We start from the raw sequence: 56,631 nt of genomic DNA on the forward strand, positions 1-56,631 counted from the left end.
GGTGCCGGGCACGCTGTTTGAGGAGCTGGGCTTTAACTATATCGGTCCGGTCGACGGTCACGATGTGCTGACGCTGGTTAGCACGCTGAAGAATATGCGCGATCTGAAAGGGCCGCAGTTCCTGCACATCATGACCAAAAAGGGCAAGGGCTACGCGCCGGCGGAAGAGGATCCGATAACCTGGCACGCGGTGCCGAAATTCGATCCGGCCAGCGGCTCGCTGCCGAAAAGCGCGCCGGGCCTGCCGAGCTACTCGAAAATTTTTGGTAACTGGCTGAGCGAGATGGCCGCCGACGATGCGCGGCTGATGGCGGTGACGCCGGCCATGCGCGAAGGCTCCGGCATGGTGAGCTACTCGCGTGATTATCCGCAGCAGTATTTTGACGTGGCGATCGCCGAGCAGCATGCGGTGACGTTTGCCGCAGGCATGGCCATCGGCGGTTATAAGCCGGTGGTGGCGATTTACTCCACCTTCCTGCAGCGCGCCTACGACCAGGTGATTCACGACGTGGCAATTCAGCAATTGCCGGTACTGTTTGCTATCGATCGCGGCGGTATCGTGGGTGCCGACGGCCAGACGCACCAGGGGGCGTTTGATATCGCCTATCTGCGCTGCGTGCCGGGTATGGTGATCATGACGCCAAGCGATGAAAACGAGTGCCGGCAGATGCTTTACACTGGCTACCACTATCAGGATGGCCCGAGCGCGGTGCGCTATCCGCGCGGCACCGGCACCGGCGCCACGCTGGAACCGCTGGCCAGCCTGCCGCTTGGCAAAGGGATCATCCGGCGTCGCGGCGAGCAGCTGGCCATCCTCAACTTTGGTACTCTGCTGCCGGAAGCGCAGGCCGCCGCCGACGCGCTCAACGCCACGCTGGTCGACATGCGCTTTGTTAAGCCGCTGGATGAAGCCCTGATTAGCGAGCTGGCGGCCAGCCACGACGCGCTGGTTACGCTGGAAGAAGGCGCGATCAAAGGCGGTGCCGGCAGCGGCGTCAATGAATACGTGATGGCGAAACGCCTGCGCGTGCCGGTGCTTAACCTCGGCCTGCCGGATGAGTTCATTCCGCAGGGGACGCAGGAAGAAGTGCGTCAGGATTATCAGCTGGACGCCGCAGGCATCCAGCAGCAAATCGCCGCCTGGCTGGCGCAGTAACCGCCCTTCCCCGCTCCTGCTGCTATGCTTGAGGGTAAAACCCCACGCATAAGAGCAGGAGCCCTTCATGAAAACCGTTCGTTTAGGCCAGACCGATCTGCAGGTTTCACGTCTCTGTTTAGGCTGTATGACCTATGGCGATCCGCTGCGCGGTAACCACGCCTGGACGCTGCCGGAAGAGAGCAGCCGACCGCTGATTAAGCAGGCGCTGGACGCGGGCATTAACTTCTTCGACACCGCTAACAGCTACTCCGACGGCAGCAGTGAGGAGATCCTCGGCCGCGCGCTCAAAGATTATGCGCAGCGCGATCGGGTGGTGGTGGCGACCAAAGTCTACTTTCCGCTGAGCAACCTGTCGCAGGGGCTGTCGCGCACCAATATTCTGCAGTCGATTGATGACAGCCTGACGCGGCTTGGCATGGAGTATGTCGATCTGCTGCAGATTCATCGCTGGGATTACGCCACGCCGATTGAAGAGACGCTGGAAGCGCTCGAGCAGGTAGTGCGGTCAGGCAAAGCGCGTTACATCGGGGCTTCCTCGATGCATGCCACACAGTTTGCGCAGGCGCTGCAGTTACAGCAGCAGCATGGCTGGGCGCGTTTTGTCAGTATGCAGGATCAGTACAACCTGATTCAGCGCGAAGAAGAGAAAGAGATGCATCCGCTGTGCCAGCGCGAAGGCATCGCGGTGCTGCCGTGGAGCCCGCTGGCGCGCGGTAAGCTGACGCGTCCGTGGGGAGAAACCACTGCGCGTTCGGTGTCGGATAACGTGATGGAAAAACTCTATACCGGCACCGAAGAGAATGACGCGGCCATTGCGCAAAGGCTGGCAACGGTGGCTGCGGACAAAGGCGTGACGCGCGCGCAGGTGGCGCTGGCGTGGCTGCTGCATAAGCCGGTGGTTACCGCGCCGATTATTGGTGCCTCGCGCGAGCAGCAGTTTGCCGAGCTGGTGAAAGCCGTCGACGTGGAGCTGAGTTCAACCGATATCGCCGAGCTGGAGAGCGTCTACCAACCGCATCCGGTGGTGGGATTCGAGTAACGGTCCAGTCAGGTCGCCTTCAGGGCGACCTGATGTCACAGGCAACCCATGTATGGCAACTCTGGCTGCGGGCTACGCATTCCTGGCGATCTGCCTGCGGCAACGCATTCATGGCAACGCTTTCTGTAGGGTGCGCATTCATGCGCACCTGGCGCATTAAAGCACCAGCCCCAGCCCATACAAAATCGCCGCTGAAATGACCCCGGCGATAATGTCATCGACCATAATGCCCATGCCGCCATGCACGTTACGGTCGAACCAGCGAATCGGCCACGGCTTCCACATGTCGAAAATACGGAAAATCACAAAGCCGGCCAGCACCCATTGCCAGCTCATCGCCGGTATCGCCATCAGCGTAATCCACATGCCGATGAACTCATCCCACACGATGCTGCCATGGTCGTGCACACCCATATCACGCGCGGTGCGGTGACACAGGTAGACACCCACACTGATGCCTATCAGCACCAGCAGCGAATACAGCTGCAGCGGCAGCAGCGTCATCAGCCACCAGAAGGGAATGGCGGCAATCGAACCGGCGGTGCCGGGCATAATCGGGCTCAGACCGCTGCCAAAACCGGTCGCCAGCAGGTGCCACGGATTGGCCATGCGCAGACGGCTTTTGGCCACATCTTTATTTAGCGTCAAAGTGATCAAATCCCTTGTGATGGAAACTGCGCGGCTTGCCGTTCTCCAGCAGCGTCAGCCCTTCTGCTTCCGGCGCGATCTGGCCGATGCAGGTATACGCCACGCCAAGATGGCCCAGCGCCACATCCAGTGCACCACGATTGACTTCCGGCACGGTAAAGCACAGCTCATAATCTTCACCCCCGCTCAGCGCCCAGCGCAGCACCTGTTCCGGCTCGAAGTGATCGCGCAACGCAGCCGACAGCGGCAGCGCATCCAGATTGATGCGGGCACCGACGCGGCTGGCGGTGAGAATATGGCCGAGATCGGAGATCAGGCCATCGGACAGATCGATGGCTGATGTCGCCAGATTGCGCAGCGCCTGGCCCTGCAGCACGCGCGGCATCGGGCGCAGATGACGCTTGATCAGCACTTCATGCACCGCCGGATCGTTCAGGCGATGATGGTGCTGCAGCAGCGACAGCCCAGCAGCGCTGTCGCCCAGCGTGCCGGTGACAAAAATCCAGTCACCCGGTTTGGCCCCGGCGCGCTTCAGCGCACGGCCGGCCGGCACCAGGCCATGAATGCCCAGCGTCAGGCTGAGCGGCCCGCGCGTGGTATCACCGCCGATCAGCTGCATATCGTAGTAATCCAGCAGCTCAAACAGGCTGTCGCTGAACGCCGCCAGCCACGGCTCATCCACTTCGGGCATGGTTAACGCCAGCGTTAACCATGCCGGATCGGCGCCCATCGCCGCCAGGTCGCTCAGGTTAACCGCCAGCGCTTTGTAGCCGAGATCGGCCGGATGGATATCACGTAAGAAATGCACGCCCGCCACCAGCGTATCGGTGCTGATGGCCAGCGTCTGTTTTTCCGGCACGTTAAGTAACGCGCAGTCGTCACCAATTCCCTTCTCCACATCGCGGCGGGAGCTGGTGACGCGGTTAAAATAACGTGCGATCAGTTCGAATTCACCACAGGACATAAGTCAGGTCTCAATGAAAAAAGGCCGGTGAGCCGGCCTTTTGCACTTATTTTTTGTTCGGTCGAATTTGCGGAGCGGCTTTATCCAGCACGCCGTTAACAAATTTATGGCTGTCTTCAGCACCAAACACTTTAGCCAGTTCGATACCTTCGTTGATCGCCACTTTGTACGGCACATCGTCACGCTTGCTCAGTTCATAGAGCGAAATGCGCAGGATGGCTTTTTCTACCTGGCCCAGCTCTTCCAGCTGGCGCGACAGGTAAGGCTTCATCAGGCCGTCCAGGAACGCGCTGTTGGTCGCCACACCGGCCAGCAGTTCGCGGAAATAGCTAATATCGACGTCTTTGACGTCTTGTTCCGCCAGAAACTGGTATTCCACATCGGCAATGTCGTTGTTAGACAACTGCCAGGAGTAAAGCGCCTGGACAGCGCACTCACGGGCGCGACGACGAGCAGCAGGTTTCACAAAATTCCCCTTACAAAAATCAGGCTTTGATGGCTTTCAATACGTTAATCATTTCAAGTGCGGTCAGGGCCGCTTCGGCGCCTTTGTTACCCGCTTTGGTGCCGGCGCGTTCAATCGCCTGCTCGATGTTTTCGGTGGTCAGGACGCCGAAGGTCACCGGAATTTCGCTGTTCATCGCTACTTGAGCGATGCCGGAGCTGGCTTCACCCGCCACGTATTCGAAGTGTGCGGTACCGCCACGGATCACCGTGCCCAGTGCAACGATCGCGTCGTGCTTGCCGGTTTTCGCCAGGGCGCGTGCCGCCAGCGGCAGCTCGTAAGCGCCCGGTACCCAGACCACGGTGATGTTTTCCGCTTTGACCTGGCCAATACGCTTCAGCGCGTCAACCGCACCGTCCAGCAGGCTGTCATTGATGAAATTGTTAAAACGCGCGATTACAATGGCAATATTGGCATCAGGCGTGGCAACAGCAGCTTCGATAACTTTCATACATATCCTTTGGGTGTTTGTTTTATGGCCCCGCAGAAGGGGGCGGATTCTATCATACTCTTCGGCAACGCGCTCAGGCTTTTCCGTGCATGCTCAGCGTGGTGTCAGGGTCAGCCGTAAATCGTCGCCAACCTGACGCACGTCGCTAAAATTCAGCGCTGGCGCATCGGCCAGCGTTTCCAGTCCCGGCAGCGCACACAGGCCGCGCGCGGCATTACCCAGCAGTTTCGGCGCCAGATAAACGATCAGTTCATCCACCAGGCCGGCCTGCAGCAGCGCACCGGCCAGACCGGCACCGGCCTCGACCCACACGCTGTTGATCTGACGCTGACCGAGCAGCATCATCATCGCCACCAGATCGAGCTGCTCACCGCGCGGCGGCACCTCAATCTGACTCACGCCCGGCGGCCAGCTTTGTGCATCAGCCTCCGTGCGCATCAACCAGGTTTCGCCGGGCTGGACGATCAAACGGTGCTGTGGCGTCACGCGCTGCTGGCTGTCGATCACCACCCGCACCGGCTGACGCAGCTGGCTCTCATCCAGCTGCTGGCGCACGGTCTCGCTCAGTTCATCCCAGCGCACCGTCAGCGACGGATTGTCCGCCAGCACGGTGGCGCTGGTGGTAAGAATAGCTGAACTGCGGGCACGTAAACGTTGCACATCGCGCCTTGCCGCTGCGGAAGTGATCCACTGGCTTTCGCCACTGGCCATGGCGGTACGACCATCCAGCGAGGCGCCCAGTTTGAGCTGAATCCACGGAAAACCGGTACGCATGCGTTTGAGAAAACCGCGATTGAGCGCTTCCGCTTCGTTCATCATCAGGCCGTGACTCACGTCGATGCCGGCCTGCTGTAAACGATACAAGCCGCGCCCGGCCACCTGCGGATTAGGATCCTGCATCGCCGCGACCACCCGGCTGACGCCGGCGGCAATCAGCGCATCGCAGCACGGCGGCGTCCGACCATGATGGCTGCAGGGTTCCAGCGTGACATACGCGGTCGCACCGCGTGCGTGGTCACCCGCCATGCGCAGCGCGTGCACTTCCGCGTGCGGTTCACCAGCGCGCTGATGCCAGCCTTCGCCCACGATCTCGCCGTCGCGCACGATAACGCAGCCGACGTTAGGATTCGGGGTGGTGGTGTATTGTCCGCGCCGCGCCAGTTCCAGCGCGCGCGCCATGTAGTGCGCATCGGTCATGGATTAATCCTGTAAGCGGGCGATCTCTTCGCCAAAGTCACGAATATCTTCAAAACTGCGGTACACCGATGCGAAGCGAATATAAGCAACTTTATCCAGCTTCTTCAGCTCTTCCATTACCAGGTTACCAATCAGCTTGCTGGGAATTTCACGTTCGCCGGTGGCGCGCAGCTGGGTTTTGATGTGATTGACCGCGTTGTCGACGGCATCCGCGCTCACCGGACGCTTCTCCAGCGCCTTCATCATGCCGCTGGCCAGCTTATCTTCGTTAAAGGGTTCGCGCACGTCGTTGCTTTTCACCACGCGCGGCATTACCAGCTCGGCCACTTCAAAGGTGGTAAAACGCTCATGGCACACCAGGCACTGGCGGCGGCGGCGCACTGAGGAGCCTTCACTAACCAGACGTGAATCAATCACTTTGGTGTCCACAGCGGAGCAGAATGGGCAATGCATGACGTTTCCTGTCGCGAGAATTGGGGGCAGATAGTGTAGCGCGTTCCCGGTTGCAACAAAATACAGGGCGCAGAATCGCCACCTGGCTCACAGCGACGCCTGGCGGTTACAGCAAACCGTGAAAAGTTACTAAGCTTAGAGAGCCAATCCGGCTTAATGACAGGAGGATGTATGGGTTTATTCAATTTCGTCAAAGAAGCGGGTGAAAAACTGTGGGATGCGGTGTCAGGCGGCGATGACCAGAGCAAAAAGCTGCAGGAGCACATTAATCAACTCGGCCTGCCCGACAGCGATAAAGTGAAAGTCGATGTCCAGGGCGATACCGTGAAGGTCAGCGGTGACGGTATCTCGCAGGAGTTGAAAGAGAAGATTCTGGTGGCGGCGGGTAACGTGGCCGGCATCACCAAAGTGGAAGATAACGTCACCACCAGTGACAGCGCCACGCAGGCCGAATTCTACACGGTGAAAAAAGGCGATACCCTGAGCGCTATCTCGAAGCAGGTGTACGGCACGCCGAACGAATACAACAAGATCTTTGAGGCGAACAAGCCAATGTTGACGCATCCTGATAAGATCTATCCCGGCCAGGTTTTACGTATCCCTAAATAACCGGAAGGACATTGCATGACGTTCAGGATGATTTGGGTGCCGGCAGCGCTTGCTGCGCTGGTGCTCAGTGGTTGCAGCTCCACCCCCGCTTCACCTCAGGTCAAAGCGCTGCATCAGGAAGTGAGCCAGCTCAACCAGCAGATGCGCAAACTGACCAGTCAGGCCAGCGCGCTGGAGATTCAGGGGCAGCTCAACAGCCAGTCGACGCAGGGCGCATGGTTACTCCCGCAGGCGAATACGCCGGTAGAGCTGCAGACGCAGCTGGGTAAACTGCGCCTGTCGCTGTCGCACGTTGAAGGGGAAGCCAGCGGCAGCCGCGCTAACCTGAATATCCGTTCAACCGATGATAAGCCGGTGCCGGCACTCAGCGCCCGCGTGGTATGGGGCGAAATGGATCCCGCCAGCGGCAAGCCGCTGAACGCCGACAGCCTGAGCCAGACCATTACCGTGCCCGCCAGTCTGATGCCGCGCAGTTCGGTCAGCGTACCGCTGCGCCTCAGCGGGCTGGCACCGGATCAGCTCGGCTACGTGCGCGTGCATGATGTGCAGGCGGTGACGGATGCCAGCACGGTCGTTGCAGGCCAGTAACTCTGGCGTCAGGCATAAAAAAAACGGGCTGCACTCAGGCAGCCCGTTTCATTTCTCCGGCACAATTACGGCAGAATCGAAGGCTGATCGGCGCCCTCTTTCTCCACTTTCTGCACCAGCATGTGTTCACGCTTCATACCCAGCTTCAGCGCCAGCGCGGACGACACGTAGATCGACGAAATGGTACCGATGGTGACACCGATCAGCATGGTCAGCGAGAAGCCTTTCAGCAGCGCGCCACCAAAGATGAACAGGATCAGGATCATCGCCAGCGTGGTGATCGAGGTGATCAACGTACGGCTCAGCGTCTGGGTCAGCGACACGTTAGTGATGTCGTAAGAAGAACCGCGACGGATTTTGCGGAAGTTCTCACGAATACGGTCGGAAACCACGATCTTATCGTTGAGCGAGTAACCAATCACCGACATCAGCGACGCCACAATCGTCAGATCGATTTCGATGTGGAACAGCGACAGAATGCCGCAGGTGATGATCACGTCGTGCGCCAGCGCCAGCACGGTGCCCAGCGCCAGACGCCACTCAAAGCGAAAGCCGATGTAGATCAGAATCGCAATCAGCGCCGACAGCAGCGCCATCGCCCCGGCCTGCGCCAGATCGCTGCCCACGCTCGGGCCCACGAACTCAATGCGCTTCACAGTCGCGTTCTGCTGCGTCGTCTGGTTGATCGAGGCGACCACTTTGTTGCCCAGCTCCTGGCCTGCATTGCCGGTGGTCGGTGGCATACGCACCATCACATCACGGCTGCTGCCAAAGTTCTGTACCAGCGGCTCCTCAAAGCCTGCCTTCACCAGCCCGTCACGCAGCGCATCCAGATCCGCCGGCTTCTCGAGGTTGATCTCAATCACCGTCCCGCCGGTGAAATCGAGCCCCCAGTTAAAGCCGCGCACACCGATAATGGCGATGGACGCCACAATCAGCAGGCCGGAGATGATAAAGGCCAGCGTGTCCCAGCGCATAAAGTCGACGACTTTACGCCCATGGTTCAGCTGTTCAATACTATATTCCTGTGCCACAACGCACTCCTCAGATAGACAGCTTATTGATGCGTTTGCCGCCGTACACCAGGTTAACGATGGCACGGGTGCCGACGATAGCGGTGAACATGGAAGTCGCGATACCGATAGCCGTGGTGATCGCAAACCCTTTGATCGAGCCGGTACCGACCGCATAAAGAATGATAACTTTAATCAGCGTGGTGACGTTGGCGTCGACGATACTGGAGAAGGCGCCTTTGTAGCCTTCATGAATCGCCTGCTGTACCGAGCGTCCGTTACGCAGTTCTTCTTTAATACGTTCGTTAATCAACACGTTAGCATCCACCGCCACCGCCAGTGTCAGCACGATACCGGCAATGCCCGGCATGGTGAGCGTGGCGCCCGGTAACAGTGACATGATGCCGACAATCAGCACCAGGTTGCACAGCAGTGCGCTGGTCGCAATCAGACCAAACTTCTTGTAGAACACCACCATAAAGATGATGGAGGCGATCAGACCCCACAGACAGGCTTCGAGACCCTGTGTGATGTTCTGCTGGCCCATGGTTGGACCGATGGTCCGCTCTTCCACAATCTGGATTGGCGCAATCAGCGCACCGGCACGCAGCAGCAGCGACAGCTGACGCGCTTCGTTCGGGTTGCTGATACCGGTAATTCGGAAGCTGTTGCCGAGGCGCGACTGAATGTTCGCCACGTTAATCACTTCTTCCTGCTTCACCAGAATCGCACGACCGTTCGCATCTTTCTTACCGCTGTCCTTGTACTCCACAAACAGGGTCGCCATCGGCTTGCCGATGTTGTCCTTGGTGAAGTTGGACATGATGTTACCGCCGGCGCCATCAAGCGAGATATTCACCTGCGGCTGGTTGTACTCATCCATACTGGACGTCGAGTCGGTAATGTGGTCACCGGTGAGAATCACGCGCTTGTACAGCACCACCGGCTGACCTTCACGCGTCTTTTTCACTTCCGAGTCACCCGGCACGCGGCCGCTGGCAGCTGCGCTCGGATCCACCGAGGTGTTGACCAGGCGGAACTCCAGCGTTGCGGTAGCACCCAGAATCTCTTTAGCACGCGCGGTATCCTGGATACCCGGCAGCTCAACCACGATGCGGTCAGCGCCCTGACGCTGTACCAGCGGCTCAGCCACACCCAGCTGGTTCACACGGTTACGCAGGATGTTGATGTTCTGCTGCACCGCATATTCGCGCGCTTCACTCAGACGCGCATCGGTCATCACCGCACGCAGCGTGTCGCTGCCAGCGCTGGTGATCACCAGGTCGCGATGGCGCGGCGTCAGATAGCTGATGGCCGCATCACGGCTGGCGCCGTCGCGGAAACGTATTTCGGTGCCGTAGTTAGCGATTTTGCTAACGTTGGTGTAAGGGATATTTTTTTCGCGCAGGTCGCTGCGCAGGCCATCAGCATTCTGCTCCTGCAGCTTGCCGAGGGCAGTATCCATGTCGACTTCCATCAGGAAGTGCACGCCGCCGCGCAGATCGAGGCCGAGTTTCATCGGTTCAGCGGCCAGCATGGTCAGCCAGCGCGGTGTGGCAGGGGCCAGGTTGAGCGCCACGACGAAATCTTCGCCCAGCGCATTGGTGATGGCTTCACGCGCGCGCAGCTGAATATCCGTGTTAGCGAAACGGGCCAGAATGGCACCATTTTCCAGCGCGAGGGATTTGCTCTGGATATTGTCTTGTTTTAATACGGTCTGGATCTGATCCAACGTTTGCTCACTGGCGGCGCCACCGCGCGCACCAGTGATCTGAACGGCCGGATCCTCACCATAAAGGTTAGGAAGCGCATACAGCAGGCCGACGAGAATCACGACGACCAGCATGATGTACTTCCACAAAGGATAACGGTTTAACACGGCAGTTCCCTTCGGGAAGAATAAATTACAGCGCCTTCATTGTACCTTTCGGCAGAACGGCGGCCACGAAATCACGTTTAATCACTACTTCAGTGGTGTCGTTCAGGGCGATAGCGATGTAGCCGGTTTCAGCCACTTTCGTTACGCGGCCCACCAGGCCACCGTTGGTCAGCACTTCATCACCTTTGGAGATGGAATCCATCAGCTTTTTGTGATCTTTGGCGCGCTTCTGCTGTGGACGCAGGATCATGAAGTAGAAAATCAGACCAAAAACCACCAGCATGATCACCAGAGAATACGGACTTCCCTGAGACGGAGCGCCAGCTGCGGCCACGGCGTCAGAAATGAAAAAGCTCATTAAATTTCCCTCATTGATAGAATTATCAGACGTTTAACGGTGGAACCGCTTTGCCCGTCCGTTGGTAGAACTCGCTAACAAAGTGCTCTAATTTACCCTCTTCGATGGCCTGGCGTAAACCCGCCATCAGACGCTGGTAATAGCGCAGATTGTGGATGGTGTTCAGACGTGCGCCCAGTATTTCGTTACAGCGATCAAGATGATGCAAGTAGGCACGCGTGTAATTGCGACAGGTGTAACAATCACACTCCGCATCCAGCGGCGCGGTGTCATCTTTGTATTTCGCATTGCGGATTTTCACCACGCCATCGGTGACGAACAGATGGCCGTTGCGCGCGTTACGCGTTGGCATAACACAGTCAAACATATCGATACCGCGGCGAACGCCTTCCACCAGATCTTCCGGTTTGCCGACGCCCATCAAATAACGCGGTTTGTCTTGCGGAATTTGCGGACAGACGTGTTCCAGGATGCGGTGCATGTCCTCTTTCGGTTCACCCACCGCCAGGCCGCCCACAGCGTACCCATCAAAGCCAATCTCTACCAGACCTTTAACCGAGACATCACGTAAATCTTCGTAAACCCCGCCCTGAATAATGCCAAACAGCGCATTTTTGTTACCGAGCGCGTCAAAGCGGTCGCGGCTGCGCTGCGCCCAGCGCAGTGACATCTCCATCGAGCGTTTAGCGTAATCCCAGTCCGCCGGATACGGCGTACATTCGTCGAAGATCATCACAATGTCGGAGCCGAGATCGTACTGAATCTCCATCGATTTTTCCGGGTCGAGGAAAATCGGGTCGCCGTTGATCGGGTTGCGGAAATGCACGCCGGCTTCAGTGATCTTACGGATATCGCCGAGGCTAAATACCTGGAAGCCGCCGGAGTCGGTCAGGATTGGTCCCTGCCAGTGCATGAAGTCGTGCAGGTCGCCGTGCAGTTTCATGATCTCCTGCCCCGGGCGTAGCCACAGGTGGAAGGTGTTACCCAGCAGGATCTGCGCGCCGGTCTCTTTCACTTCTTCCGGCGTCATGCCTTTGACCGTGCCGTAGGTGCCGACCGGCATAAACGCCGGGGTTTCCACGACGCCGCGATCAAAGACCAGACGGCCACGGCGCGCGCGCCCGTCGGTGGTATCTAATTCAAATTTCACATTGACCTCTTTCGATAATCAGAGAAACAGTCTGATTACTCAGCCACCAACGATTTCGTCGGGAGCCTGTGGATTACGGGTGATGTACATCGCATCCCCGTAGCTAAAGAAACGGTACTGCTCCGCCACCGCGCTCTGATAAGCCGCCATGGTGTGTTGATAACCGGCAAACGCCGAAACCAGCATAATCAGCGTCGATTCCGGCAGGTGGAAGTTGGTGATCAGCGCATCAATCACCTGGTAGTGATAGCCCGGATAGATAAAGATCTGCGTGTCATCGAAAAACGGCGCGATCAGTCCATCCTGGCAGGCCTGCGCTGCGCTCTCCAGCGAACGCACCGAGGTGGTGCCCACCGCCACCACTTTGTTACCGCGCGCTTTGCACGCCAGCACCGCGTCCACCACGTCCTGCGGCACTTCGGCATATTCAGAGTGCATGATGTGATCGTTGATGTTCTCTACGCGCACCGGCTGGAAGGTGCCAGCGCCGACGTGCAGCGTCACAAACGCCATCTCCACGCCTTTTGCCTTCAGCGCCGCCAGCAGCGGCTCATCGAAGTGCAGACCGGCGGTTGGCGCTGCCACCGCGCCGGGGCGCGCGCTGTACACCGTCTGGTACAGCTCGCGGTCAGCTTCCTCATCCGGACGATCGATGTACGGCGGCAGCGGCATATGGCCGACGCTGTTCAGGATATCCAGCACCGCGCGATCGTCCGCAAACTCGATTTCGAACAGCGCATCGTGGCGCGCCACCATGGTGGCTTTGACGCTTTCGTCGTCGCCCAGCAGTAATTCGGCACCCGGCTTCGGCGCTTTGGAGGCGCGCACGTGCGCCAGCACGCGTTTGTCATCCAGCATGCGCTCAACCAGCATCTCAATTTTGCCGCCGCTGGCTTTACGGCCATAGACGCGCGCCGGAATCACCCGGGTATTATTGAACACCAGCAGATCGCCCGGATTGAGCTTATCCAGCACATCAGTAAACACGCCATGGTTCAGCGCCCCGCTCGGGCCATCCAGCGACAGCAGGCGACATCCGCTGCGCTGCGCCTGCGGATAGTGGGCGATCAAAGATTCCGGTAATTCAAAGGCAAAATCGGCTACACGCATGCATCACTTCTTCAGGACTCAAAAAACAGGCGGCATAGTTTAGCGGAAAAGTGGGCAATTCTGAACAACTGGCTGCGCCGGTGTGATTCTGCCTATAATGCGCCATGAACTTTCTTGCTCACCTTCACCTCGCAACCCTGGCCGACAGCTCACTGCTGGGTAATCTGCTGGCCGACTTTGTGCGCGGCAACGTTGAGGCGCAGTGGCCGCAGCCAGTGGTGGCCGGTATTGGCCTGCACCGGCGCATTGACGTGCTGACCGATAACCTGCCGGAAGTGCGCAGCGCGCGTCAGCTGTTCCGCGCCGAAACGCGCCGCGTGGCGCCAATCACCCTCGACGTGATCTGGGACCACTTCCTGGCGCGCCACTGGGATCAGCTGCATCCGGCGCAGTCGCTGTCCGCCTTTAGCGCCGCCGCCGAGCGCGACATTGTGCCGCAGCTGCCCGGCACGCCGGGCGATTTTATCGAGCTCAACGCGGTAATGTGGCGCGAACGCTGGTTTGAACACTATGCTGACCCGGCGCGGCTGGCGCGCGTGCTAAGCGGCATGGCGCATCGCCGGCCACGGCTGGCGGCGCTGCGCGACTCCTATCAGGATTTTGTCGACCACTACACCCAGCTCGAACCGCTGTTTTTCCAGTTCTATCCACGCCTGATGGCCGCCGCGCGCGCCCGGCAGCTGTGAAGCACAATTTGCCGCTGCCCCGCATTGCCTCCCCTTGCCAGCCGCAGCCATCTGCGGCTTAATGAAGCCTTGCTTAACTTTTGTTAAGCCAGTCACACAGCCATGGCGCTTTATCCGGCGTGGTTCGCCACGTCGATTGCCAGTGAATGATAAGAGGGAAAAATGTCATCAGCTACGCTAACCGAATTAGATGCCCGTTATCACTATGCCTGTGAGGTGGCGAAAACTGCCGCCAGCCGCGCGCTGGCGTGGTATCAGCAGCGCCATCAGCTGGTGGTGGAGCACAAGAAGGATTTGCAGGATGTGGTCAGCGAGGCGGATCGCAACGTTGAGCTGCTGGTAAAACACCTGATTCATGAGCGTTTTCCTGACGATGCAGTGCTGGGTGAAGAGAGCGGCGGTGACGTCAGCGGCGCGCGCTTTATCTGGGTCATCGATCCGATTGACGGCACCAGCAGCTTTCTTAACGGCCTGCACAACTGGTGCGTCTCGCTGGCGATTGTCTGTGACGATCAGCCGGTGATTGGCGTAGTCAGCGATCCTAATCATCAGGAAACCTTCCACGCCTGCCGCGGCAAAGGTGCCTGGGTGAATGACAAGCGCATTCAGGCACACAGCGCGCAGCGGCTCGATCAGGGACTGCTGGGCCTCAGCAGCTCGAACAGCCAGCCGATTGAACCGCTGACCACCTTTATCAGCCAGCTGCTGGCGCAGGGCGGCATGTTTATCCGCAACGGTTCCGGTGCGTTGATGAGCGCCTGGGCGGCCGCCGGCCGGCTGATTGGCTATTACGAAGCGCACATGAATCCGTGGGATGGCCTGCCTGGCATTGTGCTGATGCGCGAAGCGGGCGGCGTCACCAACGATTATCTCAGCCACCATGGCCTGCAACAGGGTAATCCGGTGCTGCTGGCCAACGCGGTGCTCTATCCGCAGCTCAAAGCGCTGCTGCCGGCACAACCAACGCTATGACACGTCTGCTGCTGGGCGCGCTGCTGGCTTTGCTGGCCCTCACCGCGCAGGCGCAGCCGCGCTACCAGCTGGAAAAAGTGGTAGAGATCAGCCGTCACGGCGTGCGGCCTCCCACCGCAGGTAACCGCACGGAAATCGAAGCCGCCACCCAGCGCGCCTGGCCGCGCTGGCGCAGCGCCGACGGCGAACTCACCGCACACGGTTATGCAGCGGTCGTGAATAAAGGTCGCTGGCAGGGTGAACACTATCGCCAGCTCGGCCTGCTGCGCGCCGGCTGTCCCGATGCCGGGCAAATTTACGTGCGTGCCAGTCCACTGCAGCGCACCCGCGCCACGGCGCAGGCGCTGCTGCAGGGCGCCTTTCCCGGCTGCGATGTGGCAGTTCATCACGTCGCAGGGGCTGTCGATCCGCTGTTTCAGAGCGAAAAACTGCCGTTCGGCCAAACGGATGCTGCCACGGAGCGGGCAGCGGTCGCGGCGTGCGCCGGCGATCTCGCCGCATTGCAGCAGCGTTTACAGCCCGCCGTGCAGCAGCTCAGGCAGGCGGTGTGTGCGGCAGATTGCCCGTTCTTCGATCGCCCCTGGCAACTGAAGCAGAGTAAAAGCGGCCATACCTACGTGCAGGGTCTCAGCGTGCTGGCCAGCATGGCCGAAACCTTACGGCTCGGCTGGAGCGAAAATCTGCCGTTCAGCCAGCTGGCGTGGGGCAACATCACCCGGTCGCAGCAGATTAGCGCCCTGCTGCCGCTGCTGACCGCCAATTACGATCTGAGTAATGATGTGCCGTATATCGCGCAAAAGCGTGCGTCGATTCTGCTGGACGCGGTGGTGCGCAACCTGCAGGACGATGCGGCGACGCCCTCCACCCGCTGGCTGCTGCTGGTGGCACACGACACCAATATCGCCATGCTGCGCACGCTGATCGGCTTCAGCTGGCAACTGCCCGGCTACGCGCGCGGTAATATTCCGCCCGGCAGCAGTCTGGTGTTTGAGCGCTGGCGCGATAACCAGACGCAAACGCTGCTGCTGCGCGTCTATTTTCAGGCGCAAAGTCTGGATGCGCTGCGCCAGCTAACGCCGATCGATCGGCAGCACCCGCTGCTGCGCCAGGAGTGGCATCAGCAAAACTGTCGCCAGACAGCGGTGGGCACGCTGTGTCCTTATCAATCGACGCTTGAGCACTGGCGCACCGCCATTGATCAGCGCGCGGTAATCCCCGTGGACTATCCCTGACGTCAGCCACCGGGTTAAGCCAGACTGATTACGCCGGCTTATTCCTGCAGCGAAATTACAGCAATAAACTGCAAGCTGGTGGGCACGGTTATCTGAGACTTTTCTTTTTTTTCCCTTAAAAGCGTTAGCGCTGTAAAACTGCGATATGCTGCACGGGTCAATCATCCCTTAGTAATACCTTTCTCTTTTTACATTTTTCGGCGACAGGATGCGCCGAGCTATTTTTATCCGCAGCAATAAAATCGTAAATTAACATTGAATAACTGGGATCCTGTTATGTCTGTACCTGCCTCGCTGCGCTATCGTCCGGATATCGATGGTCTGCGCGCTGTCGCCATTATATTGGTTGTGCTGTTCCACTGCGGCGTCAGCGCCATGCCGGGCGGCTTTATTGGCGTCGATATATTTTTCGTTATTTCCGGCTTTTTAATTGGCGGTATTATCAGTAAAGAAATTACCGCCGGCACCTTCTCGTTTTATCAGTTTTATTTACGCCGCATCCGGCGTATTGCGCCCGCCCTGTTTTTTATGCTGATGGTATTGCTGCTGCTCGGTTATCTGCTGTTATCACCGCTGGAATTAAGCCAGCTGGCAAAATACAGCATGGCGGTGTTTCTCTCGGTGCCCAATATGCTGTTACTGAAGAGCGGCGACTATTTCAGTGCAGATGCCGATCTCAATCCGCTGCTGATGACCTGGTCGCTGGGCATTGAGGAGCAGTTCTATATCGTGCTGCCGTTTATTCTGCTGCTGGCCGCGCGGCTGCGGCGCACAATGACCGGCGTGGTACTACTGCTCAGCCTGCTGTCGCTGGCCGGCTGCCTGTGGTTAACGCCCCTCTCCAGCACTCAGGCGTTTTATCTGCTGCCAACCCGCGCCTGGGAGCTGGGTGCCGGCGTGCTGCTGGCGCTGTGGCAACCCCGCCCCGTCACCGGCCGGCTGGCCAGCCTCTGTCATCTTGCTGGCTGGCTGCTGATCATCGGTGCCACGCTGTTACTCAGCCATAGCGATCGCTTTCCCGGCTGGCTGGCGCTGCTGCCGGTGCTGGCGGCCTGTCTGATGATCGGTGCACGCAGCCCGCTCAATCAGCGGCTGCTGGAGAACGCGCCGATGCGCTTCATCGGTAAGATTTCCTACTCGTGGTATCTGTGGCACTGGCCGCTGCTCAGTCTGGCGCGCATCTGCAGCGATCGGCCGCTCAGCATCTGGCAGGCGTTGAGCATCTGTGCCGTGGCGCTGGTCATCGCCTGGCTCTCCTGGCGCTTCGTCGAACAGCCATTCCGTCGGGCGCGCAGCGGTACGCGCTGGCTGATCCCCGGCTACTGCGCTTCGTCGCTGCTGGCAGCCGGTGCCATGGTGCTGCTGTGGCAGAGCGGTGGCCTGAAATCGCGCGTCAGTGAAGCGGTGATGCTCGGCGACGAATGGAAAGTCGCCGCCCAGCGCGATCCCTGCCTGCTGGATTACGGCGCCACGCGGCCCGCCCGCGATGCGCAGTGCCAGCCGCAGAGTGACACACCGGCGATAGCGCTGATCGGCGACAGCCATGCCGCCGCGCTGGCGGCCAACGTCGCCGATTACGCCCGGCGGCAGCAGAAACCGCTGTTTCAGCTGACCAAAGCATCCTGCCCTTTCCTGCTTGACGCCACGCGCGTGATGCCGCAAAAACCGCAGCATGCACAGCAGTGCCTCGATTTTAATCAGCGGGTTCTGCCGATCATCCTGAGCGATAAAATAGACGAAGTGGTGATCAGCGCGTTCTGGGCGGCGGGCCTCAGTGATCAGCCGGGCAGCGGATTCCGCAGCCTCCGCGATCCGGCGCTGGACAATCTGCAGGCGCTGAAAAGCGGGCTGGATACCGTGGTGGCGCAGCTGCTGGCGGCGGGGAAAAAGATCACCCTGATTGACGATGTGCCGACCATCACGCTCGATCCGCTGCGCTACAGCCATAACCGCAATATGCCGCTGCGCCGCAGCCTGAATAGCTGGCTCAGCGCGCAGGATGGCGCGGCGCTGGCGGCGGAACGCACGCAGCAGTTGCAGATGCCAAACGCATCGGTGGCAAATCTGTTAAAGGACTATCAGCAGCACGGCGTGCGCGTGTTGTCACTGCAGGAGACGTTGTGTAATGCGCAGGGTTGTCTGGTCACTCATCAGGGCATGCCGCTCTGGTACGACAACAATCACCTGAATCCGTACGGCGGAGAGATGGCGCTGGGGAAAAACTGGTAATGCACCACGGGCGAAGTCTCGCTTCGCCCGTTATAAAGTTACTTACGCTTTACGTTTCTTCGCCAGCGGCCACGCCAGCAGCAGCAGAACAATCCACGCAAACCCGACGTACAGCGAGATACGCGTATCCGGGAAGTAGCCAATCAGCGCGATGATAAAGGCAAGGAACAGTACCCCCACCCACGCCGTAGCGCTGCCGCCCGGCAGAGCAAACTGCAGCTTACCGGCCTGCTCTTTGCCGATTTTATGGCGGAACGCGATCTGCGACAGCAGAATCATAATCCACACCCACACGGTGGCAAACGTCGCCAGCGAGGCAATCACCAGGAACACTTTTTCCGGCATCAGATAGTTGAGGTACACCGCCACCAGCATGGCAAGCATCATCACCAGCACCGTGACCCACGGAATGCCGCGATTCGATACCTTCATAAACATCTTCGGCGCATGACCCTGCTGCGCCATACCGTGCAGCATGCGGCCGACGCCAAACACATCGCTGTTAATCGCCGACAGCGAGGCAGTCAGCACCACAAAGTTCAGAATGGAGGCGGCGGCGGCGATGCCAAGGTGCTGGAAAGTCAGCACGAACGGGCTGCCTGCGGTACCGACCTGGTTCCAGGGATAGATCGACATGATCACAAACAGCGTGCCGACATAGAACACCAGAATGCGCAGCGGTACGGAGTTGATGGCGCGCGGGATCGATTTCGCCGGATCTTTAGCTTCGCCGGCGGTGATACCAATGATCTCAATGCCGCCGTAGGCGAACATCACCATCTGCAGCGACAGCAGCATGCCGACGATACCGTGGGCAAAGAAACCGCCGTTGGTCCACAGGTTATGGATGCCGGTCGGCTGACCGCCGTTGCCGATGCCCCAGAAAATCATGCCGAAACCGGCCACGATCATGATGATGATGGTGGCGACTTTGAAGAAGGAGAACCAGAACTCCACTTCGCCAAACACCTTCACGCTCATCAGGTTGATGGCGCCGATGATCAGCACCACCGACAGCACCCAAATCCAGTGCGGCACCTCCGGGAACCACACGCCCATGTAGATACCAAAAGCCGTGACGTCGGCGATCGCCACAATCAGGATTTCAAAGCAGTACGTCCAGCCGGTGATATAGCCCGCCAGCGGTCCGAGGTAATCCTGCGCGTAGCGTGAAAACGAGCTGGCCTGCGGATTGTTAACCGACATCTCGCCCAGCGCGCGCATGATGATATACGCCACGGCGCCGCCGATGATGTAGGCCAGCAGTACGCTGGGGCCTGCCATTTTGATGGCATCTGCCGAGCCGTAAAACAGCCCGGTGCCGATCGCCGATCCCAGCGCCATAAAACGGATGTGGCGCGTGCTCAGTCCGCGTTTGAGCTTATTGGTTTCTTGCATAACAAACAGTACCTGTGGAAATGAAAAAACCACGGGCAAGCCCGTGGTCGGAATTAACAGCGATGTCGCTTACTGGTGAACGGCAACCTGCTCACGCCCTTTCACCCGGTCAACTACCGCAGCAATCACCAGCATCGCCAGCGACGGCGGCAGCCAGGAGAGACCCTGATCGGCCAGCGGCAGATGCTGGCTAAACAGCGGCAGCGCATCTTTAAAGCTGGTGGTTTTGATGGCATCGACGATACCAAACAGCAGGCTGATCAGCATGGTTGGCGCAATGATGCGCGTGCTGCGATTCCACCAGCTCAGGGTAAAGCTCAGTACCACCAGTACGATGCACGGCGGATAGATAGCCGTCAGCACCGGAATCGAAATCTGAATCAGGTGGCTGAGACCGAGGTTCGACACCAGCATGGCGAACAGGCCGAGAATAAACACCAGCGCTTTATACGACAGCGGCAGGTATTGCGCAAAGAATTCTGCGCAGGCGCAGGTCAGGCCCACCGCCGTAACCATACAGGCGACGAAAATCAGTGCGGCGAGGAAGACGCTGCCCATGCCGCCGAAGGTCTGCTGCACGTAAGCATGCAGAATCGAGGCGCCGTTGGCGTTCTGATCGACAATCGCGCCGCTGCCGGAGCCCAGCTTGAACAGGCTGAGGTACACCAGCGTCAGACCGACACCGGCGATCACGCCAGCCAGCATGGTATAGCGCGTCAGCAGTTTGCTGTCTTCCACGCCACGTGAACGCGCCGCATTGACGATGACAATACCGAACACCAGCGCGCCGAGCGTATCCATGGTCAGATAGCCGTTCACGAAACCGCTGGAGAAGGCCGCACGCTGGTAGTCGGCGGTGGCCGGCGAAATGCCGCCAGCCGGCCACAGCAGCGCCGCAACGCCCAGAATGGTCAGCGCGACAATTTTCAGCGGCGCGAGGAAGTGGCCGACGGTGTCCAGCAGCTTGCCCGGATAGAGCGAAATGCCGATCACCAGCGCGAAGTACACCAGGCTATAGATAAACAGCGGCAGCGGGCCGTCGCCGGTCAGTGGCGCAATCCCGACTTCAAATGAAACGGTCGCGGTGCGCGGCGTGGCAAACAGCGGGCCGACGGCGAGATAGCATACGGTGGCGAGCAGCAGACCGGCCGCTTTACCAATCGGTGAGCTGAGCGCATCAATACCGCCGCCAACGCGCGCCAGCGCGATCACGGTGATCACCGGTAAACCAACCGCGGTGATCAGGAAGCCGAAGGCGGCAATCCAGACATGTTCACCAGACTGAATACCGACCATAGGCGGGAAAATGATGTTTCCTGCGCCAACGAACAGGGCAAAGGTCATGAAGCCCAGCGCCAGGATATCCCTGGAGGTTAAACGATGTGTCATAAACTTCTGTACTGCCTGTAGCTGATGTTGCGGTGGAAGTTGGGTTTGTGTTGTCCCCTGGATGCGCGAAAACAATGGCTTAACTGGCTTGACCAGTGCGTTATGCGGGCCGAATCGGTACAGCGCAGGTGATTTAAACTGCTTTTCTTCTGTTCACAGAGGGATGAATCGACAACGGCGCAAATTAAAACGTTTATAGCGAAGAAAGGCAATACAGGATCGGAAAACCAGAAGGATATAACAGGAAAGCGTCAGAACGCAGTGGATAAGCAGGAAATAGTCGGAAAACACCTGAGATGATTTGCTTAAAGTTTCTGCAAAGCGGGCGATCTCCTTGCAGAAACCGCCGCAGGGATGCACAAAAGGCGCGCTTTACGCGCCTGTTTGCACAACTTTACAGCATCACCACACCTGTTGTGCGATGTCGACAACCAGACGAATCTTCTGCCACTGCTGCGCTTCGGTCAGGCTGTTGCCCTCTTCCGTTGACGCAAAGCCACACTGCGGGCTGAGGCAAATCTGGTCGAGGCTGACAAACTGCGCCGCTTCCTGCAGGCGCGCCTTCACCTGTGCAGCGTCTTCCAGCTCGCCGGTTTTGGTGGTGATCAGCCCTAATACCACCTGCTGATGACCGGGTTTGATGAAACGCAGCGGCTCAAAGCCACCGGAGCGCTCATTATCGTACTCGAGGAAAAACGCGTCGATGTTCACGCTGCCAAACAGAATTTCCGCCACCGGCTCGTAGCCGCCTTCCGAGATCCAGGTCGAGCGGAAGTTACCACGGCACACGTGCAGGCCGACGGTGAGATCCGCCGGTTTATCTTCCAGCGCGCGATTCAGCACCTGGGCATAAATGCGCGCCAGCTGTTGCGGATCTTCACCGCGCTCGCGAATTTGCTGCTGCTGATCGCCTGAACACAGGTACGCCCAGACGGTGTCATCCAGCTGCAGATTGCGGCAGCCAGCGTCGTAAAACGCCTTGATCGCCTCTTTGTAAGTCTGCGCCAGATCGGCGAAGTACTGCTCCAGATCCGGATACACCGTGGCATCAATCACTTTACGGCCGCCGCGGAAGTGCAGCACGCTCGGGCTGGGAATGGTCATTTTCGCCACCGCATCGCCAGCCACGCTTTGCAGGAAGCGGAAATGGTCCAGCATCGGATGCTGCGGGTTAAAAGCGACTTTGCCGGTGACCTTCACGCCGTGCGCTTTGGTCTGCACGCCGTTGAACTGAATGCCCTGATCGGCCTCGAACAGCTCAACGCCGTGCAGATGGCCAAAGAAATCAAAGTGCCACCAGGCGCGGCGGAATTCACCGTCGGTCACCACCTGCAGACCGCTGGCGCGCTGCTGCTCCACCACCTGGCGAATCGCATCGTCTTCTACCTGACGCAGCTGGTCGGCGCTGAGGGTGCCACTGGCGAACTGCTCGCGTGCCTGCTTAATGGCAGCGGGACGCAGAAAACTGCCGACGGTATCGGCGCGGAACGGGGCGGTGTTGCGTTGCATATTCACTCCTGCACTGGCGCATAATTGCGTCAGGGTATAATTGCGTAGGGTTATTTTTGGCCATCTGGATGGCTATATGTCCATAAGAGTGACATGCCGCCCTGCCGGCGGCAATAGAAGAAAATTCAGGGGACGTGAAAAAAATTCATGATTGGTCAGCGTGAATTAGTTTTGCGCAATCGCCGCGCGCGCCTGCGCGATCTGGCTATCGGACAGCGGCAGGTAGCCGGCCTCCGTTACGCGGCGCTGACCCTGCGCAGAGAGCACCTGCTGCAGAAAGGCGGCGACCAGCGGCGGCAGCGGTTTGCCGGGTGCCTTGTTAACGTAGATATACAGCGGGCGCGACCACGGATAACGGCCGCTGCGGATCGATTCGGCATCTGGCATAACGCTGTCGCCGCTGGCGGTGACGATCGGCAGGGTTTTCACGCCGCTCAGGTGAAAGCCAAAGCTGGCGTAGCCGATGCTGTTCGGCGTGCTGGCAACCGCCTGCACCACCGCCGCCGAGCCGGGAAACTCCGCGACGTCAGCACGGAAATCGCCGCGACACAGCGCCTGCTGCTTGAAGAAGCCCCAGGTGCCGGAAGCAGAGTTGCGGCCAAAGCGCTGAATACTGCGCGTTGCCCAGTTCGCCGTATGCAGGCCAACATCGCCCCAGCGCTGCGGCACCTGCTGTGCGCCGCATAGCCGCGTCACGGAGAACAGCGCATCCAGCTGCGGCTGACTGATGGACGGCAGCGGATTGTCCTGATTGACCACCACCACCAGCGCATCCATCGCCACCGGCACCGCCAGCGGCGCATAGCCATAGCGCGCGATAAACAGCTGACGCTCATCCACCTGCATCGGCCGGCTCATGGCGCCAAGCTGAGCGGCCCCGGCGGCCAGCGCGGTCGGCGCCGTCGACGATCCCGCCGCCTGCACCTGCACGTTGACACCCGGCGACTGACGGCTGAAATCTTCGCCCCACAGCGTCATCAGATAGCCCAGCGTGTCCGAGCCCACGCTGCTCAGGTTGCCGGTCAGCATGCTTTGCTGAGCCGTCGCCAGCAGCGGGCACAGTAATAAAAGAGAGAGCAGCAGCGATTTCATCACAGAGTCCGGTGGCGTTTACTGCGCCACATTCTCGCGGATTCCGTTCGCCACAATCAAGCGCGGTGGTAGCACGAAGCGGAAGCAGGTTTCCTGATGCGGCACGCTGCTGATCTCCAGCCGCGTGGTGTGGTGGCCGAGCGCGTGCTTAACAATGGCCAGCCCCAGCCCGCTGCCGCCGGTGGCGCGCGAGCGCGCTTTATCCACGCGGTAGAAGCGTTCGGTCAGGCGCGGCAGATGCTCCTCGCTGATGCCGGGCCCGTTGTCGCACACTTTAAATTCGGCGCCCTGTTTGGTGCGCAACCAGCTGATGTCGATGCGCGTGCCATCCGGCGTGTGGTTCACCGCGTTATACACCAGATTGGAAATCGCGCTGCGCAGCTGTTCATCATTGCCGAACACCTTCAGATGCGGGTCGGTGTGGAAATGGATGCTGTGACGGCCCTGGCTGAGGGTTTCCGCCTCGCGCTGCAAAAGCAGCAGCATGGTCGGCACATCCACCGTCTCTTTCAGATCAATGGCGGGGGCCGCTTCGATGCGTGACAGCGTCAGCAGCTGCTTCACCAGGCTGTCCATGCGTCGCGTCTGCTCCTGCATGGTACTGAGCGCCTTGCTGCGGGTGCGCTCGTTCATCCCGGCATCGTCCATCATCTCCAGATAGCCCTGCAGCACCGTCAGCGGGGTACGCAGTTCATGGCTGACGTTGGCGAAGAAGTTACGCCGCGCCCCTTCCAGCTGGTGCATCTGGGTGACGTCACGCGCCACCATCAGCCACTGCCCTTCGCTGTAAGGCATGACGCGGAACTCCATGTGATGCTGATTATTGAGCACCAGCGTCAGCGGCTTGTTGAAGTCGCGCTGGCGGATATAGCGGGAGAATTCAGGGTAGCGCAGCAGGTTGAGGATATTCTGGCCGTTATCTTCCGGCCAGCGCAGCCCGAGATGCTGCTGGGCCAGACCGTTACACCAGAAAATGGTGCCCTCTTCGGTGGTGAGCACCACCGCGTCCGGCAGCGATTCGGCCCCGCTGCGAAAGCGTTTGATCAGATTGCCCAGCTCGCGCCGGCGGCGGCGATTGCGCAACTGCATTTGATACAGGCCGTAAAACAGCGGTTCCCAGCTGCCGCGCCCGGTGGGCGGCGTCATTGAACGATCAATCCACAGCCAGTGCGACAGCCGCATCAGATTTTTGAAGTGCCAGAACAGCACGCCGCACACGGCCAGTAACAGCCACCACGGCAGATAGCCAACCAGCAGACCCAGCACCAGCGCAGGCAGACACACCAGCGCCAGCTCGGTCAGTAATCTCTTCCAGGAGAGTCGTTCCAGCACGGTAAAAGACTCCGTTTAGTAGCGGGCAGAGAAACGATACCCTGTTCCGCGAACGGTTTGTACCATGCGATCGTGGCCGGAAACTTCCAGTGCTTTACGTAAACGACGGATATGCACATCCACGGTGCGGTCTTCCACATACACGTTAGTGCCCCACACGTGATTCAGCAGCTGTTCGCGGCTGTATACGCGCTCCGGATGCGTCATAAAGAAGTGCAGCAGTTTGTATTCGGTCGGTCCCATTTCCAGCGGCGTGGTTTCGGACATCACGCGATGCGAGGAGGGATCAAGGCTCAGCCCCTGCATCTCAATCACCTCTTCCACCGCCATCGGTGAGATGCGGCGCATCACGGCTTTAATGCGCGCCATCAGCTCTTTGGGCGAGAACGGCTTGGTGATGTAATCATCGGCGCCCACTTCCAGCCCGCGCACGCGATCTTCCTCTTCACCGCGCGCCGTCAGCATCATCACCGGAATATCACGCGTCATGGCTTCACGCTTTAAATGTTTGATGAACTGAATGCCGCTGCCGCCGGGTAACATCCAGTCCAGCAGAATCAGATCGGGCCAGGGTTCGATCAGCTTGCCAATCGCGCTGTCATAGTCCTCAGCCTCAATCGGCTGATAATCGTTTTGTTCCAGCACGAAACATAACATTTCACGGATGGGAGCTTCGTCTTCCACAACCAAAATGCGCTTAGCCATTATTACTCCTGCGATTGTGACGGCATGTCACGGGGGTTTGCGGCGCCATTATGCGTCAGTTTTGTGACACTTTTATGAAAAACCCACCTCATGATAATCAGATAAAAAGCGCAATTGTGACAACCGGTTTCGCTTTTTTTTCATTGCGTTGTTAAGCGGTTATACTGCCGCTTTGCGATAGCAGGCACGGAGCATTCATGCGCATTATTCACACCGCTGACTGGCATCTCGGTCAGTTCTTTTACAGCAAAAGCCGCGCCGCCGAGCACCAGCAATTCCTCGACTGGCTGCTGGCCGCGATTGTGCAGCATCAGGTGGATGCACTGATCGTCGCTGGCGACCTGTTTGACACCGGTTCGCCGCCCAGCTACGCGCGCGAACTGTTTAACCGTTTCGTGGTGGCGCTGCAGCCCAGCGGCTGCCAGCTGATTGTGCTGGCCGGCAACCATGATTCGGTCGCCACGCTGAATGAATCGCGCGAGCTGCTGGCCTGCCTCAATACCCGCGTCATTACCAGCGCCACGCCCGGCGGCGAGCAGCAGGTGCTGACGCTGCAACAGCGCGACGGCACGCCGGGCGCGCTGCTGTGCGCCATTCCCTATCTGCGTTCGCGCGACATCCTGCGCAGCCAGGCGGGTCAGTCCGGTCGCGATAAGCAGCTGTCGCTGCTACAGGCGATTGAGCAGCACTATCAGCACTGTTATGCCGCCGCTGTGGCGCAGCGCGAAGCCATGGGCAGCGCGCTGCCGATCATCGCCACCGGGCATCTCACCACCGTGGGCGTGAGCAAGAGCGATTCGGTGCGTGATATCTACATCGGCACGCTGGACGCCTTTCCGGCACAGGCCTTCCCGCCAGCCGACTACATTGCGCTGGGCCACATCCATCGCGCGCAGCGCATCGCCGACAGCGATCACATCCGCTACAGCGGTTCGCCGATTGCGCTCAGTTTTGATGAGCTGGGGCGTGAGAAAAGCGTATTCCTGCTGGAATTTAGCACCCGGCTGGAGTCCGTCACACCGCTGGTTATTCCGTCATTCCAGCCGATGCAGATGTTAAAAGGCGCCATGGCGGAGATTGAACAGCAGCTGACCGCGTTTCACACCTATGAAGGCGATCTACCGGTTTGGCTGGATATCGAAATCACTACTCAGGAGTACCTGAGCGACCTGCAGCGCCGCATCGAACAGCTTACCGAGGCGCTGCCGGTTGAGGTGCTGCTGGTGCGCCGCAGCCGCGATCAGCGTCAGCGCAGCCTGGCGCGGCTGGAGAACGAAACCCTGAGCGAACTGAAAGTTGAAGAGGTGTTTGCCCGCCGGCTGGCGCTGGAGGAACAGCTGGAGGATGAACAGCGCGCGCAGTTAACGCAGCTGTTTCGCAGCACGCTGGCCACGCTGGAGGATCCGGGCGCATGAAAATTCTGACGCTGCGTTTTAAAAACCTCAACGCGCTGCGCGGCGAGTGGTTTATCGATTTCCGCCGCGAGCCATTTGCCAGCAACGGGCTGTTCGCCATCACCGGCGCCACCGGCGCGGGTAAAACCACGCTGCTGGATGCCATCTGTCTGGCGCTCTATCACCAGACGCCGCGCCTTGGTGGCCTGTCGCAGAGCGAAAATCAGCTGATGACGCGTGACACCGCTGAGTGCCTCGCCGAAGTGGAGTTTGAGATCAAAGGTGAAGCCTGGCGCGCCTTCTGGAGCCAGAACCGCGCGCGCGGCCTGGCGGAAGGTAAACTGCAGGCGCCGCGTGTCGAACTGGCGCGCGTGGCGGACAACCAGATCGTCGCCGATAAAGTCGGTGACAAGCTCAAAGCCATCGAAACCTTGTCCGGTCTTGATTTTGCCCGCTTCACCCGTTCGATGATGCTGTCGCAGGGGCAGTTTGCTGCCTTCCTCAATGCCAAACCCGGCGAGCGCGCCGAGCTGCTGGAGGAGCTGACCGGCACCGAAATCTACGGCCACATCTCGATGCAGATCTACGAGCGCTGGCGCACGGCGCGCGCGGCACTCGACACGCTGCGCGCCCGCGCCGAAGCGGTGCAGTTGCTCGACGACGCCCGCCGCGCCGAACTGGCGCAGCAGCTGGACCAGCTCACCCGCACCGAACAGGATCTGAGCGAGCAGCTGGCGCAGGCCCAGCAGCAGCAGCAGTGGCTGACGCAGCAGCAGCAGCTCAACGCGGAGCAACAGCAGGCGCAGCAGGCGTTGCAGGCTGCCGCCACGGCCTGGCAGCAGGCGGAAGGCGATCGCCAGCGGCTGGCGCGTGCTGAACCGGCGGAGAAGCTGCGCGACAAACTGCAGCAGCGCGAACAGCTGCAGCGCGACCAGCAGACACTGAACCAGCAGGCGCAGCAGTTACAGCAGCAACAGCAACAGGCGCAAGCGGCGCTGCAGCAGGGTGAAAGCCACTATCAGGCCGCACAGCAGGCACGTGAACGCGCGCTGGCCGAACAGCAACAGCTGGAGACGCTGCTGAGCGAACAGGTGATCCCGCTCGATCAGCAGATCGCCAGCCGTGCACAGCAGCTTGAGCAGCAGCAGGCGCTGCTGAGCGAACAGCAAAAAACGCTGTTACTCAGCCAGCAGGCGCTGGATCAGCATCAGCAGGCAAGTGAACGCTTACAACAGCAGCTGGCGCAGCAGCAGGCGTTTCGCCTGAGTGAAGCCGCTGTCGCCCGCTGGGGCGGCGAACTGGCGCGCTGGCAGGCCGAACTCGCCCGGCTTGAAGAGCGTGAGCAAACGCTGACGCAGCTCAGCGCGCAGCAGCAACAACTGCAAAGCCAGCTGGAACAGCAGCAGCAGGCGCTGCAGGCGCGCGAACAGGCGGCACAGCCGCTGCAACAGGCAGAAGCCGCGGCACAGCAGCAGCGCCAGCAGGCGGAGCAGGTGCTTACTTCGCTGGAAGCGGAGATCGCCAGCCCGGCGCTGCGGACGGCGCTGGCGCAGCATCAGCAGCAGCGCGGCGCACGTCAGCAGCTCAGCCTGCTGGCGGCACAGTGGCAAACGCTCCAGCCGCAGCGCCAGCAGCGTCAGCTTAAACTGCAGCAGTTACAGCAGCATGCTGAGCAGGAAGCGCTGGCGTTGCAGCAGCTGCGCGAGGAGTACAAGCGCGAGCATCAGACGCTGCTGGATGTGCGTCGCCTGTGCGAGCTGGAGCGCACCATTATTCAGCTGGCCGACGAGCGGGCCCGGCTGCAGCCGGAACAGCCCTGCCCGCTGTGCGGCTCCTGCCAGCATCCGGCCATCGACCGCTACCAGCAGTTGCAGCCAGATGAAAATCAGCAGCGGCAGGCGGCGCTGGAAACGCACGTGGCGCAGCTCAGGGAAGCCGGCACCGCGCGGGGCGAGCAGCTTAAACTGTCGCGGCAGCAACAGCAGGCGCTGCAACAGGAAATCGCCGATCTCGACCAGCAGATCGCCGCCACCCGCGAGCGCTGGCAGGCGCTGTGCGGTGAGCTGGCGCTTACCTTCAGCGCTGAACAGCACGCAGAATTCAGCGCCTGGCAGCAGCAGCAGGACGCGCTCGAAGCCCGCCAGCAGCAGCAGTTGCAGGCGCGTGAACAGGCGACCGTCACGTTGCAGCAGGCCAAAGACGCGCATCTGCAACAGCAGCAGCGCTGGCAGCAACATCAGCAGCAGCAACAGCTGGCACAGCAGCAGCTGGCCAGCGCCCGGCAGCAGCGGGATGAGATCGATCAGCGCGTCAGCGGTGAACGGCAGGCATGGCAGCAGCAACAGCAGCAGCTGGAACAGCAGCTGGCTGCCCATCAACTTAGCCTGCCTGCAGCGCCCGAGCGCGCCGGCTGGCTGCAAACGCTGCAGCAGCGCTGGCAGCAGTGGCAGGAAAGTGAGCGGTTACTTGCTGAGCTACAGCCGCAGCTGGCGAAAAGCGAAACGGAAGGAAGCAGCCTGCAGCACGCTCTGGCGCGTGAACAGCAGCAGGTCGCCAGCCTGCAGCAAGCCCTTAACCACCTGCAACAGCAGCAGCAGGCCCAGCAGCAGCAGCGCCAGCAGCTGTTTGGCGACCGGCGCGTGGCGGACGCGCGTCAGCAGCAGCACGCCACGCTGCAACAGCATGACCAGGCGCTGGCGCAACAGCTGCAGCGCTGGCAGCAGGCGCAAAGCGAACTGCACGGCCTGAAAGGTCAGTATGAACAGATTGTCAGCCAGCAGCAGACGCTGGCGCAGCGCGCAGCGGACGCCGAAAGCGCCTTCCGGCAGGCATTGCTGCTCAGTGATTTCGCTGACGAAAGCGCCCTGCGCGCCGCGCTGCTGGCGGAAGATGAGGTGCAGACGCTGCGCCAGCGGCTGCAAACGCTGGAGCAGCAGCATCAGCAGCACACCGCGCTGCATGCCAGACTGGCGCAGCGGCTGAGCGATCATCAGCAGCAGCGCCCGGCCGCGCTCAGCGATGCCGATGCTGGCTCCATCGCCATCCGGCTGGAGCAGCTGCGCGTGGCGCTGCGTGACAACGCACGCCAGCAGGGGGAAGCGCAGCAGCAGCTGCACAGCGATACCCGGCAGCGTCAGCAGCAGCAAACGCTGCTGGCGCAGATCGCCGCTGACGAAGCGGAACTGGCACAGCTAAGCCGCCTCAACGATCTGATCGGGTCGGCCAAAGGCGACAAGTTCCGCCGCTTTGCTCAGGGCTTAACCCTCGATCATCTGGTGTGGCTGGCAAACCGCCAGCTCGATCGCCTGCACGGCCGCTATTTATTGCAGCGCCGCGTCAGCGATGAGCTGGAGCTGGAAGTGGTGGATACCTGGCAGGCCGACGCCACGCGCGACACGCGTACGCTGTCCGGCGGCGAGAGCTTCCTCGTCAGCCTCGCGCTGGCGCTGGCGCTGTCCGATTTGGTCAGCCATAAAACGCGCATTGAATCACTGTTTCTCGACGAAGGCTTCGGCACGCTGGATGCCGAAACGCTGGACACCGCGCTGGATGCGCTCGATGCGCTCAACGCCAGCGGGAAAACCATCGGCGTGATCAGTCATGTGGAAGCGATGAAAGAGCGTATCCCGGTGCAGATCCGGGTGCGTAAAATGAACGGGCTCGGCTACAGTAAACTGGAGCTGCCGGGCGAGTGATGCGTGAAGTGGCGCGGCGATCAGCTGATCGCCGCGCCAGCGAGATTAACGCGTAACCGGCGCTTTGTAGCGCGGACCGGCCAGCAGACCACCCTGCTCGTTCTGCGCTAACAGACGCGCGCTGGTGACACCGGCAATGGTGTGCGCTTTGTCACCCGCGTTGCTGGCGATCTGTTTGATCGCCGCCGACACCAGCATGCCAATGATGCCGCCGTTGCTGTTGTTGCTGTTCTCAGAATCATTGGCGGTGGCCATGCCCTGCCACAGCTCTTTACCGCTGCGCAGATCAACCAGACGGGCAGTGGCCGAGACCGTGGTCACCGAATCAACCACCAGATAGCTGCTGCCATAATCGGTAATCGAAATGTACAGTGCGCTGTCTGCGTTGAAGATGTCATGCAAGCGCTTCGTGCTCACCGCCTGAATTTCATGCCCGTTGCTCAGGCCGTTTTGCTGGAAGGTCTCTTCCACCACCGCCACCGGGAACACGTAGTAACCCGCTTCCGCCAGCGGCTGGGTCACCAGCGAGGTGAAGCTGTGCGAGGCGTTGATATCCGGCGCACGGTTATCGGCAGGCAGCACCAGAATTGATGCCGGCTTACTGGCACGGAAGGCGCTGTAGTCATACGGTTTCTTATTCTGGGCACAGCCGGTCAGCAGCAGCGCCGCGAATACGCCGCACACGGCAATCAGTTTTTTCATTGGTTCACTCCTTTTTTCTTCATCAGAAAGTCCATGTACGGGGCCGATTCCGGAAACAGCTGCTTCTCAAGGGCGAACTGGCTGAAAGCTTTATCCGTATTGCCGTTTTTGGCGTACAGCAGGCCCAGCTGGGCGTGCAGACCCGGTGCTACCGGCTTGTTCACCGCTTTGGCCTTTTCGATATCCAGATTCAGCGCATCAATCTGCTTCTGCGGATCGCTGTCTTTCTGGTAGTAGCTGTAGACCTGCTGCTGGTAATCACCCCAGTAGTAGATCGGCTCCGGTCCTTTTGGCGCACAGCCGGCCAGCACGCCTGCCGCGATCAGCGCGGCGCTCAGTTGCAGTAATTTCATCGTCAATATCCTTATTTCACCGGGCGCCATGCGCCGTTGTTAATGCCATCTACCAGGTGGTCGACCGCTTCACGGATCGCCAGATCCATCACTTTGCCGTTCAGGGTAGAGTCATAGCTGGCGGTACCGCCAAAGCCGATCACCTCACGCGCTGACAGCTGGTATTCACCCGCGCCCTGCACGCTGTACACCACTTCTGAAGTGGTCACATCCACCACATTCAGGTTCACTTTGGCGTAAGCGATCTGGCTTTTACCGCGGCCGAGGATGCCCCACAGCTGCTGGTCGCCCACTTCTTTGCGGCCGAACTCGGTGATGTCACCGGTGATGATGTAGTTAGCGCCCTTGATGTTCTGCTGGCTGTGTTTGAAGTCGGCTTCCTGCTGCAGCTCTTTCAGGTTGCTGCGATCCAGCACGTTGAAGCGATTGGTCTGCTGCAGATGCGTGATCAGAATGGTTTTGGATTGGTTGCCCAGACGATCAACGCCGTCGGAGAAAATTCCATTCATGTATGACGAACGGTTATCAAACTGTCCCACCGCGATTGGGCTGCGCACGCCCTGATAAGCCGGCTGGCTTGCGGCGCGAACCTGAGGCGCGTCGATAGCGCGTGACGACTCGGTGGCACAGCCACTGAGCAGCGCGGCGCTTAACAAGGAGAGTGCCGCAAAGGCATATTTCTTCTGCATTTCTGGTCCATGAATAAAGGAAGGGATAACACCGCCACCAGGCGGCAAATTCTGGTTATGCCGACAGTCAGAGTAATGCCATAGCATTCCCTGCTGCGGTCTGTAGACTGTCGGCAGCAGCGCCAGGAATCTTTAGCGAAAATGCAGGCTTATTAATGAATTTAATTAATCGATTAGCGAGACTATCAGGTGGGTTAGTAATGATGGTGGGGCTCAGCGCCTGCCAGCAGGTGGCCGCGCCAGTCCCCAGCCTGGCCAATCAGTGCCAGCCGCAGGGCGATGCTGACAGCGCCGCCTGCCACTGGAGTGAAGCACTGCAGCAGCAGCTCAATAAGCAGTTTCACGATGCGGCGCGCTATGCCGGACAGCAGTGCTGGGTGCGCCTGGAGTGGCAGAACCGTGGGCGCTACGCGGTGACGCAAACCCAGGGCGACGAAGCGCTGTGTTTGCGTGCGTGGCAGCTTATTGGTCAGTCGCGCGGCTTACCGCCTCCGCCGCAGCGCGACCAGCCAGCGTGGTTTGGCTTTGCGCCGCACCGGCCTGACTTACCAGCTCATCCTGGCGCCACTGGCGCGGGCTGATGCCGAACCAGCGGCGGAAGGCGCGGGAAAATGCGCTGACCTCGGAATAGCCAAGCAGCAGCGCCATCTCCGAGATGGGCAGCTGTCTTTGCTGCAGATAGTGCGTGGCCATTTCGCAGCGCACCTTATCCACCAGCGCGCTAAAGCTGATGCCCTCTTCGCGCAGGCGTCGCTGCAGCGACCAGCTCGACAACCCCATTTTGCCGGCGATCTCCTCCAGTACCGGTTCGCCCTGAATGAGCGTCAGGCTGACCTGCGAACGCGCCTGTTCAACCACGCTCTGCACGCTGGCGCTGCTGTTGAGGCGGCGAATGGCATCCTGCATCACCATCAGCAGCATCGCATCCTGCTCCGGCATGGCGCGCTGCAGGTCGCGTTTCGCGATCAACAGTGAGTTAAACGGCTGATCGAACCAGACCGGCGCATCAAACACTTTGCAGTGCTCGTGCCACTGCTCCGGACGCGGATGTTCAAAGTGCACCTCGCGCGGCGCCCAGTTTTTGCCCGCCACGTGGCGAATCAGGTTGAGGAACATGCCGAGCGTCAGCTCCGCATCCTGACGGCGTGCCAGGATCGCCCCGTGGCGCACCTGATAATCGAGCCGCCAGCAGTCGCCCTTGTCCACCAGCCGCGTCAGCGTATCGTGCTGGTGCCAGGGAAACGCGTTCACCACATTGTGCAGCGCCTGCTCCAGCGTCGGCGAGCACAGTCCGATGTAGCCAATTAACCCTAATGACTGCGGTTTGAACTGCCTGCCGTAATGCAAACCGAAGTTATCAAAGCCGGAGTGGCGCGCCGCTTCTTCCATCACGCGGCAATAGTTCACCAGCCCGAGGCTCAGTGTCGGGCTGGCCAGCAGTTCGGAATCGATACCGCTTATGCCAAAGATGCGATCGACATCGCCACCTTTATCCGTAATGAAGGCGCTCAGACCGGTCGCCGCCGCGGCCAGAACGCCACGGTTGCTGGCGGGTGTGGCAAACGCGCTGAAGGCATCAGCAGCAGAGATGAGTGATTGCATGGGAACCTCTCAGGGATCGCGCGGATAACAGAATGAAGGGATCCAGCAATTTTCATACCAGCGTCACCCGGCGGCGCGCGGTGCAAGGCAATGCACCGCCTGGCCGCCGCTGGCGCGCTCCCGGCGGCGATCCGCGTCCCTGTCAGCGCGCCTGTGAAGGCTGGCGCGCTTGATGCGCAGGCACCAGATTACGCCATCAGCGCACGCCGCTGCCCTCTGCTGGTGCAGGTCACGCGCCTACCGGCAGCTGGCTGCTCTCAAGATAGCGACGGCACAGCCGCACCGAATGGCTGGCCCAGTGCGGCCCGAGGCTGAGCGCCATCTCGGTATCGGCGTGCGTGCCCATCCACGCCGTCATCTGGATACGACGCTGGATCAGCAGCGTCGGCACCAGCGCCATCTCAGCATCGCTGATGTGCGCCACGCGTTCATAGCCGAGGATCCAGTTATCCACCCACTCCGCCGCACGCGGATGGTGCTCGACGAAGCTGATCGCGGCCGCCAGATCGTGCAGATACCAGCCCATGCCGCAGTCGTCGAAGTCGATCACCCGGGTTTCACCTTTGTGCAGCAGCAGGTTGGTCAGACGCAGATCGGCGTGGATCAGGCCGTAGCGATCGCGCTCTTTACCAAATTCCGCCAGCGCCTGCCCGGCACGCTCCACCGCCGCTGCGATAATGCCGTGATCGGCCGGATCGAGATGCGGCGCATCCTGCCAGCGCCCCCAGTGGCTGTGCTCGCTGACCATGGTGTGATGATCCCAGATAATGCGCTGAAAACCTTCGGGTTTCTGCCAGCTGCGGCTGTGCTGATGCAGGCGCGCGGTGATGGTCCCGAGCTGCTGAAAGGCTTTGGGATCGACGTCGGTGGTCGGCATCTCGCCGTCAATCCAGTGGAACAGCACCGCATGACGCGTGCTGCCGTCCGCCAGCATCAGCGTCAGCACGCTTTCACCGTCGCGCGCCGGGATGGCCTGCGGCACCATGATGCCGGTCTCGCGCAGCGCATCGAGCCACATTAGTTCACTGAGAATATCCGCTTTGCTGTGGTAATCCGGCCGGTGCAGGCGCAGCGCGTAGCGTTTGCCGCCGGCACGCAGCAAAAAGGTGGCGTTCTCCGAACGGCACAACAATTGCAGCTCACCGTGCAGCGCGGCGGGATAGCAGGCCAGCGCACGTTGCGCCAGCAGGGTGATCTCGGCATCGGTCAGGGATTCGGCTTGTTTGGCGCTCATTCATCACTCTCCAGCATCAGTCTCTATAAACCAGTGTTATCAGCATGGGATGAGGTCGTCCTGACTGCCTGACCGCAGAACAGCAAAAGTTGACCGCAGCGTACAGCCAGCGCTTTTTCTGGCAGCGAGTTGACCGCAGAGGACAAAACTCACTGCGCCGGCGTCAAGTTTTCCCGTCCCGGGCAGCGGCATTATCCCTTCACTGTAGCGCAAACCCACAATAGCGCGGTGCCAACGCCGCACAACAAGCATGACGGGGAGATGAAGATGACAGGCAAACTAAAACCCACGCTGGGCACCCTGCATTTATGGGGTATTGCGGTTGGACTGGTGATTTCCGGTGAGTATTTCGGCTGGAGCTATGGCTGGGGCGTGGCCGGGACGCTGGGATTCCTGATCACCACCGCGCTGATCGCCACGCTTTATACCTGCTTTATTTTTAGCTTTACCGAACTGACCACGGCGATTCCGCACGCTGGCGGGCCGTTCGCTTACAGCCGTCGGGCATTTGGCGAAACCGGTGGTCTGATTGCCGGTCTGGCGACGCTGATTGAGTTCGTGTTCGCCCCGCCGGCCATCGCCATGGCGATTGGCGCCTACCTCAACGTGCAGTATCCCGATCTCAACCCCAAAACGGCGGCAGTCGGGGCTTATTTATTGTTTATGGCACTGAATATTCTCGGCGTGAAGCTGGCCGCGATGTTCGAACTGGTGGTGACGGTGCTGGCAGTGCTGGAGCTGCTGGTGTTCATGGGCGTGGTATCGCCGGGTTTCAGCGTCGCTAACTTCGCCGCCAACGGCTGGGCTGGCAGCGATCATTTTGGCATGCCAGCGCTGTCCGGCATCTTTGCCGCCATCCCGTTCGCTATCTGGTTTTTCCTCGCCATTGAAGGCGCGGCCATGGCGGCCGAAGAAGCCAAAGATCCGAAGCGCACCATCCCGAAAGCCTACATCAGCGGCATTCTTACCCTGGTGGTGCTGGCGATTGGCGTGATGCTGCTGGCCGGCGGCGCGGGCGACTGGCGCAAGCTGTCGGACATTAACGATCCGCTGCCGCAGGCGATGAAGATGATCGTCGGCGAGCACTCTAACTGGATGCATATGCTGGTGTGGATCGGCCTGTTTGGCCTGGTCGCCAGTTTCCACGGCATCATCCTTGGCTACTCGCGTCAGTTCTTTGCCCTGGCGCGCGCGGGCTATCTGCCGCCCAGCCTGGCGAAGCTGTCACGCTTCCAGACGCCGCACCGCGCCATCATCGCCGGCGGTGTCATCGGTATCGCCGCCATTTACAGCGACGGACTGATCAACCTGCAGGGCATGACGCTGACGGCCGCGATGATCACCATGGCAGTGTTCGGCGCGATCGTGATGTACCTGATGAGTATGCTGAGCCTGTTTAAGCTGCGCCGCAGCGCACCGGATCTGGAGCGCAGCTTCCGTGCGCCGGGCTATCCGCTGGTACCGGGCATCGCACTGGTGCTGTCGCTGGTGTGTCTGGTGGCGATGCTGTGGTTTAACCCGGTAATCGGCGGATTGTTTGTGGCGATTATGGTGCTCGGCTACCTTTACTTCCTCGCCACAAAAGCCCAGCGCGAGCGCGCACCGCAGGATTCCATGCTGGTCGGCGAGTAACAAACGCATTGCCCCTGCCCTTCAGGCAACGGAGACAGGTACACAGAGCCCTTTGTGTGCCCGTCTCTTTCTGCCCCACGCGATAAATCCATCCCACCTCAGCACCGCTCCGGTCCTGCTGCTGTGATACCTTTTTTGCATGACGAAAATGACAATTCATTACGCGTAATCGGGGTGCAACAATCAAAAAAACCACAAAAGGAGCCACTATGCACACCCGACATTTATCGCAAACCCTGACTGTCAGTTCGATCGGCTATGGTGCCATGGGACTGAGCGAATTTTATGGTCAGACAGACGACACCGCTTCACTGCAGCTGTTACACACGCTTCTCGACCTGAATATCACGTTTATCGACACCGCGGATATGTACGGGCGGGGCCATAATGAGCGGCTGATTGGCCACTTTCTTGCCGGTCTGGATAACACCACGCGTGAGCAGTTTAACATTACCACCAAGTGCGGAATCGATCGCCCTGCGGACCAGGCTTATGCCCGGACGATTAACAACCAACCTGACTACATCACCCGCAGCTGTAATGAATCGCTTAAAAGGCTTGGCGTTGAGCGCATCGATCTGTTCTATCTTCACCGCGTGAGCCGGGCTACGCCGATTGAAGAGAGCATGGAATGCCTGAGCCGCCTCGTTAAAGCGGGTAAGATCAACCACATTGGCCTGTGTGAGGTTTCTGCTTCAACCCTGCGCCGGGCCCATGCCATTCACCCGATCGCCGCCCTGCAAACCGAATATTCACTGTGGACGCGCGATATCGAAGCTGAGATTCTGCCGGTGGTGAAAGAGCTGGGTATAGGTTTAGTTCCTTACTCTCCGCTGGGCAGAGGGTTTCTGACCGGAAAGTATCGTCATAACAGCGACTTCGCTGAGGGTGATTTCCGCAAAAATAATGCGCGCTTTAGTCAATCCAGCCTCGACCATAACGCCCAGCTTCTTGACGCGGTGCACCCGCTCGCTGAAAAGTACAGCTGCACGCCAGGGCAGATTGCGCTGGCCTGGCTACTGGCGCAGTACGACAAGCTGATCCCCATTCCGGGAACGAAACAGACCCGCTATCTGGCGGAAAATGCGCAGGCCGCCGATATCGTGCTGGAGCAGGCAGATATCGCCTTACTGAACGCTATTCATCAGCACATTGAGATCAGGGGCGAGCGCTATTCTCAGGAAGGGATGAAAAGCATTAATGCCTGAAGCCATAACCGGGTAACGCCCGGTTATTTTTTCTGACGTCGCGCCGCCAGCCTGCTGCGCGACCAGACCGATTAACCCCATATCCTGCTGATCTTTAGCGGGGTAGAATAACGTCTTTGATTACCCGGATGGACTCTATGGCGACGGCAGAGCACCTGATCAGCAACCATCTCCCCAGCGTGAAACAGCTTCAATGCTTTCTTGCGGTTGCGCACGAGCTGAACTTTCGCCGGGCCGCCGAACGGCTCAGAATGACTCAGCCTCCGCTAACCCGACAGATTAAGCGCCTTGAAGCCGTGCTGGAGCAGCCGTTGTTTAGCCGCAGCACCCATGACGTCAGTCTGACGGACGCTGGCCGGGCGCTGGTAATCAAAGCGGAGAAGATCCTTCAGGCGCTGAATGAACTCAAGCCTGGCTCGCTTTCTTCAGAAAAGCGCCTGCGTATCGGCCTCACCCGCACGCTGAATTTTGCACTGATTGCGCCCATTCACCAGCAACTGCTGAAACTGGACGCCGCCGACGATGTGGAAACGCCCGATCTGACGTCTGCGCAGTTGCTGCAGTGTCTGGCAAAAAACCGCCTGGACCTGGTACTGACGGGCGAAAAAGCAACCGGCCACGAAGATACCGTTCAGTACCAGTGGATCGGTCGTGAGCCTTTGCTGGTAGCAATGCCGGCCAGACATCCGGCCAGCCTGAAAGAAAAAGTCTCGCTGGAAGCGATCGGTGATTTACCGCTGTTCTGGTTTGCCAGAAGCGCAAATCCGTCATTCTACGATAAATGTGAACGCTTGTTTTCACAGCTCCACACCCCGCTTAAAAGAGTTAAAGAGCCCGATGATTCACTGGTTATGCTGACACACATTGCCCGAGGAAAAGGCTTTGCCCTGATGCCGCAGTCGAAATGTACCTTTCATCAGGAAGGGTTGTGTTATCGCGCACTGGCTGACGATGAAGCGCAAAAACTGCATATCGATATTTATGCCGCCATCCGACTGAATGAAAACCGGCCAGCCGTGCTGCATGCGCACGATATCGTGTGTCACGCCGGTCAGTTAAGCCAACACTGACCCGCTTCGGCCCCCTCTTCCGCTGGAAGAGGGGTTAAGCACGCATAAAGCGTCGTTACGCTACCCTTTCACCGGCCACAGCCAGGCGGCACCGCGCACGCCGCTGGAGTCACCGTGCACCGCTTTCAGCACCGGCGTTTCGCACTCGCGGCCGAACACCCACTGCTTCATCAGCGTCGGCACCGTCTGGTACAGCCGATCGTTGTTGCTCATGCCGCCGCCGAGCACGATCACATCCGGATCGAGCAGGTTAACCACCTGCGCCAGCGATTTGGCCAGCCGCGTTTCATAACGGCTCATCGCCAGCTCGGCCACCGGATCCTGCTGCTCGATCAGCCGGATGATCTCCGCGCCCTTCAGCGCCTGTCCGCTGAGACGCTGATAATCAATGGCGAAGCCGGTGCCGGAGACAAACGTCTCAATACAGCCCTGCAGCCCGCAGTAGCACGGCACTTCCGCGCGATAGCGCAGTTCGTCTTCATCCATCCACGGCAGCGGATTGTGCCCCCACTCGCCTGCATTACCGTTACCGCCAATGCGTGATTCTCCGTTGATGGCCACGCCTGCGCCGGAACCGGTGCCAATAATCACCGCAAACACCAGCGGCTGGCCTGCGCCTGCGCCATCGACCGCTTCGGAAACCGCCAGGCAATTCGCATCGTTGGCGATGCGCACGTCACGATTCAGCGCACGCGCCAAATCTTTGTCCAGCCGCTGGCCGTTGAGCCACGTCGAGTTAGCATTTTTTACCCGCTGGGTATAAGGAGAAATCGTGCCGGGAATACCGATGCCGACCGTCCCCTGCTGCCCGGTCTGCGCTTCCGCCAGCAGGACTAAGTCGACAATCGCCTGCACCGTGGCGGCGTAGTCGTCACGCGGGGTATTCACGCGGTGGCGAAACAGCTCCTCGCCCTGGTCAGACAGCGCAATCACTTCAATTTTGGTGCCGCCTAAATCAATACCGATACGCACGATTTATTCCTCATTATTCGTTCAGGTGACAGATACAGTAGAAGGCTGAATCGGGAAAGGCAATGAAACCACTCCGATGTTTCGCTATCATGCGCGCTGACTGTTTTAGACTTGTGCGCCCGATCGCACCCACGGTAAGGAATCCTGATGTTGTGGTTTAAAAATATGATGGTTTATCGTCTGAATCGGGACATCCCGCTGTCCGCAGACGATCTGGAAAAACAGCTCGACGCCTTCACCTTCACGCCGTGCGGCAGCCAGGACATGGCCAAAACCGGCTGGGTCTCGCCGATGGGCAACCGCAGCGAAGCGCTGACGCATGTGATTAACGGTCAGATAGTGATCTGTGCCCGCACCGAGCAGAAAATTCTGCCGTCGCCGGTGGTGAAGCAGGCGCTGGAAGCCAAAATTGAGAAGCTGGAAGCGGAACAGAGCCGCAAGCTGAAAAAGACCGAAAAGGATTCGCTGAAAGATGAAGTGCTGCACAGCCTGCTGCCGCGCGCCTTCAGCCGTTTCAGTCAGACCTTTATGTGGATCGACACCGTCAACAATCTGATCATCGTCGACTGCGCCAGCGCGAAGAAAGCGGAAGATACGCTGGCGTTACTGCGTAAGAGCCTCGGCTCGCTGCCGGTGGTGCCGCTGACGCTGGAAAATCCGATCGAGCTGACGCTGACCGAATGGGTGCGCTCCGGTGAATTGCCGGCGGGTTTCACCCTGATGGACGAGGCTGAGCTGAAGGCGATACTGGAAGATGGCGGCGTGATCCGCTGTAAAAAGCAGGATCTGGTTTCCGACGAGATCGCCACCCACATCGAAGCCGGTAAAGTGGTCACCAAACTGGCGCTCGACTGGCAGGAGCGTATTCAGCTGGTGATCGCCGATGACGCCTCGGTGAAGCGTCTGAAGTTCAGCGACACGCTGCGCGAGCAGAATGACGATATCGATCGCGATGATTTCGCCCAGCGTTTTGATGCCGATTTCATTCTGATGACCAGCGAGCTGGCGGCATTGATCAGCAATCTGGTGGAAGCGTTAGGCGGCGAAGCGCAGCGTTAAGCGGGCATCGCCGGCTGGAAGGATAGTACGGGTGTGTTTAACGGTCGCCATGAATGGCGCCCCTGCAAATATGCTGATTCATACCTGTAGGGTCAGCATTTATGCTGACCGCAGGCTACACCCCATGCTGGCGCATAAAAAAACCGGTAACGCCGCACAGGCATTACCGGTTGATAATGGATGCTGCTTTAACGCTTAAAGATAGCGGCACAGGTAAGACGTTGGCTCCGCCACCTGCAGGTGGAATTCGCTGTGGCCCGGCACGTTAAATACCGATCCGGCTTCATACCATTTCCACTCGGCTTCGCCCGGCAGCAGCACTTTCAGCGCGCCGCTCACTACCGTCATCTCTTCCGGCTGGCCGGTACCAAAGGTGTATTCGCCTTCCGCCATCACGCCAACGCTGGCCCGGCCAATGGTCACGCTGTCGAAACCAATGGATTTCACTTTTCCGTCGAAATACTCACTTACGTTGAGCATGTTACTTCCTCACAGCACATTAGGGTTACCGGCAGATTACAAGGGAACTCGCTGATCTGTCACGCGAATTAGCGCCGCCCGTCGCAAGTTGTGATCGGCCTCGATCAGACGATCAGTTCAGCCGCCAGTTTCGCCACCAGCACATTCGACAGCAGCACCGGAATGCCCAGCATGTTCTGCAGGAAATCGCGGTGTTTCTGGTGATAACCGATACAGTCGAGCACCACCACATCAGCGCCCTGCTCCTGCAGAGTCAGTCCGGCTTCCATCAGTTCGCTCTGCTGCGCCAGGTATGGACTGGCGACGGCAAAACAGGGCGAGCTTTGCAGGTTACACCATTTGCTGGCCTGCTCAGCGATCTGCTCCTCAACCGGCACCACGATGCCGATTTTGTGCGCCTGTACGATGGCGCTGACCAGCGGCGGAATGATGCGATCCGGCTCCAGCAGCAGCGCCGACGTGGTTTTCAGCGTGCCGAACTCACCGGTACACAGCAGCAGAATGGTGTCGTAACCCTGTTGCTCCAGCGCGGTAATTTTACGCTGCAGTCCCTGTTCGACGGTGGCCGCCGCCAGCCGTACCTGTTCGCCGCTGCTCATGCGCGAAACCAGCACTTTATCGCCCGGCGCGGGAGCGTATAACTGCTCCACTTCGGCCAGCGTCAGGCCATCCAGCAGACCGGCATGCGCGACGGCGTCGGCGGGCAAATGCTCCTGCAGCAGCGGCAAAATATCGCTACGCGGTGACTGGCCAATGGTTAAGGTTACTAGCGACGGTTTCATCATCAGGCTTTCCGGCTGCGCAGGTGACTGAGGCTACCATACAAAGATAGCAGCAGCGCGTACTCCTGCGGGTCATAAAACTGGCAGGTCTCACGGCCAAACTCTTTGGCCACCTCCACCGCAAAGCGCACGGTCGCCGCGATGTCCACTTCATGGCTGGCGCCGGTGCCGCAGCCAGGCACCACGGATTGCGCACAAATCGCGACGCCCACCACTGGCACATCGGTGGCAGTGGACGGTTGCAGGATGCTGTTGAGGTGATACACGCCGTTGCCGTAAGGAGTGATGTCCTGCGTGGTGATCGGGAACGTCACCGCAGGCTGACCGCTGGTCATCTCCATAATGCGCAGCAGATCTTCCGATACGCGCAGGATGTAGCCCTCTTTCACCGTGGGTGACAGCGCATAGCCCTTATGGTTGAGGATGCGGTTTCCTTTAGTGGTATCGATAGAGAGAATCGCGTCGACGCCCGCAACCACTTCGTTGTCATTCATGGTGATGTCGTCGCAGGGCGAATCCATGAAGTCCACCGGCTCGTGCGGCCGGGTCGGCGCATCCGGACAAATATGCGTGGTTACGATCACGTCGCCGGCCAGCACGTCGCCTTTGGTCTGCATCTGTGCCAGCTTCAGCGCGCTGCTCACCGCAGCAACCGCACCGTCGGCGTCGGACACCATGCCGATGCGCGTCGGGCGCGCACCGATGCCGCCGAGACGGCCAATGATCCCCAGCGTCGGCGCGCTGCCGCCCCGGCTTTTGCCCTGGGCGCCCGGAATGTCGATGCGCACAAAATCGGTGCGCCCTTTTGGCCCGCTGACGCGCTTAAAGCTGGCTTGCACGCCCGGAAAGGCGGCGAACAGATCGACCACCTGCTGGCCATCCACGCAGGCGCTGTCGAGTAACTCAAAAACCTGTAGTGTCTGCTGTAAACTCATCGCTAAATCCCTGGATTATTTCTTACTGCTACTGGCAAAAAGTGAGTGGAAGAAGCTGTACAGCGCGTCGCCCGCAATGAATCCAGCGGCCATCACCTCCATCGGTGAACGTCCACGCTCGCCCCACACGCGCAGGATCAGGACACGTAACGCAATCCCGACCAGCACCGCCCAGCCTGCGGCGGCGTTGTTGATTAACAGACCGGTGGCTAACAGCACGCCGAGCTGGCGCTTAGGCCCGCCGATCAGCTGAATAATCGCTCCCGGAATCGCCCACATCAGCAGGCTGCCGGCAATGCCCGACTCCGCGCCGGCCTGAATGGTTTTGGCGTAAACGCGCGCCACCGGCGGCAGCAGATTGTCGACAAAGAACAGGTTATGCGCATACCACACCACCGGGATTGCGATGACGAAAGCGATCATCGCGGCGATCAGCTGGATGCGGCGGCCCCACAGCTCCTGCTGCACATCGGCCCCGTTGCCGCGCAGAATAAAGCCGGCCTTCAGGTCATAGCCCATATCGGCGAAGGCCGGACCGGTGGCCGCGGTGAAGCCGCACAGCAGGCACAGCGCCAGCGGCGGGAAGCCGAGCAGGATGCCGAGGATCAGGGTGATCAGCGCTACCGCGAAGGCCGGGAACCAGCCCGAGTGCATGGCGGCGATGCCGACAATCAGCTCATGCACGAAGGCGGCAAAGGCCGCGTAGATAATAAACAGCAGCAGCATCGGCAGGCCCATCTCGCTCCACAGCCCGCCACCCAGCGCCAGCAGTGCCGAGATTACGATATAGCCGACAGTCCCCAGGCCGAGCGCGCGTTTGACTTCGTTGTCACTGCGGCTGACGTTGAGGTTGTCGTGACGGCGACTGCGAATCACCTGCACCACCTGAATCAGCGCCACCAGACCGGCTCCGACCATGACGCCGTGCGGAATGTACAGCGCATTAATATCAATACCGGCAACCGGTTGCGCATAGGCACGCAGCAGGAAGCCAATGCCGAGCATGGTCAGTGCCCAGATATTGCCAATGAATGCCGTACCAAAGGCGGACATCGGGATTTTCAGCATCGAGCCCGCGACGCCGCCCACGATTCCGGCCACCAGCAGCCAGGCCTGGCGACCGCCTTTATCACCGGCTTTGATCGCTTCTGCCGCTGCCACGCCCGGTGGCCATGCATTGCTGGCCGGGAATACGCGCGTGTCGAACAGACGATACAGCAGCCACGCATCCAGCAGCATTGCCGCGCTGACGCCGACAAACAGCGGCAGCACCAGCTGCGGCTCACCCAGCGCCCACGGCACGGCAATCGGCATCAGCAGGCTATTGGCAGCGCCGAAGGTGGCGGAAGAGATGGCGGTCTGTGCAAGGTTTTGCACTTCAACCGAACGGTAGCGGCGAAACCACTGCAGTGGAATGCGCGCCAGCAGCATGGCAAATAGCGCGCCGATAATGGAAGTATTGGGCGTTACCCCAATAGTTGTGATCAGCTGTACCCCAATGATGGCCCCTGCAACTGACAGCAGAACCAGCATCAGGCCCACGCCAATATTTTTTATTGGATTATCCAGACGCATATTATCCCCGTATTTTCACCCTGTAGAAAACGCGCAATGACATTGTGCCCGACACGCGGAACCTCAACGTTTTATTCATCGTTCCCTGATTATTGAAATAAGCAGGTCCGAAGACCTGCTATTTCCCCGGTGTGGCGCGAAGTATTACGCCTTGAAATCAAATTAGGGTTGTCCTGTTTTATTCAGGACGCTGCGCCGTATTTTTCGGCCATCAGTGCAGCCGTTGCGCGCAATTCGCTGAGCAGCGCTTCCGGATAACCCGGGGCCGCTTCCTGCGAAAGAAATGAGAGACAAAGTGCGGCACTTTCACCGCGGTGTTTATTGGTTACCGCTACGGCAAGCGAGCTAATGCCAGGCAGCGTTTCATTGCGGGCCAGTGCCCAGCCCTGCTGACGAATCAATGCCAGCTCTTTGCACAGTGCATCGATGTTCAGCGGTGAATTGATCGACGCGGTTTGCCAGTTATCGCTGAAGCGCGCGCGCACCTCGTCATCGCTCAGCTGCGCTAACAGCACGCGGCCGGTCGACGTGCCGGTAACCGACACCCGTGTACCCGGCGGCGTCACCAGCTGGGTAAAGAAGCGACCGTGGTACATGCGCATCACCAGCACATCGTCACCGTCCAGCACTGAGATATAGCCCATGCAGCCGCTGCTGGCCGCCAGGCGCGCCATCGGCGCCGATGCGCTGTCAATCAGCGGTGTCGAAAGATAGTGCCCGGCAACGGACAACAGCACGCGGCCAATCTGAAAACAGCGGCTGTCGGGATCGCGCTCCAGTAAGCCTTCGCTTTCCATGGTCGCCAGCAGGCGCGACACGGTACTTTTCGGCAGCCCCAGCGCCTCCACCACCTCGGTAAAGGTCAGGCCGGGATGGCCCTGCGCCACGCCAAAGCGCTGAAACAGCTTAAGCACGGCGGCGGCATTTTCGAGTGTGGTCATGGCGCTGGTTTCACTATATGGAACTGAGTTCCTGTATCGATAACCCGAAAGTAAAACGCGACGGTTTATCGGTCAAGCGCAAATTTTGCACCGGACAAAACGCAGGCTATTTAAGGCAGCAGAAAATAAGGGCTAAAGGCAAAATAAAAAGACGTTATCAGGCAGGAGAGCGATTAAACAGAAAAGACGGCAGCTTTTATCGCCGTAATTAGCGCATCAGGGAAAATAAAAAATCCATTTAGCGACCGGACGTAATTAAACTAAAGCGGGCATCCCTGCCCGCCGGGATTATTCTTTTTCCACATCTTCATAGCGGTCTTTGGCATCCTGCGCTTCCGCTTCCGATTTATGTTCGCTAATTAAGGTATCCGGACGTGGATGGTCAGCCCGTAATTCATACCAGGTGACGGTATTGCCCGCCTGCCCTTTTTCAACGGCAACAATGCGCGCTTCTCGCGGATAGGGTGGTCTGGTTGGCATCGTTTTCCCTCTTATGTCAGGTTTCCACACAGACAGCGGTGATCCTCTGCCTGCTATTGAGTATAGACAATCGAGGATCGCTGTAAAAAAGAGGGAGAATTCTTAGGCAGTTAGCTGGCGCGGGCGAGAGACAGCGATTGCAGAATATGTTCCACCACCTGCTCCGGTGCCTGCATCGCGTTGACTTCATGGTGCGCGGCCTGACGATAGAGCTGCGCGCGTTCACGCAGGATATCTTCCATCTCTTCCGCGATAGGCCGGCCGGTCAGGGTCGGACGCTGTGCCGCTTCTGGCTGGCGCTCCAGCCGATCGGCCAGCACGCCAGAGGGCGCGTTGAGCCAGATGACCTGGCCTTGCTCACGCATGAAGTGGCGATTGACATCAGCCAGCACCATGCCGCCGCCGGTGGCGATTACGCTGGCAGGCGCGGTAACCGCTCGCAGCGATTCACTTTCACGCGCGCGAAAGCTGTCCCAGCCTTCCGTTGCCACAATCTCTGCCACGCTACGCTGTGTGGTGAGCTGCAGGTGGTGGTCGGTGTCACGAAAGGCATAGCCCAGCGCTTGCGACAGCGCCTGGCCAATGGTGGTTTTACCGCAACCGCGTGCGCCGATCAGATAGATGGGTAATGACATCCGGGCTCATCCTCCGCCGTAGTCTGCCGCGCGGGCAACGTCATCAGGTCAATAATGCGTCGCATGATACCTGGATTTTATTTTATCAGCCAGCCGCGAAGCACGAATTACGCGTATTTCAGCGATAGTCAGTGCCATTTCCATGATTTTAAACGGAAAAACGATGCGCATTTCGTGCATCAGGCGATTTGTAAGCGCGGGGCAACATTTGCTTACCAGGCCGCTGATTTACTTTCTGTCACGCAGCCCGCATATACGCTTTATAGTTCAGGCAACGGACGTCCTGTTGGTCGCCTGAAGAACAACACGCTATGCCTAACCGGAGGTTCACCATGCAGAGCCAGGAACAACAACTTATTGAAAGCCTGTTCAGCCGTCTGAAACAGGCAGAAAGCCAGAGCGGCCCGCGTGATGCCGGTGCCGAACAGTTAATCAATCAGCATTTACAGAGCCAGCCCGGTGCGCCCTACTACATGGCGCAGGCGATCCTGATTCAGGAAGCGGCGATGAAAAAGCTCAACGCGCAGGTATCGGAGCTGGAGAGCCGTCTGGCGCAGGCGCAGCAGCAGGCCCCGCAGCAAAGCAGCGGCGGCTTCCTGTCGAGCCTGTTTGGCGGCGGTTCACGCCCGGCGCAGCCGCAACAGCCGGCATGGAACAGCGCACCGCAACAGCCACAATATGCCGCACCGCCTCAGCAGCAGTATGCTGCACCGGCGCGCGGTACCGGCTTTCTTGGCGGCGCACTGCAAACGGCTGTCGGCGTGGCCGGCGGTGTGGTGATGGCGGACATGCTGACCAGCCTGTTCCACCATTCGCAGCCGGAAGAGATCGTCAATATCATCAACGAACCGGCGCTGCCGCAGGTGGATGATAATCTGGACACCTTCAACGGCAATGACAGCAACAACGCCTTCCTGAATGACAATTCAGGCTGGGACAACAACAGCTTTGCCGATAACAATGATTTCAACGATTTCGGCAGCGGCGGTGATTTTGACGACGACGACAGCTTCGTCTGATTAACGCTGACGTAACCATTTATCCAGTTCGTTAGCAAACTGCTGGCGGTCTCGTGGGCTTAATGCCGACGGGCCGCCGCTCTGAATGCCGCTGGCGCGCATCGTTTCCATAAAATCGCGCATGGTCAGACGCTGGCGAATGGTATCGCTGCTGTAACGCTCCCCGCGCGGATTCAGCGCTGCCGCCCCTTTCTCCAGCACTTCTGCTGCCAGCGGAATATCGCCGGTAATCACCAGCTCGCCCGGCTGCACGCGTTTCACAATCTCGTTATCGGCCACATCAAAGCCGGCAGCTACCTGCAGCGTTTTCAGAAACGGCGACGGCGGTACGCGCAGCGGCTGGTTAGCAACGAAGGTCACGGTGACTTTGGTGCGCTCAGCGGCGCGATACAGCACCTCTTTGATGACATTGGGACACGCATCGGCATCCACCCAAATCGACATGTTTAATCCTTATTAACGGGCAATGCCTGCGATCTTGCCGCGCTGGCCGCGAATGGCAAATGTTATTTGTGCGCGACTTGTTATTCACCGCCGCTGACGTAAGCTAACCCACTGAGAAAACCGAACCACGTTAAGGATAAAGCGATGCTGGAGAAGAAAATCGGGTTTGTCGGCTGCGGCAATATGGCGAAAGCCATCATCAGCGGCCTGGTAAACAGCGGGCAGATCGCCCCGGCCAATATCTGGGTGCACGATCGAAAACCCGACACCAACCAGGCGATGGCGCAGCAGTATGGCGTGACGGCGGCGGAAAGCGTCGAGAGTCTGGCACGTGAAGTGGACATTCTGTTTGGCGCGGTGAAACCCAACGTGATTCTCAAAGTGCTCAAAGATCTGGCCGGCCAGCTGAAGAAAGATGCGCTGGTGGTGTCGATTGCTGCAGGTGTGACGCTGGATTCGCTGGCGGCGGTACTCGGTCATGACCGTAAAATCATCCGCGTGATGCCGAATACGCCGTCGCTGGTCAACGAAGGCATGACCTCTATTACGCCGAACGTGCTGGTGGAACCGCAGGAAGTGGACGAGGTGGTGACCATTTTTGAGAGTTTCGGCAAAGCGGCGGTGGTGAACGAGTATCTGATTCATGCCGTGGTGGGCGTCAGCGGCTCGGCACCGGCTTACGTGTTTATGTTTATCGAGGCGATGGCTGATGCCGCCGTGCTGGGCGGCATGCCGCGGGCACAGGCTTATCAGTTTGCGGCGCAGGCGGTAAAAGGTTCCGCCCAGATGGTGCTGGAGACCGGCAAACACCCTGGCGAACTGAAAGATATGGTGTGCTCACCGGGCGGCACCACCATTGAAGCGGTGAAGGTGCTGGAAGAGAAAGGCTTCCGCGCTGCGGTGATGGGCGCGATGCAGCAGTGCATGGCGAAGTCCGAGGCGCTGAGTAAGCAGTGATGGTGCGGGTTTCCCCTCACCCTAACCCTCTCCCGCAGGCGGGAGAGGGGACTGTTGGGTGCGGACTTGAACCTTAACCCTGATACGCTTCAAACAGCGCCAGGCCTTGTTCCAGCGTCATTGGCTGCTGCATCTCATGCACCAGCGCGGCGGTGAGCGTATACATGCCGGCTGAACACACTGCCGCAATCATGCCCTGCTGGCAGTAAAAAGCGATGAAGCGTTTGTCCTGCAGCGATCCCAGCAGGCGATAATCATCCCACTCCTCTGCATGCCCCAGATACTCATAGCGGGTGCCGTAATGCGCAGTCCAGAAGAACGGCACGCGATCGTACATGATGCGTTTGCCCAGCATATTCAGCGCGGCAATGCGCCCCTGCTGATGCGCCACGCGATAGTGCTCAATGCGCTGCACGCCACGCGGCGTGAGATAGCTGGCAATATCCCCCGCGACCCAGATGTTTTCACTGACCCGCAGCTGACTGTCGGCCAGCAGGCTGCCATCCTTCTGTAAAGGCAGGTCGTGAATAAAATGGGTGGCCGGCACAATGCCGGTGGCAAACAGCACCTGGCTGGCTGGCACGGTTTTGCCACCTTTGAGCCGCACGCCACTCACTGCACCTTCACCGGTCAGTGCTTCCGGTTCACCCTCGACAAATTTCACGCCGTTGCTGCGGTGCAGCTCATAAAAATGGTGGCCAATCTCTTCGCCGAACTGTCTGGCAAACGGCAGCGGATGACGCGCCACCACCGTGACATCTATGTCGCGGTTACGCAGCGCACCGGCCACTTCCATACCGATAAAACTGTTGCCGATAATCACCAGCTGCTGCGCCTCATCCACCTGAGAAATCAGCGCGTCGGCCTGGCGCAGTGAACGCAGCAGGTGCACGCCATCCAGATCCTTGCCCGGGATATCAAGCGGCTGCGGCACGCCGCCGGTCGCGATCAGCAACTGGTCAAACTTCACCTGCTGCCCGTCTTTCAGCACCAGCGTCTGCTCCTGCGCCTTCAGCTGCACCACCTCCCCCTGCAGCCACACCACCGGGCCCAGCACATCCTGTTTCAGCAGCTTGGGTACCTCATCGATGGCCATCTTGCCGGAGGGGACAAATTTACTCAGCGTGGTGCGATCGTAAGGGGCGTCGCTTTCACGCTCAATACGCACAATCCGGCCGCTAAAGCCTTCATCGCGCAGCGTCCAGATCGCGGCACTGCCCGCCGCGCCAGAGCCGAGAATCACGCATACCGGCGCTTCACCCTGGGCTACCGGCGCACTGGCCGGCGACATCGCCTGCGGATTGATCAGCACCTGCCCCTGTTCAATGCGCACCGGATAACGTTTGAGATTGGCCAGCGCCAGCGGCTCGCACATTTTGCCATCGCGCAGCTCAAACACCGCCTTATGCCACGGACACACCAGTTTGTCGCCGCACACTGCGCCCTGCTCCAGCGGGGCGCCCGCGTGCGGACATTTTGCCTGCAGCGCCTGCACGCGGTCGCCGTCGCGAATCAGCACCATATCCGTTTCACCGACGGTCACTTTAGTGGGTTTACGCTGCGCCAGCGCCTTGAGTTCCACGACAGATTGATAGCTCACGGTTCGCCTCCTTCGGGGTTATTCGTCTGATACGACAATTCCTTACAAAGAGTAAGTGTGGCAAAGCGTGAGGATTTAGCAGGAGAAACAAAGCGAAACGGCGGTTAACTGACTGTTAAACCGCCGTTTTAAGCGACACGAAAGGATCACAAGAACACGCTGGGCACGATGATCAGCGCGAAAATCGCCACAATCAGTCCATGTTTGACCCAGTAATACAACCGGCGATTACGTTTCTTCAGGTTCTGACCGGCATCGCGCAGCGCATAAACGTATTTGAAGATGCGGTTGAGGAAGCCGGTACGATCGTTTTCGTCGTTGGGCGACGCCGCTGCTGACATTAACGTCGAGCCCACCCAGTGATTGACCGCCTGCGCCCAGCGCCATTTCATTGGCCGCTCGATATCGCAAAACAGGATGATACGCGTCTGCTCGCTTTCATTCTGCGCCCAGTGCACGTAAGTTTCGTCGAAGATCACCGCCTGACCGTCGCGCCAGCTGTGGCGCTGACGATCCACTTCAATAAAGCAGCGATCGTCGTTCGGCGTTTGCAGCCCGAGGTGATAGCGCACCGAACCGGCATAAGGATCGCGGTGTTTGCCCAGATGGCTGCCCGGCGGCAGTTCAGCAAACATGGCCGCTTTAACGCCGGGAATGTTGCTCACCAGTTCGGTGGTTACCGGACAGAGTTCGCGCGCTGACGGATGTGCATCGCTATACCATTTTAAATAGAAACGCTTCCAGCCACGCTTGAAGAAGGTATTAAATCCGGCATCGTTATGCGTCTGCGCCGCTTTAATGTGATCCTGCAGGCGAATGGCTTCATCGCGAATCACCTGCCAGTTATCGGTCAGCTGACGCAGCTCAGGAAAATCCTCAACCGGAAAATAGGGCTGTTTAGCCGGCAGTCGCGACAGCCCGGTCATAAACATATTGATCGGCGCCATAAAAGTGGAGTGATCAAATAACTGACGGGAAAACTTTTGCTTTTCCACGCCGCGTGAGTGGGCGTAAAGCACACTAATAATAAATACACCAATAATGATCGCAGCGACCATACAACAGGTTCCTTATGTTGCACGTAAAGCCGCTCTGTCCACGGTTAAGCGTCAGAGAGACTGGATGGGGAGAAATGGAATTTTATGTAAGGATTTTGTAAAGTTTTGGCAACGCGTGCCGTTTATGACAGAAAAAATACCTCGCGCGTTAACCCTGCGAGTGCGGACACAAAAAAGCGGCCCGCAGGCCGCCAGAGGTTTAAGCACTCTTCTTCAGACAGCTGCTCATAAAGGTTTTACGCGCATCGCCGCTGAGTTTTTTCTCTCCTGCTTCGTTATTACAGCTTTTCATTTTCATCTGCTGCGGCGTCATATTGCCCATTTTGCTGTCTTTCTTCAGGCATTCGCTCATAAAGCTTTTACGCGCATCGCCTTTCAGATTTTGCGCGCCTGCATGCTGATTACACAGCGTCATTTTTTCCTGCTGCGCGGTTTTCTCCGCCGCGCCCGCACCGCCAGCCAGCAGCAGGCCTGCTGCCATTATTGCCACAAGACACGATTTCATTGCCGGTTTCTCCGTGTGATTATTGCCTGTTAAGCATGGCACGGAATAAGCAAAGCGGAAAAAAATCTATGCGCGTACGGCGGGATTATTCGCGCGGGTGGTTGAGCAACTTTTCGACGTAATTGCGCAGCATCAGCGCGTCCGGATTTTCCTGCACGGAAGCGGCGGGCGGCATCGCGCGATCAATACCCGCCGCGATGTCGCTAACCTGGGCGGCATCCAGTCTGCGCAGCATGGCGGTGAGCACGATTTCCAGCGCCTCAACCTGGACCACTAATTCTTTAGACTCTTCTTCTTTTTCTGCCAGCTTGAGCAGGAGTTCCGCAATCAGGTTTTTCATGCGATGGACTCAGTCAGAATGGGAAAACAAAAATTAGCATTGGCAGGATTAAAACAACAAGAATTTTTGCCGGCCAGAGGAAAAATAATGGTTAGCCGAAGCGTAAAAAAAGTGGCTGAAATTCAATATATAACGGCGAAACGTTTCACTGACAAAATACGCCGCAGATAAAACGTTTCGCATCGCTGCATTAATTATGCACTGGCGCTAAATTAACGCGGACCCTGATACCCATGGCCGGGACCGCCACCGCCAGGACCACCCCAACCTCCGCCGCCGCCCGGCGGCGGAAAAAGACAACCGCTTAACGCGGACACCAGCGCTACAACAGCAGCGAGCTTAACGATACGGATCATATTGACCTCAGGTTGCTGAAATTGCGCTGAGTGTATGAAGCGGCGGTTAACACGACAATACAGAATGCTCCGCAACCCGGCGCTATTCATGCCTGCTCACCACGCTTAACGTTTTAGTGGCAAGAAACCGCTAAAAAAGCCTCACAGACCGCTCAATCCATCAGCTTAAGTTACAGCGAACGCTGTGCCGCAAACGTCAGTGCTGCTCGCTGTGCGCGCAGTAACAAAATTGCGCGCTGCGTCTTTACAGCTAACGCCATTTCACGCAATGTGAGCGCAATACAATTAATGAGATCTCACTATGACCTTAGCGGCTGTTTCTCTGAGTGAAGTGCTGGCGCGCCGTGACTGGGAAAACCCGGTTATTACCAGCCTGCATCGCCTGGACGCGCATCCACCGTTTGCCAGCTGGCGCGATGAAGTCAGCGCGCGCGATGGCCATCCCTCACCTGCGCAGCAGCGGCTGAATGGTCAGTGGGCCTTCAGCTATTTTACCGCGCCGGAAGCGGTGCCGCACAGCTGGCTGCTACAGGACTTACCGGACGCCGCAACGCTGCCGGTGCCTGCCAACTGGCAGTTGCACGGCTACGACGCGCCCATTTATACCAACGTGCAATATCCCATTCCGGTCAATCCCCCTTTGGTGCCACGCGAGAACCCCACCGGATGTTACTCGCTCACATTTAAAGTTGATGACGGCTGGTTAAGCCAGGGGCAGACGCGCATCATCTTCGATGGTGTCAGCTCGGCCTTTTATTTGTGGTGCAACGGACAGTGGATGGGCTATTCGCAGGATAGCCGCTTACCCGCCGAATTTGATCTCAGCCACGCGCTGCAGCCGGGAAACAACCGTCTGGCGGTCATGGTGCTGCGCTGGAGCGACGGCAGCTATCTGGAAGATCAGGATATGTGGCGCATGAGCGGCATTTTCCGCGACGTGACGCTGCTGCACAAACCGGACACCCGCCTGAGCGATGTGCAGATCGAAACCGCGCTCAGCCCGGAATATCTGCGCGGCGATTTACGGGTGAGTGTCAAAATCCATGCCGGCACGCGCCCGCTCAGTCAGTGTCGGGTACGCGTCACGCTATGGCGCAACGGCGACTGTATTGCGCAGCACGAACAGCCGCCGGGCAGCGCCATCATTGATGAACGTGGCCACTATCCGGAACGTACCCTGCTGGTGTTGCCGGTGCTACAACCGCTGTTGTGGAGCGCCGAAACGCCTCATCTCTACCGCGCGGTCGTCACGCTGCTTGATGATGCCGGCGAGGTGATTGAAGCCGAAGCTTATGATGTGGGTTTCCGTCGCGTCAGCATTGAGCACGGCCAGCTGTGCCTCAACGGCAAGCCGCTGCTGATACGCGGCGTTAATCGTCATGAGCACCATCCCGAGCGCGGTCAGGTAGTGGATGAAACCAGCATGCGTCAGGACATTGAACTGATGAAGCGCCACAACTTTAACGCGGTGCGCTGTGCTCACTATCCTAACCATCCGCTGTGGTATCGGCTATGCGATGAGTACGGCCTGTACGTGGTTGACGAAGCCAATATCGAAACGCACGGCATGCAGCCGATGAACCGCCTCTCCGACGACCCGCGCTGGTTTGCCGCCTATAGCGAACGCGTAACGCGCATGGTGCAACGCGATCGTAACCATGCCTGCATCATCATCTGGTCGCTGGGCAATGAGTCCGGCCACGGCAGCACGCACGATGCGCTGTACCGCTGGGTGAAAAGCAGCGATAGCACGCGCCCGGTACAGTATGAGGGCGGCGGTGCCAACACGGCGGCCACCGATATTCTGTGCCCGATGTATGCGCGCGTCGATCAGGACCAGCCCTTCCCGGCGGTGCCGAAGTGGTCACTGAAAAAATGGATCAGCCTGCCGGATGAAGCGCGTCCGCTTATCCTGTGTGAATACGCCCATGCGATGGGAAACAGCTTTGGTGGCTTTGCCAAATACTGGCAGGCATTTCGCCAGTTTCCGCGGCTGCAGGGTGGCTTCGTCTGGGACTGGGTCGATCAAAGCCTGACGCGCTATGACGAACACGGCCAGCCGTGGCAGGCGTACGGCGGCGATTTCGGTGACACGCCCAACGATCGCCAGTTCTGCATGAACGGGCTGGTGTTTGCCGATCGCACGCCGCATCCGGCGCTGTTTGAAGCACAGCGCGCCCAGCAGTTTTTCCGGTTTACGCGCGATCCCGGCGATGCGTATCGCGTGACCGTCACCAGCGAATATTTATTCCGCCGCAGCGACAACGAACGGCTGCGCTGGTGGATTGAGCAGGACGGTGTAACCCTCGCGCGCGGTGAATGGGTGCTGGATCTCGATGCCGAAGGCAGCCACACCTTTACCGTGCCCGCGCCTGAAACGCTGCAGGGTGAAGCGTGGCTCAACCTCGCGGTGCATCAGATCGCCGCCACGCCCTGGTCTGAGGCGGATCATCGCGTGGCCTGGGATCAGTGGGCGCTGCCGGCCGCACTGCCGGTTACGTTGCCGCCGCTCAGCGCCTGCGCGCCCCAGCTGGAAACCAATCACAATCTGGTGGCGGTGGAGCTGCCCACGCAGCGCTGGCACTTCTGTCGCCGCAGCGGCGCGCTGCTGCAGTGGTGGGTGAACGATCGTGAAACCATGCTGACACCGCTGGAGGAGTGCTTTATTCGCGCACCGATCGATAATGATATCGGCACCAGCGAAGCTGCCAATATCGACCCCAACGCCTGGGTCGAGCGCTGGAAACGCGCGGGCTATGATCGGCTGCAAACAGAGCTGCTGGCGATGCAGGTCGACAGCCTGCAGCACGGCGTGCAGATTGAAACCTGGCATCGCGTACTGGGTGAGGGTCAGCACCTGTTTACCAGCCATAAGCGTTATGGCATCAGCGGCGATGGCGAACTGACTATCAGCGTCGATGTACAACAGGCCGCTGGTCTGCCGCCGCCCGCGCGCATCGGCCTGCGCTGCCAGCTGGCTCAGGTCCCGCACCAGGTGAGCTGGCTGGGACTGGGGCCTCATGAAAACTATCCGGATCGCCAGCTGGCGGCGCAGTTTTCACGCTGGCAGCTGCCGCTGGCGGCGCTCAGCACCGGCTACGTCTTTCCGGGTGAGAATGGCTTGCGCTGCGGCACGCGCCAGCTGGATAGCGGCAGCTGGCAGATCAGCGGCGACTTTGCCTTCTCGCTTAGCCGCCATAGCCTTGAGCAGCTGCGCGCCACCTCGCACCGTCATTTGCTGCAGGAC

55 protein-coding genes (2 of these 55 only partly in view) are annotated in these 56,631 nt (G+C 59.2%); 20 read left to right on the forward strand and 35 right to left on the reverse strand.

Features of this window, described 5'->3' with window-relative positions:
* Together dxs and F3I21_RS06105 are read left to right on the forward strand one after the other, a co-directional pair.
* Positions 1-1,156, forward strand: the 3' portion of a protein-coding gene (gene dxs, locus F3I21_RS06100; RefSeq protein ID WP_150058488.1) for a 1-deoxy-D-xylulose-5-phosphate synthase. 710 nt of this gene lie to the left of the window's left edge; the window shows 1,156 of its 1,866 coding nt (coding positions 711-1,866); its start codon lies off the left edge, out of view; its stop codon occupies positions 1,154-1,156.
* A gap of 67 nt (positions 1,157-1,223) precedes the next feature.
* The gene (locus F3I21_RS06105) at positions 1,224-2,198 is read left to right on the forward strand and encodes an aldo/keto reductase (protein WP_150058489.1); all 975 of its coding nucleotides are present in this window, start codon (positions 1,224-1,226) and stop codon (positions 2,196-2,198) included.
* 156 nt (positions 2,199-2,354) lie between these two features.
* Here F3I21_RS06105 and pgpA read toward each other — a convergent pair whose 3' ends face one another.
* The 6 genes from pgpA to nrdR all read right to left on the reverse strand — a co-directional run bounded on the left by pgpA (position 2,355) and on the right by nrdR (position 6,416).
* The gene (pgpA, locus tag F3I21_RS06110) at positions 2,355-2,846 is read right to left on the reverse strand and encodes a phosphatidylglycerophosphatase A (protein ID WP_021507165.1); all 492 of its coding nucleotides are present in this window, start codon (positions 2,844-2,846) and stop codon (positions 2,355-2,357) included.
* Positions 2,833-3,810: a thiamine-phosphate kinase gene (gene thiL / locus F3I21_RS06115; protein WP_150058490.1), complete on the reverse strand. Its 978-nt coding sequence runs from the start codon at positions 3,808-3,810 to the stop codon at positions 2,833-2,835. The genes pgpA and thiL overlap by 14 nt, the downstream gene beginning before the upstream one ends.
* Before the next feature lie 46 nt (positions 3,811-3,856).
* Positions 3,857-4,276: a transcription antitermination factor NusB gene (gene nusB, locus F3I21_RS06120; RefSeq protein WP_031279648.1), complete on the reverse strand. Its 420-nt coding sequence runs from the start codon at positions 4,274-4,276 to the stop codon at positions 3,857-3,859.
* A 19-nt stretch (positions 4,277-4,295) separates the two neighbouring features.
* Entirely contained in the window at positions 4,296-4,766 is a 471-nt protein-coding gene (ribE, locus tag F3I21_RS06125) for a 6,7-dimethyl-8-ribityllumazine synthase (RefSeq protein ID WP_150058491.1), read from the reverse strand.
* Between the two features lie 93 nt (positions 4,767-4,859).
* Positions 4,860-5,963 (reverse strand): bifunctional diaminohydroxyphosphoribosylaminopyrimidine deaminase/5-amino-6-(5-phosphoribosylamino)uracil reductase RibD, encoded by a 1,104-nt coding sequence (ribD, locus tag F3I21_RS06130; RefSeq protein WP_058757967.1) that lies wholly within the window; start codon positions 5,961-5,963, stop codon positions 4,860-4,862.
* Positions 5,964-5,966: 3 nt separating this feature from the next.
* Positions 5,967-6,416 (reverse strand): transcriptional regulator NrdR, encoded by a 450-nt coding sequence (nrdR, locus tag F3I21_RS06135; protein WP_031279647.1) that lies wholly within the window; start codon positions 6,414-6,416, stop codon positions 5,967-5,969.
* A gap of 171 nt (positions 6,417-6,587) precedes the next feature.
* On the opposite strand from nrdR, the gene lysM reads away from it, so the two are divergent.
* Both lysM and F3I21_RS06145 read left to right on the forward strand, forming a co-directional pair.
* The gene (lysM, locus tag F3I21_RS06140; protein ID WP_021507159.1) at positions 6,588-7,025 is read left to right on the forward strand and encodes a peptidoglycan-binding protein LysM; all 438 of its coding nucleotides are present in this window, start codon (positions 6,588-6,590) and stop codon (positions 7,023-7,025) included.
* 15 nt (positions 7,026-7,040) lie between these two features.
* Entirely contained in the window at positions 7,041-7,613 is a 573-nt protein-coding gene (locus F3I21_RS06145; RefSeq protein WP_150058492.1) for a DUF3251 domain-containing protein, read from the forward strand.
* Between the two features lie 65 nt (positions 7,614-7,678).
* On the opposite strand, the gene secF is transcribed toward F3I21_RS06145, so the two are convergent.
* From secF to queA, 5 genes are read right to left on the reverse strand one after another with little or no spacing between them, the layout of a single operon-like run.
* Entirely contained in the window at positions 7,679-8,647 is a 969-nt protein-coding gene (gene secF, locus F3I21_RS06150) for a protein translocase subunit SecF (protein WP_058769379.1), read from the reverse strand.
* Between the two features lie 10 nt (positions 8,648-8,657).
* The gene (secD, locus tag F3I21_RS06155; RefSeq protein ID WP_071813591.1) at positions 8,658-10,505 is read right to left on the reverse strand and encodes a protein translocase subunit SecD; all 1,848 of its coding nucleotides are present in this window, start codon (positions 10,503-10,505) and stop codon (positions 8,658-8,660) included.
* 25 nt (positions 10,506-10,530) lie between these two features.
* Positions 10,531-10,863, reverse strand: coding sequence for a preprotein translocase subunit YajC (gene yajC / locus F3I21_RS06160; protein WP_021507155.1), 333 nt, complete (start codon positions 10,861-10,863; stop codon positions 10,531-10,533).
* A gap of 25 nt (positions 10,864-10,888) precedes the next feature.
* The gene (gene tgt, locus F3I21_RS06165) at positions 10,889-12,013 is read right to left on the reverse strand and encodes a tRNA guanosine(34) transglycosylase Tgt (protein WP_021507154.1); all 1,125 of its coding nucleotides are present in this window, start codon (positions 12,011-12,013) and stop codon (positions 10,889-10,891) included.
* 39 nt (positions 12,014-12,052) lie between these two features.
* Positions 12,053-13,123 carry a tRNA preQ1(34) S-adenosylmethionine ribosyltransferase-isomerase QueA gene (gene queA / locus F3I21_RS06170; protein WP_058769378.1) on the reverse strand — a complete coding sequence of 357 codons (1,071 nt, stop codon included), beginning with the start codon at positions 13,121-13,123 and terminating at the stop codon, positions 12,053-12,055.
* A gap of 104 nt (positions 13,124-13,227) precedes the next feature.
* Between queA and F3I21_RS06175 the strand changes: the two genes are divergently transcribed.
* The 4 genes from F3I21_RS06175 to F3I21_RS06190 all read left to right on the forward strand — a co-directional run bounded on the left by F3I21_RS06175 (position 13,228) and on the right by F3I21_RS06190 (position 18,242).
* Positions 13,228-13,809 (forward strand): ACP phosphodiesterase, encoded by a 582-nt coding sequence (locus tag F3I21_RS06175; protein WP_150058493.1) that lies wholly within the window; start codon positions 13,228-13,230, stop codon positions 13,807-13,809.
* A gap of 162 nt (positions 13,810-13,971) precedes the next feature.
* On the forward strand, positions 13,972-14,781 hold the full coding sequence (locus F3I21_RS06180; protein WP_021507151.1) for an inositol monophosphatase: 810 nt from the start codon (positions 13,972-13,974) through the stop codon (positions 14,779-14,781).
* A complete protein-coding gene (locus tag F3I21_RS06185) occupies positions 14,778-16,013 on the forward strand; it encodes a histidine-type phosphatase (RefSeq protein ID WP_150058494.1) in 1,236 nt (411 codons plus the stop codon). The genes F3I21_RS06180 and F3I21_RS06185 overlap by 4 nt, the downstream gene beginning before the upstream one ends.
* Positions 16,014-16,289: 276 nt before the next feature.
* The gene (locus F3I21_RS06190) at positions 16,290-18,242 is read left to right on the forward strand and encodes an acyltransferase family protein (RefSeq protein WP_150058495.1); all 1,953 of its coding nucleotides are present in this window, start codon (positions 16,290-16,292) and stop codon (positions 18,240-18,242) included.
* Positions 18,243-18,284: 42 nt separating this feature from the next.
* Here the strand turns inward: F3I21_RS06190 and proY are convergent, their stop codons facing one another.
* The 6 genes from proY to phoB all read right to left on the reverse strand — a co-directional run bounded on the left by proY (position 18,285) and on the right by phoB (position 25,667).
* Complete coding sequence (gene proY, locus F3I21_RS06195) at positions 18,285-19,640, reverse strand: proline-specific permease ProY (protein ID WP_058775216.1); 1,356 nt, start codon at positions 19,638-19,640, stop codon at positions 18,285-18,287.
* Between the two features lie 69 nt (positions 19,641-19,709).
* Positions 19,710-21,029 carry a branched-chain amino acid transport system II carrier protein gene (gene brnQ, locus F3I21_RS06200; protein WP_150058496.1) on the reverse strand — a complete coding sequence of 440 codons (1,320 nt, stop codon included), beginning with the start codon at positions 21,027-21,029 and terminating at the stop codon, positions 19,710-19,712.
* A 402-nt stretch (positions 21,030-21,431) separates the two neighbouring features.
* Positions 21,432-22,538, reverse strand: a complete 1,107-nt coding sequence (locus tag F3I21_RS06205; protein ID WP_150058497.1) for a cobalamin-independent methionine synthase II family protein — start codon at positions 22,536-22,538, stop codon at positions 21,432-21,434.
* A 165-nt stretch (positions 22,539-22,703) separates the two neighbouring features.
* On the reverse strand, positions 22,704-23,630 hold the full coding sequence (locus F3I21_RS06210) for a PstS family phosphate ABC transporter substrate-binding protein (RefSeq protein WP_058781206.1): 927 nt from the start codon (positions 23,628-23,630) through the stop codon (positions 22,704-22,706).
* A gap of 18 nt (positions 23,631-23,648) precedes the next feature.
* Complete coding sequence (gene phoR / locus F3I21_RS06215; RefSeq protein WP_021507144.1) at positions 23,649-24,962, reverse strand: phosphate regulon sensor histidine kinase PhoR; 1,314 nt, start codon at positions 24,960-24,962, stop codon at positions 23,649-23,651.
* A 15-nt stretch (positions 24,963-24,977) separates the two neighbouring features.
* Positions 24,978-25,667 (reverse strand): phosphate response regulator transcription factor PhoB, encoded by a 690-nt coding sequence (gene phoB, locus F3I21_RS06220; RefSeq protein ID WP_021507143.1) that lies wholly within the window; start codon positions 25,665-25,667, stop codon positions 24,978-24,980.
* A 197-nt stretch (positions 25,668-25,864) separates the two neighbouring features.
* Between phoB and sbcD the strand changes: the two genes are divergently transcribed.
* Positions 25,865-27,082, forward strand: coding sequence for an exonuclease subunit SbcD (gene sbcD / locus F3I21_RS06225; RefSeq protein WP_150058498.1), 1,218 nt, complete (start codon positions 25,865-25,867; stop codon positions 27,080-27,082).
* The gene (locus F3I21_RS06230; RefSeq protein WP_150058499.1) at positions 27,079-30,756 is read left to right on the forward strand and encodes an AAA family ATPase; all 3,678 of its coding nucleotides are present in this window, start codon (positions 27,079-27,081) and stop codon (positions 30,754-30,756) included. The genes sbcD and F3I21_RS06230 overlap by 4 nt, the downstream gene beginning before the upstream one ends.
* A 45-nt stretch (positions 30,757-30,801) precedes the next feature.
* Here F3I21_RS06230 and F3I21_RS06235 read toward each other — a convergent pair whose 3' ends face one another.
* The 3 genes from F3I21_RS06235 to F3I21_RS06245 are packed head-to-tail and all read right to left on the reverse strand — an operon-like array spanning position 30,802 to position 32,500.
* The gene (locus F3I21_RS06235) at positions 30,802-31,458 is read right to left on the reverse strand and encodes a DUF799 domain-containing protein (protein ID WP_021507140.1); all 657 of its coding nucleotides are present in this window, start codon (positions 31,456-31,458) and stop codon (positions 30,802-30,804) included.
* On the reverse strand, positions 31,455-31,811 hold the full coding sequence (locus tag F3I21_RS06240; protein WP_021507139.1) for a DUF4810 domain-containing protein: 357 nt from the start codon (positions 31,809-31,811) through the stop codon (positions 31,455-31,457). The genes F3I21_RS06235 and F3I21_RS06240 overlap by 4 nt, the downstream gene beginning before the upstream one ends.
* Positions 31,812-31,822: 11 nt before the next feature.
* Positions 31,823-32,500: a CsgG/HfaB family protein gene (locus F3I21_RS06245; protein WP_021507138.1), complete on the reverse strand. Its 678-nt coding sequence runs from the start codon at positions 32,498-32,500 to the stop codon at positions 31,823-31,825.
* A gap of 200 nt (positions 32,501-32,700) precedes the next feature.
* Between F3I21_RS06245 and F3I21_RS06250 the strand changes: the two genes are divergently transcribed.
* Positions 32,701-33,081, forward strand: coding sequence for a cell envelope integrity TolA C-terminal domain-containing protein (locus tag F3I21_RS06250; protein ID WP_223815632.1), 381 nt, complete (start codon positions 32,701-32,703; stop codon positions 33,079-33,081).
* On the opposite strand, the gene F3I21_RS06255 is transcribed toward F3I21_RS06250, so the two are convergent.
* Together F3I21_RS06255 and F3I21_RS06260 are read right to left on the reverse strand one after the other, a co-directional pair.
* Positions 32,963-34,102: an AraC family transcriptional regulator gene (locus F3I21_RS06255; protein ID WP_059010580.1), complete on the reverse strand. Its 1,140-nt coding sequence runs from the start codon at positions 34,100-34,102 to the stop codon at positions 32,963-32,965. The two genes, F3I21_RS06250 and F3I21_RS06255, sit on opposite strands and share 119 nt — an antisense overlap.
* Before the next feature lie 229 nt (positions 34,103-34,331).
* Positions 34,332-35,336, reverse strand: a complete 1,005-nt coding sequence (locus tag F3I21_RS06260; RefSeq protein WP_150058501.1) for a phosphotransferase enzyme family protein — start codon at positions 35,334-35,336, stop codon at positions 34,332-34,334.
* Positions 35,337-35,603: 267 nt separating this feature from the next.
* Here F3I21_RS06260 and eat point away from each other — a divergent pair, with 267 nt between their 5' ends.
* The 3 genes from eat to F3I21_RS06275 all read left to right on the forward strand — a co-directional run bounded on the left by eat (position 35,604) and on the right by F3I21_RS06275 (position 39,246).
* Positions 35,604-36,968, forward strand: a complete 1,365-nt coding sequence (gene eat, locus F3I21_RS06265) for an ethanolamine permease (RefSeq protein ID WP_058758051.1) — start codon at positions 35,604-35,606, stop codon at positions 36,966-36,968.
* A gap of 209 nt (positions 36,969-37,177) precedes the next feature.
* On the forward strand, positions 37,178-38,176 hold the full coding sequence (locus F3I21_RS06270; RefSeq protein ID WP_150058502.1) for an aldo/keto reductase: 999 nt from the start codon (positions 37,178-37,180) through the stop codon (positions 38,174-38,176).
* 137 nt (positions 38,177-38,313) lie between these two features.
* Entirely contained in the window at positions 38,314-39,246 is a 933-nt protein-coding gene (locus tag F3I21_RS06275; RefSeq protein WP_150058503.1) for a LysR family transcriptional regulator, read from the forward strand.
* 60 nt (positions 39,247-39,306) lie between these two features.
* On the opposite strand, the gene mak is transcribed toward F3I21_RS06275, so the two are convergent.
* Positions 39,307-40,218 (reverse strand): fructokinase, encoded by a 912-nt coding sequence (mak, locus tag F3I21_RS06280; protein WP_150058504.1) that lies wholly within the window; start codon positions 40,216-40,218, stop codon positions 39,307-39,309.
* 147 nt (positions 40,219-40,365) lie between these two features.
* Here mak and rdgC point away from each other — a divergent pair, with 147 nt between their 5' ends.
* Positions 40,366-41,277 carry a recombination-associated protein RdgC gene (gene rdgC, locus F3I21_RS06285; protein ID WP_021507129.1) on the forward strand — a complete coding sequence of 304 codons (912 nt, stop codon included), beginning with the start codon at positions 40,366-40,368 and terminating at the stop codon, positions 41,275-41,277.
* 195 nt (positions 41,278-41,472) lie between these two features.
* On the opposite strand, the gene ppnP is transcribed toward rdgC, so the two are convergent.
* The 5 genes from ppnP to F3I21_RS06310 form a co-directional block, all read right to left on the reverse strand.
* Positions 41,473-41,757 (reverse strand): pyrimidine/purine nucleoside phosphorylase, encoded by a 285-nt coding sequence (gene ppnP, locus F3I21_RS06290; RefSeq protein ID WP_010616577.1) that lies wholly within the window; start codon positions 41,755-41,757, stop codon positions 41,473-41,475.
* Positions 41,758-41,861: 104 nt separating this feature from the next.
* On the reverse strand, positions 41,862-42,539 hold the full coding sequence (locus F3I21_RS06295) for an AroM family protein (protein ID WP_150058575.1): 678 nt from the start codon (positions 42,537-42,539) through the stop codon (positions 41,862-41,864).
* A 2-nt stretch (positions 42,540-42,541) separates the two neighbouring features.
* Complete coding sequence (locus F3I21_RS06300; protein ID WP_150058505.1) at positions 42,542-43,474, reverse strand: DUF1177 domain-containing protein; 933 nt, start codon at positions 43,472-43,474, stop codon at positions 42,542-42,544.
* A 15-nt stretch (positions 43,475-43,489) separates the two neighbouring features.
* Entirely contained in the window at positions 43,490-45,049 is a 1,560-nt protein-coding gene (locus F3I21_RS06305; protein WP_150058506.1) for an OPT/YSL family transporter, read from the reverse strand.
* A 182-nt stretch (positions 45,050-45,231) separates the two neighbouring features.
* Entirely contained in the window at positions 45,232-45,990 is a 759-nt protein-coding gene (locus F3I21_RS06310; RefSeq protein WP_058757986.1) for an IclR family transcriptional regulator, read from the reverse strand.
* Positions 45,991-46,007: 17 nt separating this feature from the next.
* Here F3I21_RS06310 and F3I21_RS06315 point away from each other — a divergent pair, with 17 nt between their 5' ends.
* Positions 46,008-46,202, forward strand: coding sequence for a hypothetical protein (locus F3I21_RS06315; protein ID WP_132466392.1), 195 nt, complete (start codon positions 46,008-46,010; stop codon positions 46,200-46,202).
* Between the two features lie 76 nt (positions 46,203-46,278).
* Here the strand turns inward: F3I21_RS06315 and F3I21_RS06320 are convergent, their stop codons facing one another.
* Together F3I21_RS06320 and aroL are read right to left on the reverse strand one after the other, a co-directional pair.
* Positions 46,279-46,470, reverse strand: coding sequence for a YaiA family protein (locus F3I21_RS06320; RefSeq protein WP_021507229.1), 192 nt, complete (start codon positions 46,468-46,470; stop codon positions 46,279-46,281).
* A gap of 110 nt (positions 46,471-46,580) precedes the next feature.
* Positions 46,581-47,105: a shikimate kinase AroL gene (aroL, locus tag F3I21_RS06325; protein ID WP_150058507.1), complete on the reverse strand. Its 525-nt coding sequence runs from the start codon at positions 47,103-47,105 to the stop codon at positions 46,581-46,583.
* A gap of 332 nt (positions 47,106-47,437) precedes the next feature.
* On the opposite strand from aroL, the gene F3I21_RS06330 reads away from it, so the two are divergent.
* Positions 47,438-48,124 (forward strand): DUF2076 domain-containing protein, encoded by a 687-nt coding sequence (locus tag F3I21_RS06330; protein ID WP_058775202.1) that lies wholly within the window; start codon positions 47,438-47,440, stop codon positions 48,122-48,124.
* Here the strand turns inward: F3I21_RS06330 and F3I21_RS06335 are convergent, their stop codons facing one another.
* Entirely contained in the window at positions 48,125-48,568 is a 444-nt protein-coding gene (locus F3I21_RS06335; protein WP_010616571.1) for a YaiI/YqxD family protein, read from the reverse strand.
* Between the two features lie 144 nt (positions 48,569-48,712).
* Between F3I21_RS06335 and proC the strand changes: the two genes are divergently transcribed.
* On the forward strand, positions 48,713-49,525 hold the full coding sequence (gene proC, locus F3I21_RS06340; RefSeq protein ID WP_021507232.1) for a pyrroline-5-carboxylate reductase: 813 nt from the start codon (positions 48,713-48,715) through the stop codon (positions 49,523-49,525).
* Between the two features lie 73 nt (positions 49,526-49,598).
* Here proC and F3I21_RS06345 read toward each other — a convergent pair whose 3' ends face one another.
* From F3I21_RS06345 to iraP, 4 genes are all read right to left on the reverse strand, one after another.
* Positions 49,599-51,125, reverse strand: coding sequence for an FAD-dependent oxidoreductase (locus tag F3I21_RS06345; protein ID WP_150058508.1), 1,527 nt, complete (start codon positions 51,123-51,125; stop codon positions 49,599-49,601).
* 146 nt (positions 51,126-51,271) lie between these two features.
* Positions 51,272-52,183 carry a lipid A hydroxylase LpxO gene (gene lpxO / locus F3I21_RS06350; RefSeq protein WP_150058509.1) on the reverse strand — a complete coding sequence of 304 codons (912 nt, stop codon included), beginning with the start codon at positions 52,181-52,183 and terminating at the stop codon, positions 51,272-51,274.
* Between the two features lie 199 nt (positions 52,184-52,382).
* Positions 52,383-52,688 carry a PsiF family protein gene (locus tag F3I21_RS06355; protein ID WP_058775199.1) on the reverse strand — a complete coding sequence of 102 codons (306 nt, stop codon included), beginning with the start codon at positions 52,686-52,688 and terminating at the stop codon, positions 52,383-52,385.
* 85 nt (positions 52,689-52,773) lie between these two features.
* A complete protein-coding gene (gene iraP, locus F3I21_RS06360) occupies positions 52,774-53,028 on the reverse strand; it encodes an anti-adapter protein IraP (protein WP_021507236.1) in 255 nt (84 codons plus the stop codon).
* An 18-nt stretch (positions 53,029-53,046) separates the two neighbouring features.
* Here iraP and F3I21_RS23160 point away from each other — a divergent pair, with 18 nt between their 5' ends.
* Both F3I21_RS23160 and F3I21_RS06365 read left to right on the forward strand, forming a co-directional pair.
* A complete protein-coding gene (locus F3I21_RS23160) occupies positions 53,047-53,199 on the forward strand; it encodes a hypothetical protein (RefSeq protein ID WP_155519908.1) in 153 nt (50 codons plus the stop codon).
* A 486-nt stretch (positions 53,200-53,685) separates the two neighbouring features.
* Positions 53,686-56,631: the 5' portion of a beta-galactosidase gene (locus F3I21_RS06365; protein WP_150058510.1), read on the forward strand. 141 nt of this gene lie beyond the right edge of the window; 2,946 of the gene's 3,087 nt are visible here — the first part of the coding sequence; its start codon is at positions 53,686-53,688; its stop codon lies off the right edge, out of view.

Source organism: Pantoea sp. B_9 (assembly GCF_008632015.1).
In the GTDB taxonomy this organism is placed as follows: domain Bacteria; phylum Pseudomonadota; class Gammaproteobacteria; order Enterobacterales; family Enterobacteriaceae; genus Pantoea; species Pantoea dispersa.

Excerpts from the sequence above, each read along its gene's own strand:
- F3I21_RS06105 (WP_150058489.1), top strand. The coding sequence starts at position 1,224 with ATGAAAACCGTTCGTTTAGGCCAGACCGATCTGCAGGTTTCACGTCTC.
- thiL (WP_150058490.1), bottom strand. The coding sequence starts at position 3,810 with ATGTCCTGTGGTGAATTCGAACTGATCGCACGTTATTTTAACCGCGTC.
- ribE (WP_150058491.1), bottom strand. The coding sequence starts at position 4,766 with ATGAAAGTTATCGAAGCTGCTGTTGCCACGCCTGATGCCAATATTGCC.
- ribD (WP_058757967.1), bottom strand. The coding sequence starts at position 5,963 with ATGACCGATGCGCACTACATGGCGCGCGCGCTGGAACTGGCGCGGCGC.
- nrdR (WP_031279647.1), bottom strand. The coding sequence starts at position 6,416 with ATGCATTGCCCATTCTGCTCCGCTGTGGACACCAAAGTGATTGATTCA.
- lysM (WP_021507159.1), top strand. The coding sequence starts at position 6,588 with ATGGGTTTATTCAATTTCGTCAAAGAAGCGGGTGAAAAACTGTGGGAT.
- F3I21_RS06145 (WP_150058492.1), top strand. The coding sequence starts at position 7,041 with ATGACGTTCAGGATGATTTGGGTGCCGGCAGCGCTTGCTGCGCTGGTG.
- yajC (WP_021507155.1), bottom strand. The coding sequence starts at position 10,863 with ATGAGCTTTTTCATTTCTGACGCCGTGGCCGCAGCTGGCGCTCCGTCT.
- queA (WP_058769378.1), bottom strand. The coding sequence starts at position 13,123 with ATGCGTGTAGCCGATTTTGCCTTTGAATTACCGGAATCTTTGATCGCC.
- F3I21_RS06175 (WP_150058493.1), top strand. The coding sequence starts at position 13,228 with ATGAACTTTCTTGCTCACCTTCACCTCGCAACCCTGGCCGACAGCTCA.
- F3I21_RS06180 (WP_021507151.1), top strand. The coding sequence starts at position 13,972 with ATGTCATCAGCTACGCTAACCGAATTAGATGCCCGTTATCACTATGCC.
- F3I21_RS06185 (WP_150058494.1), top strand. The coding sequence starts at position 14,778 with ATGACACGTCTGCTGCTGGGCGCGCTGCTGGCTTTGCTGGCCCTCACC.
- F3I21_RS06190 (WP_150058495.1), top strand. The coding sequence starts at position 16,290 with ATGTCTGTACCTGCCTCGCTGCGCTATCGTCCGGATATCGATGGTCTG.
- proY (WP_058775216.1), bottom strand. The coding sequence starts at position 19,640 with ATGCAAGAAACCAATAAGCTCAAACGCGGACTGAGCACGCGCCACATC.
- brnQ (WP_150058496.1), bottom strand. The coding sequence starts at position 21,029 with ATGACACATCGTTTAACCTCCAGGGATATCCTGGCGCTGGGCTTCATG.
- F3I21_RS06205 (WP_150058497.1), bottom strand. The coding sequence starts at position 22,538 with ATGCAACGCAACACCGCCCCGTTCCGCGCCGATACCGTCGGCAGTTTT.
- F3I21_RS06210 (WP_058781206.1), bottom strand. The coding sequence starts at position 23,630 with ATGAAATCGCTGCTGCTCTCTCTTTTATTACTGTGCCCGCTGCTGGCG.
- phoB (WP_021507143.1), bottom strand. The coding sequence starts at position 25,667 with ATGGCTAAGCGCATTTTGGTTGTGGAAGACGAAGCTCCCATCCGTGAA.
- sbcD (WP_150058498.1), top strand. The coding sequence starts at position 25,865 with ATGCGCATTATTCACACCGCTGACTGGCATCTCGGTCAGTTCTTTTAC.
- F3I21_RS06230 (WP_150058499.1), top strand. The coding sequence starts at position 27,079 with ATGAAAATTCTGACGCTGCGTTTTAAAAACCTCAACGCGCTGCGCGGC.
- F3I21_RS06235 (WP_021507140.1), bottom strand. The coding sequence starts at position 31,458 with ATGAAAAAACTGATTGCCGTGTGCGGCGTATTCGCGGCGCTGCTGCTG.
- F3I21_RS06240 (WP_021507139.1), bottom strand. The coding sequence starts at position 31,811 with ATGAAATTACTGCAACTGAGCGCCGCGCTGATCGCGGCAGGCGTGCTG.
- F3I21_RS06245 (WP_021507138.1), bottom strand. The coding sequence starts at position 32,500 with ATGCAGAAGAAATATGCCTTTGCGGCACTCTCCTTGTTAAGCGCCGCG.
- F3I21_RS06250 (WP_223815632.1), top strand. The coding sequence starts at position 32,701 with ATGATGGTGGGGCTCAGCGCCTGCCAGCAGGTGGCCGCGCCAGTCCCC.
- F3I21_RS06255 (WP_059010580.1), bottom strand. The coding sequence starts at position 34,102 with ATGCAATCACTCATCTCTGCTGCTGATGCCTTCAGCGCGTTTGCCACA.
- F3I21_RS06260 (WP_150058501.1), bottom strand. The coding sequence starts at position 35,336 with ATGAGCGCCAAACAAGCCGAATCCCTGACCGATGCCGAGATCACCCTG.
- eat (WP_058758051.1), top strand. The coding sequence starts at position 35,604 with ATGACAGGCAAACTAAAACCCACGCTGGGCACCCTGCATTTATGGGGT.
- F3I21_RS06270 (WP_150058502.1), top strand. The coding sequence starts at position 37,178 with ATGCACACCCGACATTTATCGCAAACCCTGACTGTCAGTTCGATCGGC.
- F3I21_RS06275 (WP_150058503.1), top strand. The coding sequence starts at position 38,314 with ATGGCGACGGCAGAGCACCTGATCAGCAACCATCTCCCCAGCGTGAAA.
- rdgC (WP_021507129.1), top strand. The coding sequence starts at position 40,366 with ATGTTGTGGTTTAAAAATATGATGGTTTATCGTCTGAATCGGGACATC.
- ppnP (WP_010616577.1), bottom strand. The coding sequence starts at position 41,757 with ATGCTCAACGTAAGTGAGTATTTCGACGGAAAAGTGAAATCCATTGGT.
- F3I21_RS06295 (WP_150058575.1), bottom strand. The coding sequence starts at position 42,539 with ATGAAACCGTCGCTAGTAACCTTAACCATTGGCCAGTCACCGCGTAGC.
- F3I21_RS06300 (WP_150058505.1), bottom strand. The coding sequence starts at position 43,474 with ATGAGTTTACAGCAGACACTACAGGTTTTTGAGTTACTCGACAGCGCC.
- F3I21_RS06305 (WP_150058506.1), bottom strand. The coding sequence starts at position 45,049 with ATGCGTCTGGATAATCCAATAAAAAATATTGGCGTGGGCCTGATGCTG.
- F3I21_RS06310 (WP_058757986.1), bottom strand. The coding sequence starts at position 45,990 with ATGACCACACTCGAAAATGCCGCCGCCGTGCTTAAGCTGTTTCAGCGC.
- F3I21_RS06315 (WP_132466392.1), top strand. The coding sequence starts at position 46,008 with ATGGAACTGAGTTCCTGTATCGATAACCCGAAAGTAAAACGCGACGGT.
- F3I21_RS06320 (WP_021507229.1), bottom strand. The coding sequence starts at position 46,470 with ATGCCAACCAGACCACCCTATCCGCGAGAAGCGCGCATTGTTGCCGTT.
- aroL (WP_150058507.1), bottom strand. The coding sequence starts at position 47,105 with ATGTCATTACCCATCTATCTGATCGGCGCACGCGGTTGCGGTAAAACC.
- F3I21_RS06330 (WP_058775202.1), top strand. The coding sequence starts at position 47,438 with ATGCAGAGCCAGGAACAACAACTTATTGAAAGCCTGTTCAGCCGTCTG.
- F3I21_RS06335 (WP_010616571.1), bottom strand. The coding sequence starts at position 48,568 with ATGTCGATTTGGGTGGATGCCGATGCGTGTCCCAATGTCATCAAAGAG.
- proC (WP_021507232.1), top strand. The coding sequence starts at position 48,713 with ATGCTGGAGAAGAAAATCGGGTTTGTCGGCTGCGGCAATATGGCGAAA.
- lpxO (WP_150058509.1), bottom strand. The coding sequence starts at position 52,183 with ATGGTCGCTGCGATCATTATTGGTGTATTTATTATTAGTGTGCTTTAC.
- F3I21_RS06355 (WP_058775199.1), bottom strand. The coding sequence starts at position 52,688 with ATGAAATCGTGTCTTGTGGCAATAATGGCAGCAGGCCTGCTGCTGGCT.
- iraP (WP_021507236.1), bottom strand. The coding sequence starts at position 53,028 with ATGAAAAACCTGATTGCGGAACTCCTGCTCAAGCTGGCAGAAAAAGAA.
- F3I21_RS23160 (WP_155519908.1), top strand. The coding sequence starts at position 53,047 with ATGGGAAAACAAAAATTAGCATTGGCAGGATTAAAACAACAAGAATTT.